The following is a 57,671-nucleotide window of genomic DNA, read 5'->3' as shown; positions in this document are numbered from 1 at the left end:
ACTGTTACAATCTTCAACCAGTGTACTTGCCGTACCATCTGTCATCGAAAAACGGACTTGGTCGCATTTGAGTGTATTCAACACATCAAGGACGTAGCTGACGTTGAACCCAATTTCGAGATCTTCACCGTCATAATTTACATCAACAAACTCTTCCGCTTCTTCCTGTTCAGGGTTATGCGCAGAAATACGTAACTGACCCGCACTGACATTAAGACGTACACCGCGGAATTTCTCATTCGACAAAATGGCTGCGCGCGCGAATGCTTGACGCAATTCATCACAATCCGCTTCCATGATTTTGTTTGATGACTGCGGCATCACACGGCGATAATCTGGGAAACGGCCATCAACCAATTTTGACGTAAAGATAAACTGGTTAACCTGGGCGCGAATGTTGGCACTGCCGATTTGAATGGTAACCGGCGCATCAGGCTGATCCAAAAGACGCATCAATTCAGTCACGCCTTTACGCGGAACGATAACTTGCTGGTTAGCCAGTTCACTATCAAGCTCTGTAATACCGACAGCCATACGGTGTCCGTCTGTTGCAACCGAGCGCAGTGTCGTTCCGTCAGTTTCAAGCAACATACCGTTCAAGAAATATCTCACGTCCTGGTTTGCCATTGAAAAAGCAGTGCTTTCAATTAAATGGCGCAACTTTCCTTGCGGTAACGTGAATTCAACGGTGCTCTGCCAGTCTTCGATATTCGGGAAATCTGCCGCTGGCAACGTAGATAACGTAAAACGGCTTCGACCTGAGCGAATAACAGCACGGTCACCTTCCAGCGAAAACTGGATTGGCGAACTGTCATTTAGGCCACGGCAAATATCTAAAAATTTGCGTGAGGGTACGGTTACTGCGCCGTCTTGAGAGTCGCCATCAAGTGGCAAAGCAGCAATCAATTCCACTTCTAAGTCTGTACATGTCATGGACAACTGGCCGGACTGAACTTGGAGAAGGATATTTCCAAGGATAGGCAGCGTTGGTCGTCCCCCTAGTGCACCAGAAACCTGCTGCAGGGGTTTTAAAAATTGGTCACGAGTTAGAGTAAATTTCATATTAAGACGACAGAGTCCGGATCAGGTTTGAATAATCTTCTTTTATATCGTGGCTTTCTTCGCGCAGCTGTTCAATTTTTCTGCATGCGTGAAGTACCGTAGTATGATCGCGACCACCAAATGCATCACCAATTTCCGGCAAGCTATGGTTGGTCAGCTCTTTTGACAATGCCATCGCCACCTGACGAGGACGTGCCACTGAGCGACTACGACGTTTAGACAGCAAGTCCGCCATCTTGATTTTGTAGTATTCCGCCACGGTTTTCTGAATGTTGTCGATGGTCACCAACTTTTCCTGCAATGCTAGCAGGTCGCGCAGTGCCTCTCGAACAAAATCAATGGTAATGGCTCGACCAGTGAAGTTAGCGTTCGCTATCACGCGGTTAAGCGCACCTTCGAGTTCACGAACATTTGAACGCAGGCGTTTAGCAATGAAAAATGCCACTTCATCGGGCAAGCGAATATTATGGTCTTCCGCCTTTTTCATCAAAATTGCAACGCGCGTTTCGAGTTCTGGTGGCTCGATCGCAACGGTTAAGCCCCAACCAAAACGCGACTTGAGGCGATCTTCTACCCCATTAATCTCTTTTGGATAGCGATCTGACGTCAGGATGATTTGCTGGTTACCTTCAAGCAACGCGTTAAAGGTATGGAAAAACTCTTCTTGCGATCGTTCTTTATTCGCAAAAAATTGGATGTCATCGATCAGCAATGCATCAACACTACGGTAGTAGCGTTTGAATTCTTCAATTTGGTTATTCTGCAGGGCTTTAACCATGTCCTGAACAAAGCGCTCAGAATGCATGTAGACGACGCGGGCATCCACCTTGCGATCGCTGATGGCATTGCCAACCGCATGCAAAAGGTGAGTTTTACCTAAACCCGTACCACCATAAAGGAATAAAGGGTTATACGCCGCACCAGGGTTATCAGCAACTTGGCGCGCCGCGGCGAGTGCAAGTTGGTTTGACTTACCTTCAACAAAGTTCGTGAACTTGTGTTTCGGGTTCACATTCGAGCGGTGATTAACGTCAGACTGAACTGGCGAAGGTGCGGGTTCCCATGTACGTCCAGCAGTTGGCTTTGCGGCAGGCGCAACCGGGGCTGGTGACACAGGTGGAGCAGGTGGCGCTATCGGTGCAACAGGTTTACTGCCCACTTCAAAGCGCAACATTGGCACGTCAGTACCACAAAACTCATTCAGTAAGTTATTGATACTGTTAATGTACTTATCGCGCACCCAGTCCAACACAAAACGGTTAGGCGCGAATAAAGTCAGGGTATTGTCATTTAACTCCGCCTGAAGCGGTCGAACCCACATGCTAAATTCTGTCGCAGGTAGATCCTCTTGAAGGCGCTGAAGGCACTGCAACCAAAGCGAAGATGACACGTCTGACTCCACACTCGAATAATGAAAAGGGAAGTAATTTTATACTTCTACGGCAAGGATCGCTAGCGACAAGATCCCTTTTGCAGTGAATAAGATCGTAGTTATACACACAGATCGCACAAAAAACCCCGTGATCAGCACAAGTAACACCCCACTTACTCACAGAATTATTCGAACTCAGACAATATTTGTGCAAAGAACGTCACAAATAGTTGCGTTTCGTTCCACTGCTTTTCATGACCGATCTTTTCATGAAATTTTTGCGACAAATAGGATAAGCAACACTTATCCAACCTCAATCCACCTACAATACACACATAAATCACAGGCTAAAGTGTATAAGATCGCAAAAGGATCCTTGCGCTTGTCAATTGACCACGTATAATTGCGCGCCCAAGAGAGCGGAATATCGTTTTAACATTGACTAGAACTCAGTCAGTGATTACAATCCGCCCTCTTTGTTGAGAGGCGTCGGACTTTGTCCCACGTCGGGTTAACAAACCTAAAAACTGATCAGTAATAAGGTAGAAACCATGAAACGCACTTTTCAACCTTCCGTTCTAAAGCGTAAGCGCACTCACGGTTTCCGTGCGCGCATGGCAACTAAGAACGGCCGTAAGGTTATTGCCGCTCGCCGTGCGAAAGGCCGTAGCAAGCTTTCAAAATAATCCCTAGTGATTATTAGTGAATAAGCTAGCTTTTTCTCGGGAGTTACGTCTGTTAACTCCCGAACATTTCAACTCTGTCTTCCAGCAACCTCATCGCGCTGGCTCACCACACTTAACTATTCTTGCCCGCAATAACACTCTTGACCGACCACGATTAGGTCAGGCTGTGCCAAAAAAACAAATCAAACTTGCCGTCGACCGAAACCGTTTTAAACGTCTCGTTCGTGAAAGTTTTCGTCTGCGTCAGCACTCGCTGCCAGCGAAAGATTTTGTTGTGATTGCGAAGAAAAGTGCGAATGAGCTCAGTAACGAAGAATTGAGCGCGCTGCTTGATAAGTTATGGCAACGTTTGTCACGACCGCCGCGAAAAAAATAGTCACTGGACTGTTTCGCGGTTACCAACTCTTCATCAGCCCTCTTCTCGGGCCTCGCTGTCGTTTTACGCCGACATGCTCCCAATACGCCATAGAAGCGGTCAATTGTCACGGTGTGGTAAAAGGATGTTGGTTAGCAGGCAAACGTTTATTAAAATGCCATCCTCTAAATCATGGTGGGTACGATCCTGTACCCCCGCATCATCCTAATAATCGAGACAATTAACAATGGATTCTCAACGTAATATTCTGTTGATTGCCCTTATGTTTGTATCGTTCATGTTGTACCTCAACTGGAACGAAACAACCAACCCTCAACCACAGGGTCAGGGCGTTACACAGCAAGCACAACACAGTGGTGATGTCCCTGTTGGTTCAGAAGCGACTCAGCCTCTGACGCAGGATTCTGTCTCTAACAAGCTGATCACCCTGAAAAGTGATGTGCTGACTTTGACCGTTGATACACAAGGCGGTGACATTGTTCGCGCTGAGCTGAACAAATACGATGCTGAATTCGGTTCTGAAGACAAATTTGTTCTTTTGAAAAACCAGCCAAACCATACCTTCGTTGCACAAAGTGGCCTAATTGGTCCTAACGGCATCGATACCTTGGATGGCCGAGCGCAATTTAGTGCCAATGGCACTGACTTCACGCTGGCTGATGGACAAAAAGAGTTGCGTGTTCCTTTGAGCGTAACGAAAGACGGCATCACCTATACCAAAACCTTTATCTTGAAGCGTGATAGCTACGCTGTGGATGTTGATTACACTATCGACAACCAAAGCGATAAGTCTGCATCAGTTCAGATGTACGCTCAGCTAAAACAAAATCTGTTGGATGATGGCGGCAGCCTGACCATGCCTACTTATCGTGGTGGTGTGTATTCAGCTGACGATGCAAAATACGAAAAATACAGCTTCGACGATATGAAGGACAGAAACCTGAACCTGACTATCTCGAAAGACGGCTGGGCTGCAATGATGCAGCACTACTTTGTGGCAGCATGGGTACCGCGTGATCAAACTGACGTGAACCTGTTTACTCGCACCGCAAACGGCCAAGGCTTTATCGGTGTTCGCTACCCAACAACCACGATTGCAGCAGGTTCTACTGTAAACCTAGATGCAACATTGTGGGTAGGTCCAAAGCTGCAAGATCAAATGGAAAAAACCGCGCCGAACCTAAACCTGACTGTTGATTACGGTTGGTTGTGGTTTATCGCAAGCCCGCTGCACTGGTTGCTATCAACCATTCACGGCTTTGTCGGTAACTGGGGTGTGGCAATCATTATTCTGACCTTCGTGGTTCGTGGTGCAATGTACCCACTGACCAAAGCGCAGTACACCTCCATGGCGAAAATGCGCCTTCTGCAACCAAAACTGCAGGAAATGCGCGAGCGTATCGGCGACGACCGCCAGCGCATGAGCCAGGAAATGATGGAGCTGTATAAGAAAGAGAAAGTGAACCCACTGGGTGGCTGTCTTCCTCTTATCCTGCAAATGCCTATCTTCATTGCGCTTTACTGGGCACTGATGGAATCGGTAGAACTCCGCCATGCACCGTTTATCCTATGGATTCACGATTTGTCAGCACCGGATCCATACTACGTGCTGCCATTGCTGATGGGTGCGTCTATGTTCCTGATCCAGAAGATGAGCCCAAGCACAGTGACTGACCCAATGCAGCAGAAGATCATGAACTTCATGCCTGTCATGTTCACCGTGTTCTTCCTGTGGTTCCCTGCAGGTCTGGTTCTGTACTGGTTGGTATCGAACATTGTGACCCTTATCCAGCAAACGCTGATTTATCGCGCGCTGGAGAAAAAAGGCCTTCACACCCGCAAATAATTGCAAATGATATAAATAAGGCGGCCTACTGGCCGCCTTTCTTCTTTCTGAACGTGACACTGCCAAACCACAAATTTGGTATACACTAGCTTCAATATTTACGAGCAGGTATTCCCACATGACTCACACTGACACTATTGTTGCGCAGGCGACGCCGCCCGGTCGCGGTGGCGTTGGCATCATTCGCGTATCTGGCCCTAAAGCCATCGAGGTAGCCAAAGCCGTTACGGGACGAGAGTTACCTGTCCGTCGCGCAGAGTACCTGCCCTTTAAAGATAGCGAAGGCAATGCTTTGGACCAAGGCATTGCGCTGTACTTCCAAGCACCAAACTCCTTCACTGGCGAAGACGTTTTAGAGCTTCAAGGCCACGGTGGCCCGGTTATCATGGATATGCTGATCAAGCGTATTCTGGACATTGACGGTGTCCGCACCGCGCGTCCCGGTGAATTTTCTGAACGTGCTTTCCTCAACGATAAACTCGATTTGGCACAAGCAGAAGCGATCGCAGATTTGATTGATGCGAGCTCAGAGCAAGCTGCAAAAAGTGCGCTTCAAAGCTTGCAGGGTGCGTTTTCCACGAAAGTAAATTCGCTGGTGGAGTCACTCATTTACTTGCGAATGTATGTAGAAGCCGCAATAGATTTTCCTGATGAAGAAATTGATTTTCTCTCTGACGGCAAAGTATCTACGGATCTTGATGCCATTATCGCTTCGTTGTCAGAAGTTCGAAAAACGGCAAACCAAGGTGCAATCATGCGTGAAGGCATGAAAGTCGTTATTGCAGGTCGTCCAAATGCAGGTAAATCAAGCCTGCTAAATGCCCTGTCTGGCAAGGACAGTGCCATCGTAACTGATATCGCTGGTACCACTCGCGACGTCCTGCGCGAACATATCCATATCGATGGCATGCCGCTACATATTATCGATACCGCAGGCCTTCGTGATGCGTCTGATGAAGTTGAACGTATCGGCATTGAACGCGCTTGGGACGAAATAACACAAGCAGATCGCGTCTTATTTATGGTTGATGGCACCACCACAGAAGCCACATCCCCTGAAGAAATTTGGCCAGAGTTTATTGATCGCCTTCCTGCCAATATCGGCATGACCGTTATCCGTAATAAAGCAGACGTTACCGGTGAAACACTTGGAATTTGCCACGCCAGCCAACCTACCTTGATTCGTCTAAGTGCCAAAACAGGTAAAGGCGTCGATGCCCTGCGTGACCATCTAAAAGACTGTATGGGCTTTTCAGGCGCAACAGAAGGCGGTTTTATGGCAAGACGTCGTCATTTAGAAGCGCTTGATTCCGCTGCAAACCATCTTAATACCGGTAAAGATCAACTTGAAGGCTATATGGCCGGAGAGATCTTGGCTGAAGAGCTTCGCATCGCTCAGCAATACTTGAGTGAGATCACCGGAGAGTTCAGCTCTGATGATCTTCTTGGCAGGATCTTCAGTTCCTTTTGTATCGGTAAATAACATTGAAAAAGCTGCCTTATGGCAGCTTTTTCTTTTCTCTCGCTTTATCTTACCTTTGCTACACTTTGTAGCATTCCCTCTCAAACAATTGAAGAGATGATAAACAGCCTCAACCCGCTTCTAAACTTAGGCATAGAGCGCTACGACAAGCTACAAATCCATCATCTACGTATGGTTAATCTGCTGGCCGCGCTGTGTGCGGGTGGTACATTGTTGTTTTCTGCGCTGTTTTGGTTTGCTTTTGGCAGCCCATCTGTTGCGCTACTTAATGGCTTGTTTGCCCTTCTCTATGTCATCTCTTTTGTACTCACGCGGGAAGGCTTACTGAAAATCGCAAAGTATTGGGTGTTTATCATCTTCTTTTTCCAGCAATTTTCGTTGCCACTTTTTGTGCTATCGGACAATTTTGAAACCGAAATGCTATTGCTGGTCGTTCCGACGGCAGTCGTACTGGTGTTTGATCCCAAAGAACGATTACCGCGCTATGGCTTGTCATTGATCGCGATTATTCTGTTATTTTTAGCCAAAACGATCCCTTCTGCAGATCCTATCCTCGCTCTGACCGATGCGAACGCACGAGCCGCTTACTTATGCGTCATTCTCATCCTCGTCTTAGCATCCGTCGCGCTTACCGATTTCTATCTCATCGACCTTCACTCTATTGATGAATCATCACGACGTCTTGTTCATGATGATTTACTGACAGAAACAGCCAATGCCCAAAGTATTTACAATCAAGCAGACGAGCTGTTCTTTCAAACACAACGTAAGCAACAGCCGTTATCTGTCATTGCAATCAACCTTGATGACTTTCGTCAAATCAATGAAATGCATGGCAGAAATACGGGTGATCAGGTGCTTATTCATTACGCCAATTTATTGCAAGAACACATTTCGACAGGCACTCCTATCAGCCGTCTATATGCAGATACCTTCGTAATTTTGCTCCGAAACGTAAACGCCAGTGATGCCATTCGTTTAGCTGAACAACTAAAAATTGCGATCAATAGAAGTGTGGTATTACTAGAACATACAGCGGTCAAACGCACCGCAAGTCTTGGCGTAAGCACGTCAAATCAAGGATGTATAGCAGGCTTCCAATTGATCGATACGGCGTTAGTAGCCGTAAAAAATGCGAAACGTCGAGGGAAAAACAAAATTCAATCTGTCTCACCTAAAAACATTAACCCAATGAATAATAGGGATTACTGTAACCCTAGCTAACTTGACTTGATCCTACCCCACCCACAATACTAGCGGCCTAAATCCCAGATATAGAGACAACCCTATGCCTACAATAACCCTGATAACAGGCAGTACCCTAGGTGGGGCTGAGTACGTTGGCGATCATTTAGCAGAGCTTTTAGAGCAACATGGTCAAACCGTAAATGTCGTTAACGATGCCGTGCTTTCTGACATCACTGATTGCGATCGATTATTGCTTATTACCTCAACGCATGGCGCAGGTGATTACCCCGAAAACCTCGCCCCAACCATGGAAGAACTGGCCGATAAAGCCCCCAATCTTTCCCACTTATCTTTTGCGGTAATCGGCATTGGTGACTCTAGCTACGATACCTTTTGTGAAGCAGGAAAAAACGCCGATTCGCTGTTAAAAAAGCTCGGTGCAACGCCCCTTATCGAGAGATTAGACATCGATATTTCTGAAAATCCGCTCCCAGAAGAACCCGCTGAAGTATGGTTATCCAAGAATTTAGCAAACCTATGTGAATAAGTTTTTTCGAATTTCGACCAATTTTTATTCTTAAACCTCACATTTTCTTTGTGGATAACTATAGATCTAAACGGTGATCAACCTATAGTTATCCCAATAATAACTTTTACCCTCCTCCCCCCCTGTTGATAAAGTGCCATTTTGATCCCAGCATTTCCCAGAGTAGATCCAAGGGAACACACAAGTAATGATCCTTAATAAATGCATGATCATGTTGATCATTTAACACTTATCCACAGAGATCGTCTTCCTTAATAAAAGATCACAATAAAAGATCTATATAAAGATCTTTATATATATTTAAGAGCTTTCCCCTTCGATCAAAGATCACACTTTTGGTTCTCTCACATAATGAAAAGCGGTAGAATGATCCTCTTTTGCTCAACAAACCGATCCACTCATTCTTTTTTGAGGTCACACCATGTTTTACCAGGATAACTTTGACGTCATCGTTGTTGGTGGTGGTCATGCAGGTACAGAAGCCGCACTGGCCGCAGCACGAATGGGTCAACAGACTTTATTGTTGACTCACAACATCGATACGTTAGGGCAAATGTCATGTAACCCAGCCATTGGCGGGATCGGAAAAGGACATCTGGTGAAAGAAGTCGATGCACTTGGCGGCCTAATGGCACGTGCAATCGACAAAGGTGGTATCCAATTTCGCACCTTGAACGCGTCTAAAGGCCCAGCTGTGCGAGCGACACGTGCACAAGCGGATCGCGCGCTCTATAAGGCGTTTGTGCGTGAAGCATTGGAAAACCAACCTAACCTTATGCTGTTCCAACAAGCCGTTACAGATCTGATTGTTGAACAGGATCAAGTGACGGGTGTTGTGACCGAAATGGGTCTTAAATTCCGCGCGAAATCTGTCGTTTTGACGGTAGGTACCTTCCTTGGCGGGAAAATTCATATTGGTTTGGAAAACTACTCTGGTGGCCGTGCGGGTGATCCACCGTCGATCGCGTTGGCGGATCGCCTCCGTGAATTGCCGTTTCGTGTTGATCGCTTAAAAACCGGTACACCACCGCGTATTGACGCACGCACTGTCGATTTTAGCGTGATGCAAGAACAGCACGGGGATACCCCATGCCCGGTATTTTCCTTTATGGGCAAAGCTTCAGACCATCCACGTCAGGTGCCTTGTTACATCACGTACACCAATGAAAAAACCCATGATGTGATTCGTGCAAACCTTGATCGCAGCCCGATGTATGCGGGTGTGATTGAAGGTATTGGCCCACGTTATTGCCCGTCGATTGAAGACAAGGTGATGCGTTTTGCGGACAAAGACAAACACCAAATTTTCGTTGAGCCAGAAGGCCTGACGACACATGAACTTTATCCAAACGGCATTTCCACCAGCCTGCCGTTCGATGTGCAGATGGGTATCATCCACTCGATCAAAGGTTTTGAGAATGCACGTGTGATCCGTCCAGGCTATGCGATCGAGTACGATTTCTTCGATCCTCGCGATCTGAAACAAACCTTTGAAACTAAATTTATCAAAGGCTTGTTCTTTGCGGGCCAAATCAATGGTACGACTGGGTACGAAGAAGCGGCCGCGCAAGGTCTGCTAGCGGGTGCTAACGCAGCATTGTTCGCTCAGGAGAAGGAAGGCTGGTGTCCACGCCGTGATCAAGCGTACATGGGTGTTCTGATCGACGATTTGTCGACCATGGGTACGAAAGAACCTTACCGTATGTTCACCTCGCGTGCGGAATACCGCCTGCTGTTGCGTGAAGATAACGCGGATCTGCGTCTGACCGAAACAGGTCGTGCGTTGGGCCTCGTTGACGATGCGCGTTGGGCACGTTTCAACGAGAAGTTGGAAAACATCGAGTTGGAAGCACAGCGTCTTCGCAGCACGTGGATTCATCCAACCTCTGAGCATGCAGAATCTATCAATGCCTTTTTGAAAGCGCCGCTGTCTCGCGAAGCGAGCGGTGAAGACCTACTTCGTCGCCCTGAAGTGACCTACGACCAATTGGTGGCCAACCCTGTGTTTGCGCCAGCGATGGAAGACACACAAGCGAGTGAGCAGGTCGAGATTCAGGTGAAATACGCCGGTTACATTAATCGCCAGAAAGACGAGATTGAGAAATCTACGCGTCATGAAAACACCCAATTGCCTCTCGAGTTGGATTACAAACAAATCAAAGGTTTGTCTAACGAGGTCGTGGCAAAACTGCAAGATGCACGCCCTGAAACCATTGGGAAAGCGTCTCGTATTTCCGGTATTACGCCTGCAGCGATCTCAATTCTGCTGGTACATCTTAAGAAACAAGGCATGCTCAAAAAGGGAGCGTAATTCTCTGTGAAACAACGTCTTGCACAACTAATTTCAGACGCAGGAATGGATATTCCTGCGGATCAACAAGCCCAGCTTCTGGGCTATGTTGAAATGCTTCACAAATGGAACAAAGCGTATAACTTGACCTCGGTTCGCGATCCACAAGAAATGATCGTTAAACACATCATGGACAGTATCGTGGTTAGCCAACACCTGACAGGATCGACGTTCATCGATGTTGGTACAGGTCCAGGGCTGCCTGGGATCCCACTCGCGATCATTAATCCAGAGAAGTCGTTTACTTTGCTAGATAGCCTAGGGAAGCGAATTCGCTTTATTCGCCAAGTGATCCATGAACTAAAAATCTCCAACGTAACGGCTGTGCAAAGTCGCGTAGAAGATTTCCAGCCGGATGTGGGTTTTGATGGCGTATTAAGCCGTGCATTTGCTTCAATGAATGACATGGTGAGCTGGTGTCATCACCTGCCAAATGACAAAGGTGTGTTCCTCGCACTGAAAGGACAAGTGGATCAAGTCGAAATTGATGACCTGCCTTCTGATTGTTCTGTGACCGATATCAAACCTTTGACTGTTCCGGGATTGGAAGGTCAACGTCATCTAGTAATCTTGGCTAGATAGGTTTTTTGGGCGAGGTTTACTTGTGGGAAAAGTCATAGCAATTGCCAACCAGAAAGGGGGCGTCGGTAAAACGACAACCTGTATAAATCTTGCTGCATCGCTTGCAGCAACTCAGCGTAAGGTGCTTGTTATAGACCTCGACCCGCAAGGGAACGCCACCATGGCTAGTGGTGTGGACAAATACAATGTCGACGCCACAGCCTATGAACTGCTCGTAGAAGAAACACCGTTTAACGATGTGGTCGTGACCGATACGACGGGTGGCTACCATTTGATTGCTGCGAATGGTGATGTCACGGCGGCAGAAATAAAATTGATGGAAGTGTTTGCCCGAGAAGTTAGGCTGCGCAATGCATTAGATGGCATTCGTGAAAACTATGATTTCATCTTTATCGACTGTCCGCCTTCTCTGAACCTCCTTACAATCAACGCCATGACGGCGGCGAACTCGGTTCTGGTCCCAATGCAATGTGAGTATTTTGCATTGGAAGGGCTAACAGCGTTGATGGACACCATCAGCAAGCTGGCGAGTGTGGTGAATGCAGATCTTCATGTTGAAGGGCTGCTGCGAACCATGTATGACCCGCGTAATCGATTGGCGACAGAAGTATCCGATCAGATCAAAAAGCACTTTGGCGACAAAGTATATCGCACAGTGATCCCGCGTAACGTACGTTTAGCGGAAGCACCGAGTCATGGTAAACCAGCCATGTACTACGACAAGCACTCCAGCGGCGCAAAATCTTACCTAGCATTGGCTGGCGAGATTCTCAGACGTGAAGAGCAAGCGCGACAAACACAAAACATAGCCAACGTGTCTTAAAGGAATGCCAATGAACGCAACAAAACGTGGATTGGGCAAAGGGCTCGATGCACTTCTTGCGACCAGCGCACAGGCGCAGTCACGTGTCGATTTAAACAATGAATCACACAAAACTGCTGCAAACAGTGAATTACAGCACTTGCCATTAAACCAACTTTATCCTGGCACTTATCAGCCTCGACAAGAAATGGCAGCAGATGCACTGGAAGAATTGGCGGAATCAATTCGTGCGCAAGGTGTCATTCAGCCACTTGTGGTAAGAATGACATCGGCACAGCAATACGAAATTATTGCCGGCGAGCGACGTTTTCGCGCATCTAAGATGGCAGGACTGACACATGTCCCGTGTTTGGTGCGAGATTTAACAGATAAAGCCGCCAGTGCCATCGCGTTGATCGAGAACATTCAACGTGAAGACCTCAATGCCATGGAAGAGGCTGAAGCTTTAGAAAAGCTTGTCCAAGACTTCTCCCTCACACATCAGCAGCTCGCTGAAGCATTAGGTAAATCGAGAACGACCATCAGCAATTTACTTCGCCTAAACGGCTTAGATGCTGGTGTGAAAAAGCTATTGCTGAATCGACAACTTGAAATGGGTCATGCTCGTGCATTGCTAGCACTTGAAGGCGAAGCCCAAATTGAGGCTGCGTTGGTTTCCGTAAACAAAAAAATGACCGTCAGACAAACAGAAGCATTGGTGAAGAAAATGCTTACACCTGTTACTGATAAAGTGGTAAATAGTTTATCTCCTGAATTTGAAGCAATTCAGGAAAAGCTCGGTCATCGTTTGGGCACCAATGTCACCATTACTCAAGCGAAAGGCGGCAAGGGCAAAATAACAATAAACTTTGATCACCAAGAAAAATTACTGCAAATTCTTGCAACCATCAGCGACTAAGTGTGATGTCACGCGTTAGCTTTCTGTTACATATTTTTTCTTACTGTGATCAGGTTACTCTGTTGTAAAATTTAGTCTCCATTTTTGGTGCAATCAGATTGCAATCAAAAAGGTGACCCGTATAATTTTTGCAGTTTTCCCAGCACGACATAGTGCAAAGAGGAAAGGAATCGAGGAACGAATACATGGTATCGACGCTCGCGCGACCAGGTCGCAAGCTTGCGAAAAGGTTGCTGCTGTTACAAGCGTGCGTCGTGTTAGCAACGGCAATCTTGATGGTGACTACCGTCAATGTCGACTGGGGAATTTCCGCGTTAATTGGCGGGGGCATCTTTGTAGTTGCCAATGCAGCGTTCGCGCTGTGTGCATTCCTATTTAGTGGGGCGAGAGCAGCAAAACTTATCGTTGCATCGTTTTTTAGCGGTGAAGTGCTCAAAATCCTTCTGACAGTCGTTTTATTCTCCGTTGTTTACCTGTATGCCGAGGTGGAACTTGTTCCCCTCAAACTGACCTATTTGCTGGTTCTCGGAATTAACATCCTTGCACCAGTTTTATTCATTAACAACAACAAATAGGATGAGTTATGGCTGCGCCAGGTGAAGCGCTTACACCTTCCAGTTACATCTCGCACCACCTAACCAACCTGTCTACGGACAAGCTTGGATTGGCGAGTGAGGGCAGCTTCTGGTCGGTGCACATTGATAGCCTGTTTTTCTCAGTCCTGATCGGTTTCGGCTTTCTATGGCTGTTCCGCTCTGTGGCGAAGAAAGCAACCACCGGAGTACCAGGAAAGCTTCAGTGTTTTGTGGAAATGTTGGTCGAATTCGTTGATGAGAACGTTCGAGAGACTTTTCATGGTAAAAATCCACTGATTGCGCCTCTGGCTCTGACCATTTTCGTCTGGATATTTCTGATGAATACGATGGACCTTGTGCCTATCGACTTTATTCCTTATCCAGCGGAATTGCTTGGTATTCCTTACATGAAGGTAGTACCAACGGCAGACGTAAATATCACCCTGGCAATGGCGCTTGGCGTTTTCTTCTTGATGATTTACTACAGCATCAAGGTGAAAGGTCTTGGCGGTTTTGCTAAAGAGCTGGCACTTCACCCGTTCAACCACCCAATCATGATCCCGTTCAACCTGCTGTTGGAAGTGGTATCGCTACTGGCGAAACCTATTTCTCTTGGCATGCGTCTGTTCGGTAACATGTTTGCTGGTGAGGTGGTATTTATCCTGATTGCGGCACTTCTGCCGTGGTGGGCGCAATGGTTGGGTTCGTTACCGTGGGCAATCTTCCACATTCTGGTTATTACCATCCAAGCGTTCGTCTTTATGATGCTGACCATCGTGTACCTGTCTCAGGCACATGAAGATTCACATTAATACGTAATTTAGTAAGCAACTTTTGTTAGACCTTCCGGCGTAAATAGTAGGCCGACAACAAGAAACTGGAGATAGTGATGGAAACTTTATTGAGCTTTTCTGCAATTGCCGTTGGCATCATTGTAGGTCTTGCTTCCCTGGGTACTGCGATCGGTTTCGCACTGCTTGGCGGTAAATTCCTTGAGGGTGCAGCTCGTCAACCAGAGATGGCTCCTATGCTGCAAGTTAAGATGTTCATCATTGCTGGTCTGCTGGATGCGGTTCCAATGATCGGTATCGTAATCGCACTGCTGTTCACCTTTGCAAACCCATTCGTCGGTCAGCTGGGTTAAGTCGCCTGTATCGTACCTGTAGCTAACTAACTGGGAGGCGCTGTTGTGAATATCAACGCAACTCTATTTGGCCAGGCGATCGCATTCTTTATGTTTGTGGTGTTCTGCATGAAATATGTATGGCCACCCATCATGCAGGCGATTGAAGAACGTCAGAAGAAAATTGCTGACGGACTTGCGGCAGCCGAGCGCGCCGCAAAAGACCTGAACTTGGCCCAGGCGAATGCTTCTGATCAAATGAAAGAAGCAAAACGCGCTGCAACTGAGATCATCGAACAGGCTAATAAGCGTAAAGCACAAATTTTGGATCAAGCCCGCGAAGAAGCAAATGTGGAACGCGAAAACATCCTTAACCAAGGACAGGCTGAACTGGAAGCTGAACGCAACCGTGCCCGCGATGAACTGCGAAAACAAGTTGCTACTCTAGCCGTTATCGGTGCTGAGAAAATCCTAGAGCGTTCGATTGATGCGAATGCTCATAAAGATATTCTCGATAAAATCACTGCAGAACTTTAACAAGGAGGGGCAGCTATGTCTGAACTGACTACTATCGCACGCCCCTACGCTAAAGCAGCCTTCGACTTGGCAGTGGAAAAAAGCGAATTAGACCAATGGTCTGAAATGCTGACTTTCGCTGCTGAAGTCGCCCGCAATGAAACCATTGAAGATTATCTTGGTGGTATGCATTCAGCTGATAAGTTGACTGAGATTTTTCTCTCAGTGTGCGGTGAGCAGCTCAATGAATTTGGTCAAAACCTGGTGAAGGTAATGGCTGAAAATGGACGCTTAAAAGCACTGCCGGACGTATGTGCCCAGTTTATGGTTCTTCGCCATGACTACGAGAAACAAATTGATGTTGAAGTTGTTTCTGCAGTCGCGCTAGATGAAGCGCAATTGGACGCTATTGCCAGTAAGCTAGAAGCCCGCCTTGAGCGAAAAGTGAAGCTGAACTGTAGTGTAGACGAGACCCTGGTTGCCGGGGTTGTGATTCGAGCTGGAGACTTGGTCATCGATAACTCAGTAAGCGGCCGTGTGCGCCGTCTGAGCGATGCATTGCAGTCTTGATTTGGGGAATTGGAGCATGCAACTTAATTCCACGGAAATTAGCGATCTGATCAAACAACGAATTGAAAAATTCAACGTTGTAAGTGAAGCGCGAAACGAAGGTACCATCGTGTCAGTCAGCGACGGTATCATTCGCATCCATGGCCTTGCTGACGCTATGCAAGGTGAAATGATTGAACTACCAGGCAACCGTTATGCACTTGCGCTCAACCTTGAGCGTGATTCTGTAGGTGCGGTTGTTATGGGTCCATATGCTGACCTTCAGGAAGGCATGAAAGTAACCGGTACAGGTCGCATTCTAGAAGTACCAGTAGGTCCAGAACTGCTGGGTCGTGTGGTTAACACTTTGGGTGAGCCTATCGATGGTAAAGGTCCTATCAATGCTGCACTGACTTCTCCAGTAGAAGTGATTGCACCTGGCGTAATCGCGCGTCAGTCAGTAGACCAACCTGTACAGACTGGTTACAAGGCGGTTGACGCCATGATCCCAATCGGCCGTGGCCAGCGTGAGCTAGTTATCGGTGACCGTCAGACCGGTAAAACGGCTCTGGCAATCGATGCGATCATCAACCAGAAGAACTCTGGTATTTACTCTATCTACGTGGCTATCGGCCAGAAAGCGTCAACCATCGCTAACGTGGTTCGCAAACTGGAAGAGCACGACGCACTGAAAAACACCATTGTTGTTGTAGCATCTGCTTCTGAAGCAGCGGCTCTGCAATATCTGGCACCGTATTCAGGTTGTGCGATGGGTGAGTACTTCCGTGACCGCGGTGAAGACGCGCTGATTGTTTACGATGATCTGTCAAAGCAAGCTGTTGCTTATCGTCAGATTTCGCTACTACTGCGTCGTCCACCAGGCCGTGAAGCATTCCCAGGTGATGTTTTCTATCTTCACTCCCGTCTGCTAGAACGTGCTGCACGTGTAAATGCTGATTACGTCGAAAAATTCACCAATGGTGAAGTGAAAGGCAAAACCGGTTCTTTGACCGCGCTGCCAATCATCGAAACCCAAGCGGGTGACGTATCTGCGTTCGTACCTACCAACGTTATCTCGATCACTGATGGTCAGATCTTCCTGCAATCCGAACTGTTCAACTCTGGTATTCGTCCAGCGGTTGACCCAGGTATTTCGGTATCGCGTGTAGGTGGTTCTGCTCAGACTAAGATCATCAAGAAACTGTCTGGTGGTATCCGTACCGCACTGGCTCAGTACCGTGAACTTGCGGCGTTCGCACAGTTCTCTTCTGACCTTGATGAAGCGACTAAAAAGCAGCTGAACCATGGTCAAAAAGTGACTGAGCTGATGAAGCAGAAGCAATATGCACCAATGTCTGTTTTTGAACAGGGATTGATGATTTTTGCAGCTGAAAAAGGTCATCTGTCAGACATCGAACTGACTAAGCTGGCGGACTTCGAAGCTGCTCTATTGGCGTATGCTAAAGGTCAGTTTGCCGAGCTGGTTGCTCTCATCGATGAGACTGGCGACTACAACAGCGATATTGAAGCGCAACTGGCGAAGCTGGTTGAAGACTTCAAGGCAACGCAAACCTGGTAATGCGTGGAAGGCCGCGAAAGCGGCCTTCTGACAACGGAGAGTAACGATGGCCGGCGCAAAAGAAATTCGTAACAAGATCGGAAGTGTAAAAAGTACACAGAAGATCACTAAAGCGATGGAAATGGTAGCAGCTTCAAAAATGCGTCGTTCGCAAGACGCAATGGAGTCTTCTCGTCCATACGCGACCACTATGCGCAAAGTGATCGGTCATGTCGCCCTTGGCAAACTAGAGTATCGCCATCCTTATTTGGAAGAGCGTGAAGCCAAGCGCGTCGGTTACATCATCGTATCATCTGACCGCGGCCTGTGTGGCGGCTTGAACATCAACTTGTTCAAGCGCGCGATTAATGAAATGCAAACGTGGACCCAACAAGGCGCAGAAGTTGAAACTGCCCTGATTGGTGCGAAAGCAACGGCATTTTTTAACAGCTACGGCGGAAATGTTTCAGCACAAGTTTCTGGTTTGGGTGATAACCCTTCACTGGAAGATCTGATCGGTACGGTCGGTGTGATGCTGAATAAATATGATGAAGGCCAACTGGATCGTTTGTATCTGGTTTACAACAAGTTTGTAAATACCATGACGCAGGAACCAGTGATCGATCAATTGCTGCCTTTGCCTAAGTCAGAAGACGAGAGCATGAAACGCAGCCACGCTTGGGACTATATCTACGAGCCTGAGCCAAAACCACTTCTGGATACCCTGCTCGTTCGCTATGTCGAATCTCAGGTATACCAAGGTGTGGTTGAAAACCTCGCGTGCGAACAAGCTGCGCGAATGGTTGCGATGAAGGCTGCAACAGATAATGCAGGTGATCTGATTGATGAACTGCAACTGGTGTATAACAAAGCCCGTCAGACTGCAATTACACAAGAGCTCTCGGAGATTGTCTCCGGTGCAGCTGCGGTGTAAGGCAAGGGCCAACGAACTATTTTAGAGGAATAACGATGGCTACAGGTAAGATCGTTCAGATCATCGGTGCGGTAGTCGACGTGGAGTTTCCGCAGGAATCAGTACCTCAGGTATATGATGCCCTGAACGTGAAACGTGAAGGCGAGCGTCTGGTGCTGGAAGTTCAGCAACAGCTGGGTGGTGGTATCGTCCGTACCATCGCGATGGGTTCGTCTGATGGTCTGCGTCGTGGACTGGAAGTAGAGAACACAGGTAAGCCGATTGAAGTACCAGTAGGTATAGAAACTCTTGGACGTATCATGAACGTTCTGGGTGATTCAATCGACGAGCGTGGTGATATCGGTGAGAAAGAGCGTTACTCAATCCACCGTAGTGCTCCAAGCTACGAAGAGCAGTCCAATGCGACTGAGCTGCTAGAAACCGGTGTAAAAGTAATCGACTTGGTTTGCCCATTTGCGAAGGGTGGTAAAATCGGTCTGTTCGGTGGTGCAGGTGTAGGTAAGACCGTTAACATGATGGAGCTTATCAACAACATCGCACTGCAGCACTCAGGTCTATCAGTGTTCGCGGGTGTTGGTGAACGTACTCGTGAAGGTAATGACTTCTACTTCGAAATGCAGGAAGCCGGTGTTGTAAACATCGAGAACCCAGCAGAATCAAAAGTAGCCATGGTTTATGGTCAGATGAACGAGCCACCAGGTAACCGTCTGCGCGTTGCGCTTACTGGCCTGACTATGGCTGAGAAGTTCCGTGACGAAGGCCGTGACGTACTGTTGTTCATCGATAACATCTATCGTTACACCTTGGCGGGTACAGAAGTATCTGCACTGTTGGGTCGTATGCCTTCTGCGGTAGGTTACCAGCCTACGCTGGCAGAAGAGATGGGTGTACTCCAAGAGCGTATCACTTCAACCAAGAGTGGTTCTATCACATCTGTTCAGGCCGTTTACGTTCCTGCGGATGACTTGACGGATCCATCACCAGCAACCACGTTTGCTCACTTGGATGCAACCGTTGTACTTTCACGTAACATCGCTTCTTTGGGTCTGTACCCAGCGATCGACCCACTGGATTCGACGTCTCGTCAGCTTGATCCTCTGGTCATTGGTCAAGAGCACTATGATGTTGCGCGTGGCGTTCAGTCTGTACTGCAACGTTACAAAGAGCTGAAAGACATCATTGCTATCCTGGGTATGGATGAGCTGTCAGAAGACGATAAACTTGCGGTATCTCGTGCACGTAAGATTGAACGTTTCTTGACGCAGCCTTACCACGTAGCAGAAGTCTTCACCGGCCAACCAGGTGTCTACGTTTCGCTGAAAGAAACCATCGCAGGCTTTAAAGGCTTGATGAGTGGTGAGTACGACGATATCCCAGAGCAGGCATTCCTGTACTGTGGTGGTATCGAAGAAGTCCTCGAAAAAGCGAAGAACCTGTAACGGTTGTTAGGAGGCGATATGGCAGCGATGACCTTCCACCTGGATGTAGTAAGTGCGGAGAAACAATTGTTTTCAGGCCGTGCTGAATCTATTCAGGTTACTGGTAGCGAAGGTGAACTGGGTATTCATCCTAGTCACACTCCGCTGCTGACCGCCATTACGCCAGGTATGATCCGCATTATCAAACAGCATGGCCATGAAGAGGTAATTTACCTTTCTGGCGGTATGTTAGAAGTGCAACCTAGTACGGTTACCGTGCTGGCAGATACTGCAATTCGCGGTGTCGACTTGGATCAAGCTAAGGCAGAAGAAGCGAAGCGCCGTGCTGAGGACCGTATCCTCAATAAGCACGGAGATATGGACTTTGCTCAGGCGGCCAGTGATCTGGCTAAAGCGATTGCCCAGCTTCGAGTAATCGAGCTGACGAAAAAGGCACGCTAAATCCGGTAACGCACCAAAAGCTGAAAGGCGACCTAATAAGGTCGCCTTTTTTATATTTGCAGATTACTCAAGAAAAAGTGTCTATTAACTCCGATAGTGTGTCGGTAAATTTCAATTTTCTTTAATGAGTTATCCCGTTTAGGTAGGGAAAAGGCTACAATAATAGCCAATAATTTGACGTGTAATCTAGATACAAAGGATGTCGACTTCATGAGTTTCAGTGCTGTGATTCTGGCTGCGGGTAAAGGGACCCGTATGTATTCCAATCTGCCAAAAGTTCTTCATACCCTGGCGGGTAAGCCAATGGTCAAGCATGTGATTGATACATGCACCTCGTTGGGGGCTCAAAACCTTCATCTGGTTTATGGCCATGGCGGTGAAGCAATGAAAGCAGCACTGGCAGAAGAGCCTGTTCAGTGGGTGCTTCAGGCAGAGCAGTTGGGAACGGGTCACGCTGTAGCACAAGCAGCACCTGAGTTTCACGACGAAGAGCAAGTATTGATTCTTTATGGGGATGTTCCACTTATTTCTGAACAAACCATTGAGAACTTGCTGGATGCTCAACCGGTTGACGGTATTGCGTTGTTGACCGTGGTATTAGACAACCCTGCAGGTTACGGCCGTATTGTTCGCCGCAATGGCCCTGTTGTGGCAATCGTTGAAGACAAAGATGCGTCACAAGAGCAAAAGCTGATTAAAGAAATCAACACCGGTGTGATGGTGGCAACAGGCCGTGATCTGCGTCGCTGGCTGTCTGCGCTTAAAAATGAAAACGCACAAGGTGAATACTACCTAACAGATGTGATTGCGATTGCGCACGCAGAAGGCCGTGCAGTAGAAGCGGTTCACCCTGAAAGTGCCATTGAAGTAGAAGGCGTCAACAATCGCATTCAATTGGCGCGCTTGGAGCGTGCTTATCAAGCGGCGCAAGCTGAAAAGCTTCTGGAAAGCGGCGTGATGCTGCGTGACCCTGCGCGTTTTGACCTTCGTGGTCAGTTGCAGTGCGGCACAGACGTTGAAATAGACGTTAACGTGGTTATCGAAGGCTCAGTGACGCTGGGCGACAATGTCGTCATCGGTGCGGGTTGTGTGCTGAAAGACTGTGAGATTGACGACAACACGATTGTGCGTCCTTATAGTGTTATTGAAGGTGCATCTGTTGGAGAAGACTGCACGGTTGGACCGTTTACTCGTCTACGTCCAGGTGCGGAGCTGGTGGGTGATTCTCACGTGGGTAACTTCGTGGAAGTTAAAAACGCACGTTTAGGGCAAGGCTCTAAGGCAAATCACCTGACCTACTTGGGTGATGCTGAGATTGGCGATCGCGTAAATATTGGTGCGGGTACTATTACTTGTAACTATGATGGCGCGAATAAACACAAGACCATCATCGAAGATGACGTATTTATTGGCTCTGACAGCCAGCTTGTGGCACCTGTGACCATTAAAAAAGGGGCGACGGTAGGTGCTGGCACGACGGTTACGACCAACGTGGGTGAAGACCAACTCATCATCACACGTGCCAAAGCGCGTACCCTTGATGGCTGGCAACGTCCAACCAAGAACAAATAATCGCCAATTTTGAAGAAAAAACACCGCAAAAGCGGTGTTTTTTCATTTTTAGCTCAAAACATCAGCAAACAGAAAAATGGGGGTTGACGGCCTACCTAATCCGCAATATTATACGCGCCTCTGTTGGGGTATCGCCAAGCGGTAAGGCAGCGGCTTTTGATGCCGCCATTCCCTGGTTCGAATCCAGGTACCCCAGCCAGAACGCGACCGTAGCTCAGCTGGATAGAGTACCTGGCTACGAACCAGGCGGTCGGAGGTTCGAATCCTCCCGGTCGCGCCATCTCCTCCTTTTTAAGGTTGAGATAACAATTAGATGCGGAAGTGGCGAAATTGGTAGACGCACCAGATTTAGGTTCTGGCGCCGCAAGGTGTGAGAGTTCAAGTCTCTCCTTCCGCACCATTATTTGAAGATCATGCTTTCGAGCGTGGTTGCTGTTGGGGTATCGCCAAGCGGTAAGGCAGCGGCTTTTGATGCCGCCATTCCCTGGTTCGAATCCAGGTACCCCAGCCATATTTTAGGTTGGCTACGTAGCTCAGTTGGTTAGAGCACATCACTCATAATGATGGGGTCACAGGTTCGAATCCCGTCGTAGCCACCACTTATTCGAAAGTCTCATGACTTTCTGCTAGATAAGACACCTTACCAGTGTCTCCGAGCTAAGCTCAATATCAGGCAAAAAATGCGATGGTGGCGGAATTGGTAGACGCGCTAGCTTCAGGTGTTAGTGTCCTAACGGACGTGAGAGTTCAAGTCTCTCCCTTCGCACCAAACATCACTTAAGCCTCTTTTGAGGGTTAGGTAAAACAATTTGCGGAAGTGGCGAAATTGGTAGACGCACCAGATTTAGGTTCTGGCGCCGCAAGGTGTGAGAGTTCAAGTCTCTCCTTCCGCACCATGATTGAAAGCAGGCTCTTGTAGCCTGCTTTTTTTCTATCTGTACTTTTTAAATCAACACGCTTCCTGCTTCCCTTCTCGGTATTCTCTGTATAATTCCTTTTTGTGCACCGGATCAACTCTTCGTGATTTCGATCGCATTTTAATATTGATCTCTCGCTAACTTATATAATATCTTTCGAAACGAAAGTTTGGTGGTTACATGTCGAAACGTAATACTCAACAAAGGCGTCATGCTATCGTTGCTATGCTGACGGAAAAGGGCAAAGTCAGTGTTGATGAACTCTCATCCTTATTTGAGACATCAGAAGTAACAATACGTAAAGACCTTGCTGAGCTTGAGAAAAATGGCATTTTGCTTCGACGATATGGCGGTGCTGTTCCGGTTCCTCACGAGATGGTTTCGGAAAGTGCGGTAAAAGTTTCGGAACAAAAGTTAGCGATCGCAAAAATGGCGGTGAGTCGGATCCGCGACCATAATCGAATAGTGGTGGACAGTGGCTCTACAACGGCTGCGTTAATTCCACTGCTAAACCATAAACGTGGTTTGGTCGTGATGACGAATTCACTCAATGTTGCTCAGGCAATTAAAGAGTTGGAAAACGAACCGACGTTGTTAATGACGGGTGGTACTTGGGATCCGCATTCTGAGGCTTTTCAGGGACAAGTGGCAGAGCAGGCGTTGCGAGCATACGACTTTGATCAGCTTTTTATCGGGGCGGACGGTATTGATGTTGCGCGCGGCACAACGACATTCAATGAAATTGTCGGTTTGAGCCGCGTCATGTCAGAAGTGTGCCGTGAAGTGATCGTGCTGATTGAATCGGACAAGATTGGGCGCAAAATCCCCAACCTTGAATTGCCATGGCATGCCATTACAACCGTTATTACGGACAGCTGTATCGATGACACCACCAAACAGGCCATTGAAAAAATGGGCACAGAGGTGATCTGCGCCCCTTAATACTGACTGGGGTTAACTATGTGTGGAATTGTGGGTGCTGTTGCACAACGGGACATTGCGGAGATATTGCTTGAAGGGCTGCGTCGTCTTGAGTATCGCGGATACGACTCATCGGGATTGGCAATTGTTGATTCCGAGAAGACGCTGACAAGAGAGCGTCGTGTCGGTAAGGTAAAAATGCTCTCAGATGCTCTCGCAGAGCAGCCTATTGCTGGTGGAACAGGCATTGCGCATACTCGTTGGGCGACACACGGTGAACCAAGTGAAGCCAACGCCCATCCACACACTTCGGGTGAAAATATTGCTGTGGTTCATAACGGCATCATTGAGAACCACGAAGCACTACGTGCGCAACTTCAAGCACGTGGCTACGTTTTTTCTTCGCAGACAGATACCGAAGTTATTGCTCACTTGGTTGACTGGGAACTTGCACAAGGTGGTTCGCTACTGCAGGCGTTTCAACGCACAGTCAGCCAACTAGACGGTGCTTACGGCACCGTTGTGATGGACCGCCGTGACCCCGAGAGATTGATTGCAGCACGTTCTGGCAGTCCACTCGTTATTGGGTTGGGTATCGGTGAGAACTTCCTTGCCTCCGATCAGCTTGCTCTGCTTTCCGTAACACGCCGTTTTATTTTCCTCGAAGAAGGCGATGTGGCTGAAATCACTCGTCGAGACGTAAAAATTTGCAATTTGCAAGGCGAGTCCGTTACGCGAGAAATCCATGAGTCCTCACTTGAGCACGATGCAGCCGACAAAGGGCAGTTCCGTCACTACATGCAAAAAGAAGTGTTTGAGCAACCTTCGGCCATTATCAATACGTTGGAAGGACGTGTGGATTTGAATTCTGTGCGTGTAGACAGCATTGGTCACGGGGCTGCTGATATTCTTCAGCGAGCAGAGCACATTCAGATCGTCGCTTGTGGCACGTCTTACAATGCCGGTTTTGTTGCTAAGTACTGGTTTGAGTCTATTGCTGGGATAAGCTGTGACGTAGAAATTGCATCGGAGTTTCGTTACCGCAAATTCGTCACCCGCCCGAATAGCTTACTCATAACGCTCTCACAGTCGGGAGAGACTGCCGATACTCTCGCTGCTTTGCGTTTGGCGAAAGAGCGCGGCTTTATGTCAGCGATGACGGTGTGTAATGTCGCGGGCTCGTCGCTCGTGAGGGAATCGGATTTGGCCTTTATGACACGGGCTGGGGCTGAAATCGGTGTTGCATCCACCAAAGCCTTTACCACGCAATTAGCGGCGTTGCTGATGCTAGTAACGGCTGTAGGAAAGATCAAAGGTCACGTCGATCATAAGAAAGAAGCCGATATTGTTCAGGCTCTGCATCGACTACCCAGTGACATTGAGCAGGCTCTCGCACTGGATAATCACATTGAGCAGCTTGCCGAGGATTTTGCTGACAAACACCATGCATTATTTCTGGGGCGTGGTGAGTTTTATCCTATTGCCATGGAATCGGCACTCAAGCTCAAAGAGATTTCCTACATTCATGCCGAAGCGTATGCAGCGGGTGAGCTAAAGCATGGTCCGCTTGCATTGATTGACGCAGACATGCCAGTGATCGTGATTGCCCCTAATAACGAATTGCTAGAGAAATTGAAATCCAATATTGAAGAAGTTCGTGCTCGTGGTGGGCAGCTTTATGTGTTTGCTGATAAAGAAGCCGGCTTTGAAAACAGTGCGGGGATGTCTATTGTCGCCATGCCACACGTGGATGCCATCACTGCGCCGATTTTCTATACAATCCCAATGCAATTATTGTCATATCACGTTGCATTGATCAAAGGTACGGATGTCGATCAGCCTCGAAACCTCGCGAAAGCCGTGACGGTGGAGTGATATAGCGCAATGTAATCAAACCAAGAAAGGGGCTTAAGTCCCTTTTTTGTCGTTCAAGTCATACAAGTTGACGGTAAATTGCTATTTGCAACTTGGCAAACCTTGCGATCATTTGCATTTTGCAAATCATTTCGCACTCTTAACAAGACATCACGCCTAGAAAGATAAACACACTGTAGATGTTGTTTATTAAGTTTATGATTTTAAATAGAAATATCTTTGTCTAAATAGTTGGCGCGTATTGTGCATATTATCGATAAAACAGCACAAGAATAATCAAAGCTGTATGTCGTAGGGATTGAAGTATGATTGATTCAAAATCACAAGTAGCAAAACGCATCAAAGAAGCACGTGAGTGGAAGGGTATCACTCAGGTGAAAATGGCGAAACTTCTCGAAGTTGCACGCCAAACATATTTAGACATCGAAACAGGTAAAACTGAGCCTCGCGTTCGTATGCTATCTGAAATTGCCGAAATAACCGACCGTCCTTTGGTGTGGTTTGTTTATGGTGATGCAGACGTTGAACTTCATGATGTGCAGTACAAACAGGACGTAAATCGCCTGCTTGAGCACTTCTCAAAACTGCCGCATGAAGCACGAACGGCAATTCTCAATCAAAGTGTAAATATGGCTTCATTTCTGGTGAATTACTCAAAACCAGCGCAACGGGGTTGAGCACTCACTTACTTGGAGAGCCAAGTATAGCCTTGCCTGCGAAAATGGGTATTGCACATTAACGTTGTCATATGGCTTAGGCAACACCAGCCTTATTTCACAATTCAATGACGCTTTGCATGTGAAGGCAACCACGCTGTGCATAATGCAGGATCTAGCAGTTAAGCGCGTTACGAGACCCGACAAAGGAAAGTTGGTGATGTAACGTCGAGTTGTGGGGCAATAAGCGATGTTGATTGTCAAAGCTCATGTTGCTCAGCGTATCCGTGAAGCGAGAGAATATCGCGATATAACTCAAGTAGAGATGGCCAAATACCTTAGTGTTGCGCGCCAGACTTACCTCGATATTGAATCGGGTAAGACAGAGCCAAAAGTGTCATCTCTGGTCATGATCGCTGAAGTAACTGGTCGTCCGTTAAATTGGTTGTTATACGGCGAAAGCTCACGAAGTGACATCGCGTTTACACACCGAGAAGAGTTGAACCGACTGTTAACACTGTTTAGCAGTCTTCCTCAATCGGCGCGTGATCTCGTGATGGAGCAGGCGTTGCTGTTTGCCGAATACATGGTGAATATGCCCGCCAAGCAAGAGCCAGATAAAAAAGAAGAAAATCTCTAGAAAAAAAGCCCAGCTACTGCTGGGCTTTTTCTTTATCAGGGTTTAGCAAGGAAGAAGCGATAGGACGGGTTATCGGTCTCGTCTTTCCATGAATAGCCAAGCTCTCTTAAATGCGCAGTGAAGGACAGCAAATCTTTATCATCTAATTCAAAGCCACATAGCACGCGACCATAGTCCGCCCCGTGGTTACGATAGTTAAAGATGCTGATATTCCAATGGGTACCTAACGTATTGAGAAAACGCAGCAAGGCTCCCGGATACTCAGGAAACTCAAAGCTGTATAGGCGCTCTTTCATTGGCTTGGTTGGGCGTCCGCCAATCATATAGCGAATGTGCACTTTTGCCATTTCATCATCAGACAGATCGACAACCGGATAGCCGCCTTTACGTAAATCGGTGATGATGCCATCAAGCTCTTCTTGTCCATTAAGCAAACGCACGCCAACAAAGATATTGGCTAACGCATCATCGCTGTGACGGTAGTTAAACTCTGTGACCGCACGGCCGCCAAGAATTTTGCAAAATTCCAAGAATGCGCCCGTTTGCTCTGGAATCGTCACCGCCAGTAGCCCTTCTCGTTTTTCACCGAGCTCTGCCCGTTCAGAGACATACCTCAAGCTGTGGAAGTTGGTGTTAGCACCGGAAAGGATAGCGGCAAGGTTTTTTCCTTGGACTTGGTGTTCATCCACGTATTTTTTCAGTCCAGCTAGCGAAAGCGCACCAGCTGGCTCTGAAATGGCGCGCGTATCTTCAAAGATATCTTTGACGGCTGCGCAGATAGCATCGCTTGATACGGTAATAACATCGTCGAGATGCGCCTGACACAGACGGAAGGACTCGTCACCAATGCGTTTAACCGCGACGCCATCTGCGAAGGTGCCTACATTGTCGAGCGTGACTGGCTCACCAGCATCTAACGCCGCTTTCAAGCAGGCAGAGTCTTCTGCTTCAACGCCAATCAGTTTGACGTGTGGCATGAGCTGCTTGACGATAACCGCAACACCTGCAGCGATACCGCCTCCGCCGACAGGCAGGAAGATATAGTCGAGATGACCATTTTGCTGCAGCATCTCCATACCAATGGTTCCTTGACCTGCGATCACCGAAGGGTGGTCAAACGGCGGAACAAAGGTATAGCCATGTTCCTCAGCCAATTCGACAGCTTGGGCTTTGGCTTCATCAAAGTTATTGCCGTGCAACACCACATTGCCGCCAAAACTGCGCACGGCAGCGACTTTAATGTCGGGTGTTGTACGCGGCATAACAATGGTCGCTCTAACCCCAAGCTTGCTACCAGACATCGCCACACCTTGGGCGTGGTTTCCTGCAGAGGCGGCAATTACACCGGCTTTTTTCTGGGTCTCGGTCAACTGAGCCATCATGTTATAGGCACCGCGCAATTTGAACGAATGCACCGGCTGGCGATCTTCACGCTTCAGTTGAATGGTATTGCCCAATCGCTGGGAAATTCGCGGCATGTCCTGCAGCGGGCTGACAATAGCCACTTCATAAACAGGTGCACGAAGAATATCGCACAGGTAATCAGCATTACTGAGCGGTGCTGGTTCTTGTTGTTGGCGGGCCTGAGTCATGATTACCCCTCCAGTTTGCTCTTGTCACGGACAGCGCCTTTGTCGGCACTGGTCGCCATGCTGGCGTACGCTTTTAGCGCAAAGGACACTTCACGTTGGCGAGATACTGGCTTCCAGCCTTTCGTGTCTTGCTCAGCGCGACGCGCATTGAGTTCATCATCGCTGACGTCCAGCACGATGCTGCGGTTCGGGATGTCGATATCAATGATGTCGCCTTGCTTGACCAAGCCAATGGTACCGCCGCTCGCCGCTTCTGGTGAAACGTGACCGATGGATAATCCACTGGTACCGCCAGAGAAACGGCCATCTGTGATAAGCGCACACGCTTTACCCAATCCCATTGATTTCAGGTAGGTGGTTGGATACAGCATTTCCTGCATACCTGGGCCACCTTTCGGACCTTCGTAGCGAATAACCACAACTTCGCCAGCTTTTACTGCGCCACCGAGGATGCCATTTACCGCATCTTCTTGGCTTTCAAAGACATGTGCTGGGCCACGGAACGTGAGGTTTTCTTTCTCAACACCTGCTGTTTTTACAATACAGCCATCGATAGCGATGTTGCCCGTCAATACGGCAAGGCCACCATCTTGGCTATAGGCGTTTTCTTTGGTGCGGATACAGCCTTCTGTGCGGTCGTCATCCAGCGTTTCCCATCGGCAGTCTTGAGAAAATGCCTTGGTGGTGCGGATACCTGCAGGACCTGCACGGTAGAAGGTTTTTACGTCTTCATCGTCCGTCACGGCGATATCGTATTTGGCCAAGGTGTCTGCCATGGTTTCACCCAGCACGTTGGGGACATCCGTTTTCAACAGACCGGCGCGATCTAGCTCGCCCAAAATGCCCATCACGCCACCTGCGCGGTGCACATCTTCCATGTGGTATTTCTGGGTAGAAGGTGCGACTTTGCAAAGGTGCGGTACTTGACGGGACAAGCGGTCGATGTCTGTCATATCGAAATCGATTTCGCCTTCCTGAGCAGCAGCCAGCAAATGAAGAATGGTATTGGTAGAGCCACCCATGGCGATATCCAACGCCATGGCATTTTCCAGTGCTGCTTTGCTAGCGATGTTGCGTGGCAACACCGATGCATCATCTTGCTCGTAGTAACGCTTAGTTAGGCTAACAATACGTTGGCCTGCGGTGACGAAAAGTTGCTCACGATCCGCGTGTGTAGCGAGCATCGAGCCATTACCCGGCTGGCTAAGGCCCATTGCTTCCGTCAGACAGTTCATTGAGTTAGCAGTAAACATGCCAGAGCAAGAGCCACAGGTTGGGCAGGCTGAACGCTCGATCTGCTCGCTTTGCTCGTCAGACACGTTTGGATCGGCACCTTGGATCATGGCATCAACCAGATCCAGCTTTAAGATCTGATCCGACAGTTTGGTTTTACCCGCCTCCATTGGGCCGCCGGAAACGAAAATCGCAGGGATATTCAGACGCATCGCTGCCATCAGCATCCCTGGGGTGATTTTGTCACAGTTGGAGATACACACCATGGCATCAGCGCAGTGTGCGTTGACCATGTATTCGACCGAATCTGCAATCAGTTCACGTGAAGGCAGGCTGTATAACATGCCGCCGTGGCCCATCGCGATACCATCATCAACCGCAATGGTGTTGAATTCTTTGGCGATACCGCCTGCGGCTTCAATTTCTTTGGCAACCAACTGGCCCAGGTCTTTCAGGTGAACGTGGCCTGGAACAAACTGGGTAAATGAGTTCACCACGGCAATAATGGGTTTGCCGAAATCTTCATCTTTAACGCCAGTGGCGCGCCACAATGCGCGCGCACCAGCCATATTGCGGCCGTGGGTGGTGGTGGCTGAACGGTACTTAGGCATTTCCTTATTCCTTCTTTTTACTGCTTACTTGGCTTCCGGAGAGACCGGATCTAGCCATCCCCACTTATCTTCTGTTTGACCATTGAACAGGCCAAAGAATGCGGATTGTACTTTTTCGGTGATTGGGCCACGTGTGCCTTCGCCGACCGTGATTTGGTCAACGCTGCGCACCGGCACGATTTCTGCGGCAGTCCCCGTCATAAAGACTTCATCTGCGAGGTAAAGTGCTTCACGGGCAATGTTTTCCTCACGCACTTCATAACCCATGTCTTTCGCGATGGTCATGATGGAGTCACGTGTGATACCTGGCAGAATGGCACTGGTCGCTGGTGGCGTCGAAATCACGCCGTTTTTCACCACAAACAGGTTCTCACCGGCACCTTCTGACAGGTAGCCGTCAACACTCAATGCGATACCTTCTGCGTAGCCATGACGACGTGCTTCGCCGCCCACCAGCAAGCTCGACAGGTAGTTACCACCGGCTTTTGCCGCGGTTGGAATGGTGTTGGGGGCAGCGCGGTTCCAGCTTGAAATCATGGCGTCTACGCCGTTTGCCAGAGCCTCTTCACCAAGGTAAGAACCCCAGCTAAATGCCGCAATGATCAGATCCATTTTAGTATCTGGTGGTGGGCATACACCGAGGCCCACGTTTCCAATAAATCCCAGCGGGCGGATGTAGGCAGAGCGCAAGTTATTTGCGCGTAATGTTTCGCGGCACGCTTCCATCAGTTCTTCAACACTGTAAGGAATCGGGAAGCGGTAAATCTTTGCGCTGTCTTTCAGGCGTTGCATGTGCTCTTGGTGACGGAATACAACGGGGCCATTTGGCGTGTCATAACAACGAATGCCTTCGAAGACTGACGTACCGTAGTGCATGGCGTGGGTCAAAACGTGAACGGTGGCATCTTGCCAAGGAATGAGCTCTCCGTTAGACCAAATAAAATCCGCGGTGTTTGCCATTATTTTAATCCTTATAAGTAACGCATTACTGTTGTTCTTGAGGGAGCAAACGTACGCGTGAGACATCCCATAATTTGTCTAATTGATTCTGAAGATTGGAGACTGGACGGTCGCTGTTTACTTCTAAGGTAATTTCGACGGCGTCGCTGTTGTCTTTATGATGCATATCCAGACGGGTGAGGCGAAAGCCGCGGTGACGAACAATGCGAAGCAGACGCTCAAGCAATTCCGGCTTGTCGTCAGCATTGATAAGAAGCGTGTGAGATTGGCTCATGTTCTCTCCAACATATCCTGGTTGGCGGCACCGGGTGGAACCAGTGGCCATACGTTCTCTTCCTCTGAGATAGCAACATGCAGCATGTAGGCTGTGTCACTGGCCAGCATTGCCTCAAGGGCAGGCTGAACCTCGTCTTTGCGGGTAATGGTCTTACCCGGTATATCAAATGCCTTTGCGAGTGCAACAAAGTCAGGGTTATCCGACAGGTTGGTTTCACTGTAGCGTTTATTGAAAAACAGTTCCTGCCACTGACGAACCATGCCAAGACGCTGATTATCGAGCAGGACTATCTTCACGGGTATATTACGTCGTTTTAACGTACCAAGCTCTTGAACGTTCATCATAAACGACCCGTCTCCCGAAACTAATACGACCTCGTCCTCTGGGCGTGCCATTTTTGCCCCCATGGCAGCGGGTAAACCAAAGCCCATGGTGCCCAAGCCCGCAGATGTCAGCAAATTTTCAGGACGGCGAGGTTCTACGTGCTGTGCTACCCACATTTGGTGTTGGCCTACATCGGTCGCTACCACCGTGGAATCTGGCATGGTGTCTGAAAGTTGCTTTAGCAGCAGTGGTGCAAAAATCGGGTCGCCGGGGTGGTCATAACGCCAGCCGAAATCCGCTTTCATTGCGACGATGTTTTCTTGCCATGCCGCAATATCAGAAGGCTCGCCGAGCTGAGGTAACACGGTATTTAGCTCGCCACGTAATGCGACGTTAGCGCGACGTAGCTTGTTGAATTCGGCCGCATCAATGTCGATGTGGATGACGTTAGCATGAGGCGCAAAGGTATCTAATTTGCCGGTCACGCGATCGTCAAAACGTGCGCCAATAGCGATCAGCAGATCGGATTGTTGCACGGCAAGGTTCGCCGCTTTGGTGCCGTGCATACCCAGCATGCCAAGGTAGTAAGGATAATCCTTGTCAACCGAGCCCAATCCTTTCAGTGTGCTGGTGGCGGGGATTTGGTGGTGCGCGAGAAATTGACGCAACGTATCCGTCGCGTGTCCAAGCTGGATGCCGCCGCCGACGTAAACGATCGGCTTTTTCGCCTGAGCGATCAAGGTATTCGCTTCTTGCAAAACAGACGGTGAAATTTCAGGCATCGCGGGGAGTGGCAGGACGGGAACCTCAACGCTATCAAGCTGCGCTAATTGTACGTCTTTGGCTATATCGACAAGAACAGGACCCGGTCGGCCTTCTTTGGCGACGACAAACGCTTCAGCTAAGGTGGAGGCTAACTCGCGGGTGTCGGTAACCAAGAAACTGTGTTTGGTACACGCAAGGGAAAGCCCTAAAACATCCACTTCTTGAAAAGCATCGGTACCGATAAGCGGGCTGGCAACTTGACCCGTGATAGCAACGATGGGTACGGAGTCCATCATCGCGTCTGCAAGACCCGTGATAAGGTTGGTTGCGCCTGGTCCTGAGGTGGCGAGGCAAACCCCAACACCGCTTGTTGAACGGGCATACCCGATAGCGGCCATGGCGGCACCTTGTTCATGACGACAAAGCACGTGATCAACACCACCGTCATACAGCGCGTCGTACACCGGCATGATAGCACCGCCGGGATAGCCGAAAATGGTCGTCACGCCTTGTTGGCGTAACGCGCTAACTACCAGTTGTGCGCCTGTCATTTTGACCTCCCGATGTAACATTGTGGAGAGGTATGTGTCTGCTCTGCTTCCTTAGAAGGTTCCATGCCGCGTTATCCTTTTTGCGTTTACAACCGTACGTCCATATGTGAAAAAAGCCCCCGGACCTTTCGATGCGGGGGCTGGTTGCGATGTTTGTTTGCTATTTTCGAACCGTCGCTGCCCCTCGCGGTAGTAGCACCACGATAATTGAAATAATAATGACTAGAGCGCGATTCGATTTATTCATTTTTGATTCATTCTTCGCCGTATGTGTCGGCTGTGTATGATTATGTCAACGTTTGTTTGCATACATGTTGTCCGCTCATAGTGGTATCACAGACCTTCGTCGCATGACAAGAAAAAAATGAGCAGTTTTTCCAAAATCTGCTTAATGATGCAGTAATACTTAATATTAATACGTTTAAGTTATTGATAATTATATAGTTAGTTGCATTCATGAATTTAGCCATTATTCACAGTCGCGCTTGCGTTGGTGTAAGTGCTCCTTCCGTTACTGTTGAGGTTCATATCAGTAATGGTTTACCGGGTTTTAACTTAGTTGGCCTTGCGGAAACGACGGTCAAAGAAGCCAGAGATCGTGTTCGCAGTGCCATTGTGAATTCGGGATACGAATTTCCAGCGCGTCGGATAACCGTCAACCTCGCGCCTGCCGATCTCCCCAAAGAAGGCGGTCGTTTTGACTTACCCATTGCCCTTGGCATTCTCGCGGCGTCGGGGCAGATCCCCATGACCCGTTTGGATGGGCTTGAGTTTGTCGGTGAACTGGCTCTTTCAGGTCAGCTTCGCGGGGTTAAAGGTGCGCTGCCTGCTGGCGTTGCGACGAGAGAGGTAGACAGGCAGCTTATTGTTCCTGACGACAATGGGGGGCAAGTGGCACTGGTTGGGCGAGATCGTCACCTTTCTGCGCCTGATCTCATCAGTGTTTGTCGCCATCTCAGTGGTCAAGGCAGTTTAGGTCTAAAAGAGCCTGATGATGAGGATATCAGCGGCAGTTTGCCCACGCGGTGTATGCAAGACATTATCGGACAGCAACAAGGGAAGCGAGCGTTAGAAATTGCAGCAGCAGGCAGTCACAACCTTTTGTTTTTAGGGCCTCCTGGAACAGGAAAAACCATGCTCGCGTCCAGAATGGCGGATTTATTGCCACCGATGAGTGACGAAGAGGCACTGGAGACAGCGGCGGTAACCTCGTTGACCGAAAAGCCGCTGCATGAAGGAAATTGGCGGCAGCGGCCGTATCGAACACCTCACCACTCAAGCTCAATGGCTGCGTTGGTGGGCGGTGGCACCGTGCCAAAGCCCGGTGAGATTTCATTGGCGCATAACGGCCTGCTGTTTTTGGATGAAATGCCTGAGTTTGAGAGAAAAGTGCTGGATTCACTGCGCGAGCCACTAGAATCCGGCGAAATCGTCATTTCTAGGGCGAACGGGAAAACGCGCTTTCCTGCGCGTTTTCAATTGATAGGTGCGTTAAACCCTAGCCCTACTGGCCATTATGAAGGTCAACTTTCTCGAACGAATCCACAAGCGACGCTTCGCTACCTGAATCGACTATCGGGTCCCTTTCTTGATCGTTTCGATTTATCGATAGAAATCCCTGCTCTGCCTCGAGGTACGCTTACGGAGGGCGGTGATCGCGGAGAGCCAACCGCCGTTGTTAAAGCGCGAGTGAGTCAAGCCAGAGCGGTCATGTTGGCGCGCGCTGGGAAAGTAAACGCACAGCTATCCAGCCGCGAAATAGACAAGTACTGCCCATTGGCACGTGAAGATGCGGATTTTCTAGAAACCGCGTTGCATCGCCTGGGGCTTTCCATTCGTGCCTACCACCGGATCATAAAAGTGGCACGTACCATTGCTGATTTGGCGGGGGAGAAAGATATTTGTCGGGGCCATCTCGCGGAAGCGTTGGGCTATCGCTCCATGGACCGATTGTTGAAACAGTTGACGGCATTGGCCAGCTAGTCCCGGTTGCTTTTTAGGCACTGATTTGACCACTGGTAACTGAATGGTGTTTTTTATTTGTCCAGAGTATTATTACGGCCTCTTAACAATATCTAATTCAACGCGCTGGGAAACTGTTTTTTGCTGCTACTCGTTCTAAATTCTGCGCTGGTTTGTGTTAACACTGCGTTTTGGTCGGTGTTAATTTGCTGCCTTGCGCTTTTAAAACTGCTCTTGCCGATCCCTGCGTGGCAGCGTGTTGTGTCTAAGGCTTGCAACGGTTTTATGTGGGCATGGGCGACACTCAATTACAAACTTCTGATGCTGACATCGGATGTGGAGTGGGATGTAGAAGGGGGAGAAGGGCTCAACAAAGAAGGTTGGTATCTTTTGATTTCCAATCACTTGAGCTGGACCGATATCGTGGTGATTTTCTCGGTGTTTCGAAACCGCATACCCATGGCGAAGTTTTTCCTTAAACAACAGCTATTGTACGTCCCATTCTTGGGGTTGGCCTGCTGGGCAGTAGATATGCCGTTTATGAAGCGTTATTCGCGCCAGTACCTTATCAAGCACCCTGAAAAGCGTGGATGCGATTTGGAAACCACCCGAAAATCCTGTACCCGTTTTCGTCATACGCCAACCACTGTGGTGAACTTTGTCGAAGGAACCCGTTTTACTGATGAAAAGCAGAAACAAACGCGTTCTCCATTTAATCACCTTTTGGCCCCGAAAACCGGCGGTATTGCTTACACACTGGGTGCGATGGGCGAGCAGTTTGATGCCATCATCAATGTGACTGTCGCTTACCCAGAAAATCGCACCTTGCCGTTTAAGGACTTGCTGTCAGGCCGCATGAAAAAGGTGGTAGTACGTGTCCACACATTACCTGTGGATGAGAAAGTGACGGGAGACTACTTTAATGACAAGGTATTTAAGCGTCACTTCCATCAGTGGTTAACATCCGTATGGGAAGAGAAAGACCGTGAGCTGGAAGCGATTTACGCGAAAAGCCCAGCGATGCTGTCAGGAAAGGTACCTGAGCAAAGCTCGGTAAGAACGCAATAAAAAAGGGCCATGCGGCCCTTTTTTGTTTCTGGTATTTATTGCGTTAGTAGGTAGTTAACCAGCGCGAAGTAGTCTTCTGTACTGTTGATGGTCGTTGGCGTCACGTGATAGCGGCCATTAACAATCAGTGCTGGTACTCCGCGAAGACCTGATTCTTGGAACGCTTTATCAAAGCGGTTTGCCATCGCATTTACGGCAAAGCTGTTATAGGTTCCGTCAAACTTCTTCGCGTCCACACCTTCATCAATAAAGATCTGGCGGATTTCTTCTTCGTTGCGCGGTGGTTTGTTCAACACATGAATGCGGTTGAAAATCACTGGCGCAATTTTGTCTTCCACGCCGAGCATTTCTGCGGTGGCATACGCCTTGCTCAGTGCTTTACCCATGCCGCCACCCATAAACGAAACGTGATTTTTGTTAAACGAAACGTTTTCTGGGATCTGCTTTTTCAGCTCAGTCATTAAGCCTTGGCTGCGGAAGCAATGTGGGCAATAAAATGAAAAGAACTCGGTAATAGTGGGTGATTCTGATTTTGGTAAATCCAGAATTTGGTAATCTTCGCCCGCATTGAAACGTGCTGCTTGCGCAGAAAACGCCAACATTGCTGCTGCGGCGACTGCGAACAGTTTTTTCAACATAGCTTTCTTTCTCCCTGATTGTAATAGTTTTTCAGCTTACCATTGAGGTGTCAGCGTCAGTGCTGGCTCTTCAAGTGCTGCTAATTGTTCTTTAAAAGCGAGTACCTGACTTTCCCAATATTTTGCCTCAGCAAACCATGGGAATGCACGAGGAAATGCGGGATCTTGCCAACGTTTTGCCAACCACGCCATGTAGTGCACCATTCTGAGACCGCGAAGTGGCTCGATAAGTTGCAACTGTTGGTGAGGAAAGTCGTAAAACTCTGAATACGCTTCTGCAACCGTATCCAATTGTGCAAGTTGGTCGTTGCGATCACCGTTGAGCAGCATCCAGATATCTTGAATGGCTGGGCCATTTCTTGCGTCATCCAAGTCAACAAACATTGGGCCATCACGCCACAAGATGTTGCTTGGGTGGCAATCACCGTGTAAGCGAATAGAGGGCCAATTTTCCTGCCAACGACGCGACAAGACATCAATTAGGCGGTCTAAGTCGGAAAAAAATGCATTTTCTAAGTGATGAGGAATGAAGCTGCTGTTTTCGAGTGTTTTTCGTGGCTGAAAGAGGTATTCATCCAGACCAATGGTCGGGCGTTCGGTGAACGGTTTGCTGGCACCGAGTTTATGAATACGGCCAAGAAAACGGCCAACCATTTCCAGTTGGTCCCAGTTGTCGACTTCAAAACTTCTACCACCAACGCTTGGGAATACGGCGAAGCGATAGCCTTCATGTTCAAATAAACTATTGCCATCAAGCATGATCGGCGCGGCAACAGGAATGTCAGCTTGCTCCAAATCGAAGGCAAATTGATGCTCTTCGAGGATTTGCGCATTGCTCCAGCGCTGTGGACGATAGAACTTGGTCACGAAGCGACGGCGTTCTTCATCCTGAAATTGATAAACACGGTTTTCATAGCTGTTTAATGGCAGCAAACCGGATTCTGGCCGAATACCTACAGACTCTAATGCGTTGATTAGCATGTCCGGTGTTAGGTGTTCAAAGGAAAACTGGGCGTCACTCATTCTGCAAATTCATAGCGGTATCTTGCTTAGGATGGTAACAGAGAATTGCGAGATCGGTGCGCAGACAAAAAGAAAAAGGTGCCTAGGGCACCTTTTTACGTTTTGTGGCGATGGCTTAAAGTTTGCTGATAAATCGGCTTTCAGTCTCCACCTTTTTCTTGTCATCGCCAGAGTGGCGTTCAAGCACAAAGGTGATATCTGCAATCGGTTTATCGAGTTCAAACGGGTCGACGCCCAAGCTGATAGGCAGGGTAAATATTTCACCAGCTCGGAGTGTGACCTCTTTTTTGCCATACCACTGTATGTCATCAAGTCCTGACACTGATAGCGAATAGGTTTCCGGGTGTTGGGTTTTATTCAATATCTTCAATGTGTAAGTGTTTTCGACCAAGCCATCACTGTTGGTTTTAAACAGTTGAGTGCGGTCTCGCATGACATCAAGGCGCATGGGCTGCACTTGAGAAAACAACACGAAAAACAAACCAAACATAGCGACCATGACGACGCCATAACCAATCAGTTTTGGCCTTACGACATCGACTTTGTGTCCGTCGAGTTTGTGCTCGGTGGTGTAGCTGATCAGCCCTTTTGCATAATTCATTTTTGTCATGGTTTCATCGCAGGCATCAATACACGCGCCACAGTTAATGCACTCATACTGCAATCCATCACGAATATCGATACCTGTCGGGCAGACCTGGACACAGAGGTTACAGTCAATACAGTCCCCTAATCCCAATGCTTTGGGGTCCTTTTTACGTGAGCGCGGACCTCTCGCTTCCCCTCGGGCAGTGTCATAACCCACGATAAAGGTATCTTTATCAAACATGGCGGACTGAAAACGCGCGTAAGGGCACATATGAATACACATTATTGAGCGCATCCAACCCGCGTTACCGTAGGTACAGACACTAAAAAATAGCACCCAAAAGGCGACCCAAAAGCTGGTATTAAACGTGAAGAAGTCGACAAACAACTCTTTAACAGGGATGAAGTAACCAACGAAGGTCAGGCCTGTCAGCAATGCGACGGCAAACCAACAAATATGCTTGGCGGTTTTGCGAAGTAGCAATGTTTTAGTGAGTGGCAAAGAGTCCTGTTTTTTTCGCTTGTTTGCGGAGCCTTCAAGTTTCTCTTCGAACCAGATATAGATAAATGTCCACACGGTTTGCGGGCAAAGATAACCACACCAGACTCGACCTAAAAACGTGGTGAGGAAGAATAGACCAAAGGCGGCAATCATAAACAGGGTGGCGAGCAAGGTAAGATCTTGTGGCCAAAGGGTGGTACCGAAAAAGTTAAACTGTTGTTTGCCAATATCGATCAGTATCGCCTGTCTGTCTCCATAAGGGATCCATGGTGTAAGGACAAACAAGAGCATGAAAAACCAGCCCATTTTTCGTCGTAGTTGTTGGTACACACCACTCATTGCGCGTACATAAATACGATTGCTGGGATTAAATCTATCCCCGCTACCCTTGTGGGTTTTCGGGTTATATGTTTTTGGTGTGACGTCTTTTACGTCGATTTTTTCCTTGCTCATGACACCTGCATTCCTTGGGGCAAAAGGGTGTATCTACCCTTAATTCACAGAGACGTAGTCTGTGATGTTTTTATGTTTGATTTGTTAATAATAGTCGCCAGATTATAACGCAGGCGCAGTACGGAATTCTGTGCGTGTGGTGGGAAAATAGCCGGGATACGGTGGGGATAACGTGTAACAGATGATTGTTTTGAAATAAAAAAGCGAAACCCAAAGGCTTCGCTTTACTATTCTGCTTAATCAACGTGTCTTAGCTGATAATGCCGCGTGCACGAAGGATGGCGGTTTTGAAGTCATCCTCACAGTCTTTTGCCAGACCTGGGATCATTTCGTCTTTTTGGCTGTTTCGCATTTTTAGGTGATAGATGAGTACGTCATCGGTGAGATCGTTAAGCGTGCCCTCATAGCCCGCTTCGTCTGCCAATTTTTTAATCATTTCCATCAGATTGAGCTCAGGTTCTTTTTGCCACTCAGGGTGCAAAAGCTCAATCAGTTCATTAACGCGATGACATTTCATTGAAGACTCCAAATTTGGCCAATAGCCTTAGTTTTTATATGATTTATCTGCGTACAGTATCAGATTCTGTCACATGTGACCAAGCTTACGCAGCTTCGCCCTCAGGGGGCTGAGTGTTGATTGGTGATGGACGTACCAAGGTCAAATCTGGGGTGGAGTCTTGCGTCCCTTTTGCTTTAAAACGCGGTGCAAAAGAGGTGGAACGCATACGTGCTGGAGTACGGGTAACGCGAATAGGACGAACAGTTACTGGGCGCATTTTGGGTTCTCATTTATTGCGCATCCATGACGGTTATCTAAAGCAGAGTGGCGTCAGGGGTTCCAATGGCGTCTAGCCTAGCTGCGTTATCACTCTGGGAATGTAAAATTCGCGCGGAGTATAAACAAATTCAACTGATGAAAAAAGCACCAATTGAAAATAAATTAAGGCGGCATATCGCCGCCCGTTTGTTTGAGTAGGCCTTACCGTTACGCAATAGGCATCACACGATTTCTGCCGAGCTTTTTAGCTTCATAGAGTTGTTTGTCAGCGCGTTCTATAAGTGCTTTTCCATGCTCACCCTTTTCAAATTGAGCGACGCCAATTGAAACGGTAATGTTATCCAGCTTTGTACCTGACTTTTTATCTTTTATCACAAGCTTATCAATGCTTGAGCGGACGGTTTCTGCGACACGTCGGGCACCATTTAATGCCCGATTAGGCACCAGCATCGCAAACTCCTCCCCTCCATAACGATATGCCTGTATGCCTTCGCGGCAGTACTCAGACAGACGCTTTGCTGTGATTTTTAGCACCTGATCACCCATAAGATGACCATATGTGTCGTTAAAGTTTTTAAAATGGTCAAGATCGCAAAGTAACAGGCAAAACCCCTTAGGCGGGGGATTGGCGATCATGGTTGAAAGTTGATCGTCGAAGGCGCGTCGATTGAAGATCCCCGTCAGCGCATCATTGATGGCTTGTTCATTTGCTTCGGCCAGGGTTTCTTTCAATCTCGCGATTTCTTTTTGTGCGTCAGCCAGTTGATGTTTAAAAAAGCTGGTGGACTGCTTTATTTCTTTGGATCCTTTTACTGCACTTCTCACTAGAGCGATGGTTTCTTCCATGGTGAGGGTTTCTTCACCGACGCGAGCCAGTTGCTTGAATGATTTATCCAAGGCGTTTTGAAATACGTCAGTGTCTTTCATGGTATCGACCATGGTGTTGCCCATTTCTTGAGCCATGGCTTGTAAGTTGCTCTGCAACTCATGAAACCCTTTATCATGCTTGTCAGCAATATGAGCTTGATAAAGCTGTTCGCACTGCGAAGCACTGACTGAGCCAGACTCTTGAATAGCGTCATCCATGACCTTTGCGAGTTCAGCGTCAGTGTGGGCAATATAGGTGTACCAAAGGGCGTAGTTCGTGGGGGTCGCTGGCACTTGGTACTTCATCAGTAATGGAACAATTTTTTTTAAGTATCCAGAAGATAATGTAAAGGTGTCCTTTGACATGGCTGGCTTATTCTCCATTTTTAGGGCAGATATCCGGTATCCACGTTTCACCAGTGTAATAAGCTTAGTAGAAATCTATATTTTGTTGAGACATGTGAATCAAACTTGGTTTTTGGTCAATATACGTTGTGAAAGGATGCTAACAACAAGGGGGATGTAGCGGTGGGATGGTTTAAAAAGGCGTTAGCGCGTGTCGGTGTTGGCAATGCTAGCGTGAGTGTTAGTTTGGATGATGAGCATGTCATGCAGGGGGCGGAACGCCGAGTCTCAATCAAGGTTGAAGGCGGTGGCGTCCCACAATCAGTGACGGCAATCGAGTGTTCCTTGCGGTGTCATTATATGGGGTGGGAGGAGATCCGAACCGGGGGAGAACAAGGAAAAAAGCGACAGTGGAAAAAGCTGTCTCATACCCTATGTACTTGGTCTCTACCTGATGCATTTACCCTATTGGAAAATGAAACACGTGAACTCACGACAGAGTTTATTGTGCCTGATGAAACGCCCGTGACATTTGGTACGGAGAACGTTTGGCTAGCGGTGAGACTCGATATTCCGATGGCAAAAGATGCTGTGACAGAGTTGCCTGTTGCGATTTTGCCGTCTCGCCCTGTTGATGCAATGCTGAAAACGTTTGAACGTTTGGGTTTTCGCATCGAAAAGGAAACTACAGAGCAACCCAAACGAGGACGTCGTCCCTTTGAGCAAGCCTTTATGCTCGTGCCGATTCAAGGGCCATATAGTGATAATTGGTCGCGAGTGAGTCTGACCGTCACCCCTGAACAAGATATGTTGGAGTTGGCAATGCAATTTTCAGCGAAAGGAGAGGGGCTGAGCCATTTGGCTGGTCACCTGACTGGAGCGAATAAGCTTGATAGAACCTTACAATTTGATAAGTCGACTTCGTCAGAGAATATTGCTCTCGCCATTGAAGAGTTGCTTGGCAAAATTATGTAACCATTTTTTAGCTTACACGTGTACGCTTAAATGTGTCATACTCGATCGGGTTAAACTCTCAAGCAAAAAGCAAAGGATGGTAGCCCGATGTCGAGTCATGTATCAGCGAGCACCACGTATTCCGTAAAAGAAGAGATAGCGAGCAGTATCAGTCACGGTTTAGGCGTGATTTTTGGTATTGTCGCCTTGGTTATGTTGTTAGTGAAAGCCGTGCATGATGGTGCGGATGCATTAAGCATTGCCAGTTACAGCGTGTATGGAGCCAGCATTATCCTGCTCTATCTAGCATCTACGCTCTACCATGCCATTCCCTTCGAAAAAGCCAAGCGTGCGCTGAAGACCTTCGATCATTGCGCGATTTATCTGTTGATTGCTGGCACCTACACCCCGTTTATGTTGATAAGCCTTCGAACGCCATTAGCGTTTGGCGTGATGGCATTGATATGGGTGATCGCTTTGGTTGGGGTGATATTGAAAATTGCCTTTGTTTACCGTTTCAAATCGCTGTCGTTGGCAATGTATCTAGCTATGGGTTGGCTGTCGTTGGTGGTGGTGTATCAATTGGCGCAGGTCATGTCGGCTTCAGGGCTTATTCTGCTGACGCTGGGGGGATTGGTATACTCTCTCGGTGTGATCTTCTACGTGAAACGCACCATCCCGTTCAACCATGCGATTTGGCATGTGTTTGTGCTGGGCGGAACGGTGCTCCATTTCTTAGCAATTTACTGGTACGTCAAACCAGTTTAAGTATGAAGATGGCGCGACCTAGTCGCGCCAAAATGCAGGAAAGACCAAAACCAACACGGTCAGGATTTCCAAGCGTCCCATCAACATTCCAATGCTGAGTGCCCACTTGGCGGTATCCGGTAGGCTCGAGAAGTTGCCTGTTGGACCAATCACATGACCCATCCCCGGTCCCACGTTCGCCACTGCGGTCATCGAGCCCGTCAGGCTGGTGATACCATCCAATCCGGTTGCTGCCAAAATCATGGCAACGACCAAAATAGTCAGGATGTAGGTGATGGCAAAGGCGACCACTGAGCGAACGATGTCTTCGTTAACCGTGCGGCCGTTATAACGCTGAATGAACACACCTGAAGGGTGCACAAGTTGGTGGATTTGTTTTTTCAGTAATGCCAGCGCAATTTGGAAGCGGAAGATTTTCGCGCCGCCTGCTGTTGAGCCTGAACACCCGCCAACAATCAACATAAAGGCAAAGATGACCGATGCAAACGGCCCCCAAGCGGTGAAGTCGTCCAAGCCAAAGCCCGTGGTGGTGACCACCGAGACAATGTTGAAGGTCGCCACGCGGACGGCATCCGCCACACTGTAATCACGGGTAAGCACCAACCAGACTGACACCATGAAGGACGTTGCCAGTACCAAATAGGTAAAGCCTCGTACCTGTGCGTCGGCCATAATCATGGTAGGTTCACGCCGACGAAGGGCCTGCATCAGCAGCAAGAACGGCAAGCCGCCTGCGAACATAAACACTGTGCCCACCCACTGCGCCGAGTGGCTGAAGTGATTCATCGAGCTGTCTGAAGTCGAGTAACCGCCGGTAGAGAGTGTAGTCATGGCATGGTTAACCGCATCAAACGGCGACATCCCCGCCAGCAAGTACGAAATAAAGCAGGCTGCAGACAAGATGAGATAGATCTTCATGATGCTCACAGCGACGCTTTTGGTGCGCGGGCTGGATTTGGCTGACCAGTCGGATGACTCCGTTTGGAATAGGCGCATACCACCAACGTTCAAGAACGGCAGGATAGCTACACCCATTACGATAAAGCCAATACCTCCTAACCATTGCAAGATAGAGCGCCATAGCAATATGGCGGGAGCCATTTTATCAAGGCCGCTCAGTACGGTTGAACCTGTCGTGGTGATCCCCGACATGGTTTCGAAGTAGGCATCGGTAAAGCTGATGTGGTTGATAAACACAAACGGTAGCGCGGCGAACGCACTGGCGATGGCCCATACCAATGTAGTGATAACGAACATATCGCGAGCGTTGAGACGAAAGTTATCCGTTTTGCCCACACTTAAACAGGCAAATGCTGCGATATGCGTGATGATGACGGACATGCCGAAATCAAGAAACCCCGAGGTACCGGTAAAAAATGCTGTCAGGGTCGGGATATACATAAAAAGGGCGATCTTGGATAAGACCAGCCCTATTACGAAAAGCACCGGTTTTAAATTAACCATACTTCAAGCCATTAGAGGAAGAACGGGCTTGGCTGGAACAGCCTTTCCACATCTGGAACATACTTTTTATCAACCAGGAACATCACCACGTGATCGTCCTGCTGGATCACCGTTTTATCGTGGGCAATCAGAACTTCTTCTTCGCGCACAATCGCACCAATGGTGGTGCCCGGTGGCAGTTTGATATCGCCAATTGCGCGACCAACCACTTTAGATGTGTTGGCATCACCATGGGCGATGGCTTCAATCGCTTCTGCTGCGCCACGGCGCAATGAGGAAACGTTGACGATGTCAGCTTTACGTACGTGAGTTAAAAGGGCAGAAATAGTGGCTTGCTGTGGTGAAATAGCCACATCAATCGCACCGCCTTGCACCAAGTCAACGTAGGCCCCACGCTGGATAAGTACCATAACTTTCTTGGCACCCAAGCGTTTTGCGAGCATGGCCGACATAATATTGGCTTCGTCTTCGTTGGTTACTGCGATAAACACATCAATCTGATCGATATGCTCCTCGCTAAGAAGCTCTTGGTCTGCCGCGTCGCCACAGAAGACGATGGTGTTTTCCAAAATTTCAGAAAGCTGCTCAGCACGCTGCGGGTTTCGCTCAATCAGCTTTACGCTGTATGAGCGTTCAAGGCTTCTTGCAAGGCCCGCACCGATGTTACCGCCACCGACAATCATGATGCGCTTATAAGGCTTCTCAAGACGCTGCAGCTCACTCATGACAGAGCGAATGTGATTGCTCGCGGCCACGAAGAAGACTTCGTCATCGGCTTCGATGATAGTGGTGCCTTGAGGACGAATTGGACGGTCGCGACGGAAAATGGCGGCTACGCGGGTATCGACATGGGGCATGTGTTCACGCAATGCCGACAACGCATTGCCGACCAATGGACCGCCGTAATACGCCTTAACTGCCACCAAGCCAACTTTGTTGTCAGCAAAGTTGACGACTTGCAGTGCGCCTGGGTATTCAATGAGGCGATGGATATAACGCGTTACTAACTCTTCCGGTGCGATCAGGTGATCAACAGGACAAGCATCGGTTTGGAAAAGCTGTTCTTTTGCTGCGAGATATTCAGGGCTTCGGATCCGCGCAACGCGGTTGGGGGTGTTATAAAGCGTGAAGGCAACCTGACAGGCAATCATGTTGGTTTCGTCAGAGTTGGTGACGGCGACCAGCATGTCGGCATCTTGTGCGCCGGCTTCTAACAGGGTTGATGGGTGGCTTGCGTAGCCTTGAACGACCCGTAAGTCGTATTTGTCTTGCAGCTCTCTGAGGCGCTCGGGGTTTTTATCGACAATGGTAATGTCATTGTTTTCGCCAACCAGATTTTCGGCCAATGTACCGCCGACCTGTCCAGCCCCCAAGATGATAATTTTCATAACGTCTGCGTGAACCTCGGTTCGTTTCTTATTTTTATAGCAGGTGGGTTAACCCACCTGCATTGTCTCTATCACGCTTTTTTCAGTACCGCGTAATAGAACCCATCCATGTTGTCTTGCCCTGGCAGAATTTGACGACCAGGAGCGTCCAACGTGCCCGTTTCGAGCGATGCGTCATTGGTACGCGCCAAGAAGGCTTTCACTTGTTCACCGTTTTCTTGCGGTGTGATTGAACAGGTTGCATAAACCAGCGTACCACCTGACTTAAGCTGCGCCCACATGGCATCCATGATTTCTGACTGCAATGAAGCGAGTTGCGCTATGTCGTCCGCACGACGTAGCCATTTAATGTCAGGGTGACGTCGAATAACACCCGTTGCGGAACATGGCGCGTCGAGCAGAATACGATCAAATTGCTCGCCCTTCCACCAATCTTGCGGATGGCGCGCATCACCACAGATCACCTGTGCGTTTAGGTTCAAACGCGAGAGGTTTTCTTCTACACGTTTCAGACGGGTAGCATCCACATCCATTGCGACGACTTTCGCAGTAGGTTGATGTTCAAGGATATGGCATGTTTTGCCACCAGGGGCTGCACAACAATCGAGAATCAGCTCATTCGCTTGTGGCTGGAGGTAATCGACAGAAAGCTGCGCAGCAGCGTCTTGTACTGAGACCCAACCGTCAGAAAAGCCTGGCAGTGCGGTGACATCGCAAGGTGCAGCGAGTTTCAGTGCATCGGCAGCTTCAGGGTGTAGTTCGGTTGCAATGCCTGCATCATCCAGTAACGCTCGATAGCTGTCACGGGTGTGATGTGAGCGGTTTACACGAAGCCACATTGGGGCCTTTTCATGGTTGGCGTCTACCACACTTTCCCATTGGTCAGGGTAGGCATTTTGGAGCAATTTTAGCAGCCAACCTGGATGGCCGTATTTCCCCGCATCATGAGAGACGGCGGCAATATCTAACGCTTCTTGATTGCGTTGATAATTACGCAGTACCGCATTAATCAAACCACGTAGCTGAGGCTTTTTAAGGACCTTTGTTGCATCAACGGTTTCGGCAACGGCGGCGTGGGCTGGAATTCGCATGAATCCAAGCTGATACAATCCCACCAAAATTAAATGGTGGAACACGCGCTGTTTTCCTTTTAGCGGTTTGTCCATCAGCGATTGGGTGATCGCCTCCAGTCTTGGTAGCCAGCGCAACACGCCGTAGCAGATCTCTTGCAGCAATGCGCCGTCTCGAGGCGCGACTTTTTGCTGAGCGGGTGGCAGTGCCGAAGACAAGGATTGTCCTTGGTCGACCACTTGATAAATGACCTGTGCAGCGACAGCTCTTACGTTCATGAAGTTACCTCAGTGTTAGCTCGCGTGGCGAGCCACTAAAAAAGGCCAGCAAGCTGGCCTTCTCATTACAGGGTGTTGCCAGGTTCAAACCATTCGCGGCGCGAGTTCAGAATATCTGCAGCGCTCATCGCTTTTTTCCCCGGTGGCTGAATGGATACCAGGCGCAATACACCATCCCCCGTTGCCACACGAATTCCTGTTTTGTCCGCAGATAAGATAGTGCCCGGTGCTTTATCGCTGGTTTCCGTGTCTACTTCGGCATCCCACACTTTGATGTTGTGTTCAGCGTCATTGGCGGTCACGGTAAAATAGCTCATTGGCCATGGGTTAAAGGCACGAATGCAACGCTCAATGGCCACTGCACTCAGATTCCAATCTACCAAGGCTTCTTCTTTGCTTAGCTTTTTCGCGTAGTTCGCTTGCTCGTCATCCTGTTTGACAGGTACGGCATTGCCAGATGCGATATCGCCCAAGCACTCTACCAAAGCATCTGGACCCAGCTCAGCAAGACGCTCGTACAGCGTTGCGCTGGTTTCTTTGGCATCGATATCCAGAGTGGCGATTTTCAGCATGTCACCCGTATCCAAGCCGATGTCCATCTGCATGATGGTGACGCCTGTTTGCGCATCACCTGCCCAAATCGAACGTTGGATAGGCGCAGCACCACGCCAGCGCGGCAAGATAGAACCGTGCACATTGATACAACCCAGACGCGGTGTATCCAGCACTGGCTGTGGTAGCAACAGGCCGTAAGCCACTACGACCATGAGGTCAGCACCGATAGCCGCCAGTTCTTCTTGGGCCTCCACTGCGCGCAAGGTTTCTGGCTGATAAACCGGAATGTTGTGCTCTTGTGCCAGCAGTTTCACTGGGCTTGCTGTCAGTTTCTTGCCTCGACCCGCAGGACGATCAGGCTGTGTATAAACAGCCACAACCTCATGGTTCGAAGACAACAACGCCGCCAAATGAAGGGCGGCGAAATCCGGTGTTCCGGCAAATACGATTTTAAGTGAGTCGCTCAAGGACACCTCAGCTAGCTTTTTCGTTGGCGCGTTTGATTTTTTCTAGTTTCTGCTTGATGCGTTGTTGCTTCAGTGGCGACAGGTAATCAACAAACAGTTTGCCTTCCAAGTGGTCTAGCTCATGTTGGACACAGATTGCCAGAAGGTCATCCGCTTCGAATTGGTACTCATTACCATCACGGTCTAACGCACGAACAGATACCTCTGATGCGCGAGGAACCAATGCACGGGCACCAGGTACTGATAGGCAGCCTTCTTCGATGCCATCTTCACCGCGTTTTTCCAGAATCTCTGGGTTGATCAGCACCATTGGTTCATCACGGGTTTCAGACAGATCGATAACCACGATACGCTGGTGGATATCAACCTGCGTCGCTGCAAGGCCAATACCTTCTTCGTCGTACATGGTTTCCAGCATGTCATCGACAATTTTTTGAATCTCTGGTGTGACGCTTTCTACCGGTTTCGCCACCGTGCGTAGGCGATCGTCCGGGTAGGTCAAAACCTGTAATACACTCATATACGTCTCTTAAATATGTTGAACTGCGCCGTATCTGGCTTCGCTAATTGGGCTAATTCTAGACATTTTGCAATTCAAATGACAGCATCCAGATCGAAAGTATGCTTTTGGAGACAGAGGATGTTTAGAAAGCCAATCATTATCATTTTGTTTGCAACGGTTTTTCCTGCCTTTAGTGCGTTATCTCTGGTGTTATCTGAAGACGCACCGGCGACTTATACTGTCAAAAAAGGCGATACCCTGTGGGACATTGCTGGCATCTACTTGGATGCGCCGTGGCAATGGTCTTCTTTGTGGCGACAAAATCCTGAAATAACCAACCCTCACCTTATTTATCCTGGCGATACGTTGCGACTTAAATGGGTGGATGGTCAGCCTATTTTAACGCACGCTACGCAAGCAGACGGATCGACAGCTCCCATTGGGAGTACGCCCGCGTCTGTTCTGAGACGGTATCTGACCTATGACACGTTAATTGGAACTGCGGAACTGGAGCTCGCTCCAAGAGTGCTCGGTGATCAAGAGGGCTGGAGTTATATCTCCAAGCGCGCTCCTTTTTATATCGACGCTGCAGTGGAAAACGACAGCTGGTTTATCTATAGACTGGTGGAAACCTTCGAGCGTCAAATCGGAGAAACTCCCGTTCAAATGGTTAGCCTGAAAAAGGTGGCGGAAGCTCAACTGACTCAGGTGCTTGAAGGTATGTCGGAGATGGTGCTGACTCATCAATCTCAGGAAGTTAGGCCAAACGACATCCTTTTGCCCTCACTGGGCGCGAAAACTGGAGAAATCTTCCATCCATCGGCAGCACCTGAAGGGTTGGAAGGTCACATGGTTGGTCACCTTTATGGCAGCAAGTATGTCGGACTTCGCCAGATAGTGGTGGTGGATAGAGGGAATGAGGACGGCCTCAAGCCTGGTCACGTGTTGTCGGTTCAGCAGCAAAGTGCGTTGATGCGAGGGAAAAAAGGGTCGATGCGCTATGAAAACCCTGTCGACAATGCGCCTGATGCAGTCGTTAAAACCTTACCGTCGCATTCGCTGGGTAAGTTGCTGGTGATCAGAAGCTATCCACACTTTAGTTTGGCCATGGTTGCCGATGCCGAGCAACCACTTTCCTCCAGCCTACCTGTGGTTGCAAACGGCGGCTCATAGTGGCAACAGTGGTTGAAAGTTGGCTGAGATTGGCGGCGGTGCCACGATTGGGTGCGAAATCCCTCAGTAAGATTTTGAGTTCGCACCCACCTCAATCGCTTTTGACCTTAAGCGATAACGAGATGTTGGCACTGGGGCTAACGCAGGCGCAATTGCATGCTTTTCGATACCCTGATGAGACTATGATAGAAAAATGTCTGGCGTGGGAAGATGCGCCACACAAGCATATTCTTACACTTGCCGATCAAAGATACCCTTACCTGCTTAAACACATTACTTCTGCACCGCCGTTATTGTTTGTAGAAGGAGACCCCAATGTCTTATCGACACCTCAAATTGCCATCGTCGGAAGCCGTCATGCTAGTGCGGATGGGTTGTCGTTAGCGCACGAGTTCGCATACCAACTTGTTCACCATGAACTGACGGTAACTAGTGGTCTAGCACTAGGGATAGATGGCAGAGCACACAGAGGTGCGCTGGATCGAAAAGGGCGAACTATCGCTGTGTTAGGCTCAGGGCTTGATAATGTCTACCCGTCTCGCCATCGAAGACTAGCAGAAGAAATCAAAGACAATGGCGGAGCATTAGTTTCAGAACTTTGGCCGTGGTCACCGCCAAAGCCCGCTTTCTTTCCGAAACGAAATCGTATTATCAGCGGTCTTTCTACAGGAGTGCTTGTTGTTGAGGCTGCCCTGAAAAGTGGTTCGCTTATTACGGCTAGGCTCGCATTAGAACAAGGGCGAGATGTCTTTGCGCTGCCAGGTACGGTGAATAACCCACATGCCAAAGGCAGCAATGGTCTGATTAAACAAGGTGCATTTCTGGTTGAATCCGTTGAGGACATTTTAGAGCAAGTGGGAACGCTTGCTGGCTGTGCAATTAATCACCAGTTAGACGTGATGCAGGCTCAAGTTTTGCAAGAAGAATTGCCATTTCCTGAACTGTTGGCTAACGTAGGAAATGAAGCAAGGTGTGTCGATGTGCTTGCAGAACTCTGCGATCAACCCGTTCACGAAATCATGATGCAGTTGTTAGAACTAGAGCTACAGGGGGTTGTTACAGCAGCACCTGGAGGCTATATCAGAACGAGGAGGGGCTAGCCATGATGGACATCCTAATGTATCTGTTCGAAACCTATATACACAGCGATGTTGAGCTGATGGTCGATCAGGACGAGTTGGCTGATGAACTCTCCCGCGCCGGATTTCATCAAGACGATATATACAAGGCACTGAACTGGCTTGAAAAACTGGCTTTGTTGCAAGATGCTGACAAAACGCCTTATCTAACCGCGAACGCGCTGACTTCTGTTCGTATCTTTACACCAAAAGAAATGGATCGTTTAGATACCGAGAGTCGCGGCTTTTTGATTTTCCTTGAGCAAATCAACGTCCTCAGCCCGGAAACCCGTGAAATGGTGATTGACCGTGTCATGGAACTGGAGACGCTGGAGTTTGCTTTGGACGATCTGAAGTGGGTGATCTTGATGGTGCTGTTTAATGTGCCAGGCAATGAAAGTGCGTACGATCAGATGGAAGAGCTTCTCTATGCGACAGCAGAAGATGAGTACCTTCACTAACTCTTTATTACTAAGTCTTTGAGGCTAAGCTGTTTTGGCTGGAAAAATAGACGAATCCTTATTCAGTGCACATGAGCATGCGCTGAACGAACAAGAACGCTGCCCACAATGTGGCAGCGTTCTTGTTATTAAGCACAGTAAACGCGGGCCCTTTAAAGCGTGTTCTGCCTACCCATCTTGTGACTTTGTGGAGTCGTTGCACCATAACGATGGCCATATCGTCAAAGAGCTTGGGCTTCCTTGTCCAGAATGTGGCAATGAATTGGTACTTCGGCAAGGCCGCTTTGGCATGTTTATTGGCTGCTCTTCGTACCCTGAGTGCCAGCACATTGAAAAGCGTGATCAAGAGCCGGAGCAAGAAACCATGGACATCGCGTGTCCAGAGTGCAAAACCGGCCATCTGCACGAGAAAAAATCTCGCTTCGGCAAAGCCTTCTACGCCTGTGATGGTTATCCGAAGTGTAAGCTCGCGGTTAACCTCAAGCCGCTGAAAGGCGTGTGCGAGGTTTGTGGCTATCCGTTATTGCTGGAAAAGAAACTGGCAGCGGGGATCGTCAAAGTCTGCGCAGACAAAAAATGTCAGCACAAGCAAGGCTAAGGCCTTGGGATAAAGAAAAAGCCGCATGATGCGGCTTTTTTTGTGTTTGTTAAGGCTACCGTAAGCTGTCAGCCGCTGGTTTTAACGCAGGAAACTCATCGTCTGCGAGAAGCATCGAAACAGTATCCAGAGCATCACCCAGCGCGCCAGCAGAGTCTGCACACAGGTTGATGTGGCCAATCTTGCGTCCCGGACGGGGTTCTTTGTCATACCAGTGCACATGAGCGTGTGCCATGACAGCGATTGGCACCGTTACTTCGCCCACAATGTTAATCATCGCGGTCGGGCGCACGCGTTTGGCACTGCCAAGTGGCAATCCGCACACGGCGCGAAGGTGGTTCTCAAACTGACAGACCTCTGCACCTTGCTGCGTCCAGTGACCTGAGTTGTGCACGCGAGGCGCAATTTCGTTCACCATCAGCTTGCCACCCACGTCGAAAAACTCAATGGCTAGCACACCAACATAGTTAAGCGCATCGGCCACGGCTTTGAACATGGCTTCTGCTTGGGATTGCACCTGATCGTCATCGCCTGCTGCCACAGACACAGACAAAATGCCATTGGTGTGAATGTTTTCGGTCAGCGGGTAAATCTCCAAGTCTCCTTGGGCGTTTCGTGCGCCAATCAACGACACTTCACGATCAAACGGAACAAACTCTTCTGCGATCACGCACTGGCGACTGCCTTGAGGCGAGGTTTGGAGGAATTGGTTGATGTCTTGCCAAATAGCTTCCAGATCAGAGTCTGGCTTTAAACGCCACTGACCTTTGCCGTCATAGCCGTCGAGGGCACTTTTCAGAATAAGTGGAAGACCGATGGTTGCGACTGCCGCATCATAGTCTGCCTTGCTTTCGATCACCTGATAACGGGCATTGTTGACGCCCGCTTTGTCGAGTAGGGCTTTCTCTTTACGGCGATCACCGCCGGTGAGAATCGCTTCCTCGCCTGGGTAGAACTTACCGCTTGCCTGACATACGGAAAGGACATCCGGCGCGATATGTTCAAATTCGGCGGTTATGACATCTGCATCGGCGATACCGTTTTCCAACCCGCTGCCGAGCACTTCCAGCGTCACTGGGTGGACAAGGTTGCCACTTCGGACATCATACGCACTGACGGTCAAATTTAATGGGGCACCGGCCAGTGCCATCATGCGTGCCAGTTGTCCGGCACCGAGTACCAGCACTTTCATGGTTATTCCACCGAAGGGTCAGGGTGAGCCAGAACCGTTTCCGTCTGCGTTTGACGGAAGGTATCGATTTTCGACAGCAGGGCGTCGTCACTGGTGGCTAGAATTTGTGCCGCCAGCAGACCAGCGTTTGCCGCACCTGCATCACCAATTGCGAGTGTGCCAACGGCCACGCCTTTTGGCATTTGCACAATAGAGAGCAGTGAGTCCATGCCTTTCAAGGCTTTGGATTGAACCGGCACACCCAGTACAGGCAGACTGGTAAATGCCGCAGTCATACCTGGCAAGTGGGCAGCACCACCTGCACCCGCAATCAGGACTTTTAGGCCACGTGATGCTGCGCTGTTGGCGTATTCTGCTAGGAGCTGAGGCGTGCGATGTGCTGAAACCACACGGGTTTCGTAAGCAATACCGAAGTGATCCAGCATATCTGCTGCGTTTTTCATGGTTGGCCAATCTGACTTTGATCCCATGATGATGCCGACTTTCATAGTTGCTCCTGTAACTGCCGTGTACTGCAACCCCTGTATCTTGTTCTCAAGCCAGTTTCCCCTGATTGAGAAAAGAGAGGGTTAGGTGAAATTCGTGTCATTATATCGGCAAAAAACGCTGAGGAAAACGTTTGCGTCGGTGAGTTTGGTGTGAATTATAAATCGCACAAATACAGATATATCGCTAAGTCTGTTTCGATTTGTGACAAAAGTGTTGAGAACGTCAGGCAAAGTTAGTCATAGTAGGCATGAATTAGAGAAAAAGAGTTGGAGAACCCCATTGGCAAGTGTTGAACAGTGCGTTGAAGCCCTGAACCGAGGAGATGTGATCGCCTACCCTACAGAAGGTGTGTTTGGTGTGGGATGTGATCCGGATAGCCCCATTGCCGTGCAGGCATTGCTGGATGTGAAAGAGCGTGATAAAGCAAAAGGACTGATCCTGATTGCAGCAACGCTTTCTCAGCTAGACGGTTATATCGACGTCGACAGTTTGAGCGATGAGGTGAAAGCAGACGTATTGGCGACTTGGCCGGGACCGGTGACCTGGGTGATGCCAGCAGGTAAAAAAATCACCGATTGGGTGACTGGGGACTTTGATACCGTCGCCGTGCGTGTTTCCGACCATCCTGATGTGCAGGCTCTGTGTCTGGCATACGGCAAACCGATCACGTCAACCAGTGCCAACTTAAGTGGCGAAGAGCCGTGCCGCACTGTCGAAGAAGTCGAAGCACAGCTTGGTGAACGTGTTCCGTGCGTATTGCTGGGTAAAACGGGCGGACGTGAAAATCCTACCGAGATCCGCGATGCGCGTTCTGGTAAGGTGCTACGTCAAGGCTAACAAATACAAGGAAATCGCGTGCAAAACCAACAGCTTCCTCAACAGGTAGATAAAGAAGCAGTCAAACGCTTTTTGCTTTCGCTACAAGACGCCATTTGTACTGCACTTGAGCGTGAAGATGGCGCAGCCTCTTTTCAAGAGGATGCTTGGGAGCGAGAAGCTGGCGGCGGCGGAAGAAGCCGGGTGTTGCGTGGCGGTCAGGTGTTTGAGCAAGCGGGGGTAAACTTTTCGCATGTCTATGGCGATAAGATGCCAGGCTCTGCGACAGCGCACAGACCTGAACTGGCCGGACGCAGCTTTGAAGCTATGGGCGTTTCCTTGGTAGTGCATCCCAATAATCCGCATGTGCCGACCTCACACGCCAATGTGCGTTTCTTCATTGCCGAAAAAGAAGGCGAAGCACCGGTATGGTGGTTTGGAGGCGGGTTTGATCTCACGCCCTTCTATCCGGAAGAGGAAGATTGTCAGCACTGGCATGACACCGCCAAAGCGATTTGTGCGCCGTTTGGCGATGAGGTGTATGCCGAGCACAAAGCGTGGTGCGATCGTTATTTCTTCTTGCCGCATCGCAATGAAACCCGTGGTGTGGGTGGATTGTTCTTTGATGATTTAAATGTGTGGGGCTTTGATGCCAGCTTCGATTACATCAAAGCGGTCGGTGAAGGCTATCTGGATGCATACTTGCCTATCGTGCAAAAGCGCAAAGACGCCGAATTTAGTGACCACGAACGTCAATTCCAACTTTACCGCCGTGGCCGCTACGTGGAATTCAATCTCGTCTACGATCGCGGAACGCTATTTGGCCTGCAAAGTGGCGGACGTACTGAGTCGATTCTGATGTCGATGCCACCGCTGGTTCGCTGGGAGTATGGCTTTGTACCAGAAGATGGCTCACCGGAAGCCAAACTTTATAATGACTTTCTTAAACCAAGGGACTGGTAAGTAAGCAATGGATAAGTACGTTGTTGTCGGCAATCCGATATCGCACAGCAAATCTCCTTTTATACATACGCTCTTTGCGCGTCAGACAGCGCAGGACATGACATACCAAACCCTAGAAGCTCCTTTGGGCGGATTTGATGACGCTGTGACTGCTTTTTTCAACGATGGCGGTAAAGGGTGTAATGTTACTGTGCCTTTTAAAGAGAATGCCTACTCCATGGCGACCATGCTGACCGAAAGGGCCAAGCTTGCGGGTGCGGTGAATACGCTGAAAAAGCTTGATGATGGCGGCATACTTGGCGATAACACCGATGGTGAAGGGCTGGTTCAAGATCTTATTAGCCATCACGTACAAATTGAAGGGGCTAACATCTTGCTTCTTGGTGCTGGTGGTGCTGCGCGAGGCGTGGTGTTGCCATTGCTGAAGCACGAACCGGCTTCTTTAGTTATTGCCAATCGCACTGTCAGCAAAGCGGAAACCTTGGCGGCACTGTTTGCTGAACACGGTAAAGTCGATGCTAAGAGCTGTGATGCGTTGGAGGGGCAGACCTTTGATGTCATCATTAACTCGACCTCGGCGAGTTTGTCGGGTGAGCGTCCACAAATCCCAGCCAGCGTGATGCATGTAAACACAGTGGTCTATGACATGGTGTATGGCTCGGGTGTGACCAGCAGTAACCAATGGGCACTAGATAATGGGGCCGCCCGCGTGATCGATGGATTGGGCATGTTAGTGGGGCAAGCCGCAGAGAGTTTTACCATTTGGCGTGGTATCCGACCGGGGACAGGTCAGGTACTCAGAGAGTTACGCCGAAATTTGGCTGAGTAGCATGAACCAAAATATTCTATTTCCGGATCTTCAGAGTGTGGATGACACACGTCAGGCCGTGAGTTTTCAAGCGCAGCAAGCAGGGGCGTTGATATCATGCTTTGTACTGGTGAGTGATTTGGAAAAACGGGCGGGCAGTGGGCTGGACTCGAAAGAGGCGATACTCAATGCCTTTAATGAGTATCGCTTTGACTATGAAGAGCTTGCCGAAGAAGCCATTGAAGATGAAGACTTCAATGAGGCTGGCGAAATCTGGGTTAGCTAGCTTCTGCTATATAGTCGTTCTTTGTTACGACGTAGTTGTCAGATGACTTTTGCAAAAAGGCGCGTTCTTCTTCTTTTAAAGGGCGCGCTTGTTTGACTGGGCTTCCGACATATAGATAACCCGATTCTAAACGCTTTCCTGGTGGCACCAAGCTGCCAGCACCTACCATGACTTCATCCTCAATGATGACACCATCTAGAATGATTGCCCCCATACCTACCAGTACTTTGTTACCTATTGTGCAGCCGTGCAGCATGACCTTGTGGCCTACAGTTACATCTTCACCAATAATTAGCGGGTAGCCTTCAGGGTTCTCTTTATTCTTATGCGTTACATGCAGGACTGAGCCATCCTGAACATTGGATCGGTCGCCAATGCGGATATGGTTAACGTCACCTCGTGCTGCGACCAATGGCCAGATACTCACATCATTACCCAGCGTGATATCACCTACTAATACAGAAGTAGGGTCGATATAAACGCGCTCACCTACCTCAGGGTAGATGCCTTTATAACTACGAAGTACAGAAGACATAGCTAAATCCATTAGGAGAACATGAAAAACAGACTATATGGATGAGTCGGAGAGTGCAATTATTCAACGATGTTATGCTTTTTATACCCACTTTGTTTGAAAAGTAATCGAACACACCGTTTTTATAAGAAAACTGCAAAAAAGCCCTTGCCAACTTTTCTTAGCTCCCTATAATGCCGCTTCACCGACACGGAGAGCGGCTTCCAACAAGGAAACGCCCACTGAATCGGTACAGCGAAAAGGCTTCAAAATTGAATGAAAATAAACGCTTGACGCGTTTGAATGAATCAGTAAAATGGCCGCCCGCTTCAACGGAAAG

The 57,671-nt window shown here is 48.8% G+C and carries 58 protein-coding genes and 7 tRNA genes (1 of these 65 running past the window's edge); 44 read left to right on the top strand and 21 right to left on the bottom strand.

The window, feature by feature from the left end; translation table 11 throughout:
- Both dnaN and dnaA read right to left on the bottom strand, forming a co-directional pair.
- Window positions 1-1,062, bottom strand: the 5' portion of a protein-coding gene (gene dnaN / locus LRP49_RS22985) for a DNA polymerase III subunit beta (protein WP_274145701.1). It extends 39 nt beyond the left edge of the window; the window shows 1,062 of its 1,101 coding nt (coding positions 1-1,062); it begins with the start codon at window positions 1,060-1,062; its stop codon lies beyond the left edge, outside the window.
- Between the two features lies 1 nt (window position 1,063).
- Window positions 1,064-2,452 (bottom strand): chromosomal replication initiator protein DnaA, encoded by a 1,389-nt coding sequence (gene dnaA, locus LRP49_RS22980; RefSeq protein ID WP_274145700.1) that lies wholly within the window; start codon window positions 2,450-2,452, stop codon window positions 1,064-1,066.
- 533 nt (window positions 2,453-2,985) lie between these two features.
- Between dnaA and rpmH the strand changes: the two genes are divergently transcribed.
- From rpmH to LRP49_RS22820, 32 genes are all read left to right on the top strand, one after another.
- The gene (rpmH, locus tag LRP49_RS22975) at window positions 2,986-3,120 is read left to right on the top strand and encodes a 50S ribosomal protein L34 (RefSeq protein WP_002540783.1); all 135 of its coding nucleotides are present in this window, start codon (window positions 2,986-2,988) and stop codon (window positions 3,118-3,120) included.
- 16 nt (window positions 3,121-3,136) lie between these two features.
- Complete coding sequence (gene rnpA / locus LRP49_RS22970; RefSeq protein ID WP_274145697.1) at window positions 3,137-3,496, top strand: ribonuclease P protein component; 360 nt, start codon at window positions 3,137-3,139, stop codon at window positions 3,494-3,496.
- Window positions 3,460-3,720, top strand: a complete 261-nt coding sequence (gene yidD / locus LRP49_RS22965; RefSeq protein ID WP_274145696.1) for a membrane protein insertion efficiency factor YidD — start codon at window positions 3,460-3,462, stop codon at window positions 3,718-3,720. The genes rnpA and yidD overlap by 37 nt, the downstream gene beginning before the upstream one ends.
- A gap of 2 nt (window positions 3,721-3,722) precedes the next feature.
- Window positions 3,723-5,342, top strand: a complete 1,620-nt coding sequence (yidC, locus tag LRP49_RS22960; RefSeq protein ID WP_274145694.1) for a membrane protein insertase YidC — start codon at window positions 3,723-3,725, stop codon at window positions 5,340-5,342.
- Window positions 5,343-5,460: 118 nt separating this feature from the next.
- Window positions 5,461-6,825 carry a tRNA uridine-5-carboxymethylaminomethyl(34) synthesis GTPase MnmE gene (gene mnmE / locus LRP49_RS22955; RefSeq protein ID WP_274145692.1) on the top strand — a complete coding sequence of 455 codons (1,365 nt, stop codon included), beginning with the start codon at window positions 5,461-5,463 and terminating at the stop codon, window positions 6,823-6,825.
- Between the two features lie 18 nt (window positions 6,826-6,843).
- Entirely contained in the window at window positions 6,844-8,049 is a 1,206-nt protein-coding gene (locus LRP49_RS22950; protein WP_274145690.1) for a GGDEF domain-containing protein, read from the top strand.
- Window positions 8,050-8,113: 64 nt separating this feature from the next.
- On the top strand, window positions 8,114-8,560 hold the full coding sequence (mioC, locus tag LRP49_RS22945; RefSeq protein WP_274145689.1) for an FMN-binding protein MioC: 447 nt from the start codon (window positions 8,114-8,116) through the stop codon (window positions 8,558-8,560).
- 421 nt (window positions 8,561-8,981) lie between these two features.
- Window positions 8,982-10,871: a tRNA uridine-5-carboxymethylaminomethyl(34) synthesis enzyme MnmG gene (mnmG, locus tag LRP49_RS22940; protein ID WP_274145687.1), complete on the top strand. Its 1,890-nt coding sequence runs from the start codon at window positions 8,982-8,984 to the stop codon at window positions 10,869-10,871.
- Window positions 10,872-10,877: 6 nt separating this feature from the next.
- Window positions 10,878-11,492 (top strand): 16S rRNA (guanine(527)-N(7))-methyltransferase RsmG, encoded by a 615-nt coding sequence (gene rsmG / locus LRP49_RS22935; RefSeq protein WP_274145685.1) that lies wholly within the window; start codon window positions 10,878-10,880, stop codon window positions 11,490-11,492.
- Between the two features lie 22 nt (window positions 11,493-11,514).
- Window positions 11,515-12,315, top strand: a complete 801-nt coding sequence (locus tag LRP49_RS22930) for a ParA family protein (RefSeq protein WP_274145683.1) — start codon at window positions 11,515-11,517, stop codon at window positions 12,313-12,315.
- Window positions 12,316-12,325: 10 nt separating this feature from the next.
- Complete coding sequence (locus LRP49_RS22925) at window positions 12,326-13,213, top strand: ParB/RepB/Spo0J family partition protein (RefSeq protein WP_274145681.1); 888 nt, start codon at window positions 12,326-12,328, stop codon at window positions 13,211-13,213.
- A gap of 185 nt (window positions 13,214-13,398) precedes the next feature.
- Complete coding sequence (locus LRP49_RS22920; protein ID WP_274145679.1) at window positions 13,399-13,788, top strand: F0F1 ATP synthase subunit I; 390 nt, start codon at window positions 13,399-13,401, stop codon at window positions 13,786-13,788.
- Between the two features lie 8 nt (window positions 13,789-13,796).
- The gene (gene atpB / locus LRP49_RS22915; protein WP_274145677.1) at window positions 13,797-14,600 is read left to right on the top strand and encodes a F0F1 ATP synthase subunit A; all 804 of its coding nucleotides are present in this window, start codon (window positions 13,797-13,799) and stop codon (window positions 14,598-14,600) included.
- 77 nt (window positions 14,601-14,677) lie between these two features.
- The gene (gene atpE, locus LRP49_RS22910; RefSeq protein ID WP_002540812.1) at window positions 14,678-14,932 is read left to right on the top strand and encodes a F0F1 ATP synthase subunit C; all 255 of its coding nucleotides are present in this window, start codon (window positions 14,678-14,680) and stop codon (window positions 14,930-14,932) included.
- Window positions 14,933-14,977: 45 nt separating this feature from the next.
- Window positions 14,978-15,448, top strand: coding sequence for a F0F1 ATP synthase subunit B (atpF, locus tag LRP49_RS22905; protein ID WP_274145339.1), 471 nt, complete (start codon window positions 14,978-14,980; stop codon window positions 15,446-15,448).
- Window positions 15,449-15,463: 15 nt separating this feature from the next.
- Window positions 15,464-15,997, top strand: a complete 534-nt coding sequence (gene atpH / locus LRP49_RS22900; RefSeq protein WP_274145337.1) for a F0F1 ATP synthase subunit delta — start codon at window positions 15,464-15,466, stop codon at window positions 15,995-15,997.
- A 16-nt stretch (window positions 15,998-16,013) separates the two neighbouring features.
- Window positions 16,014-17,555, top strand: a complete 1,542-nt coding sequence (gene atpA / locus LRP49_RS22895) for a F0F1 ATP synthase subunit alpha (protein WP_274145335.1) — start codon at window positions 16,014-16,016, stop codon at window positions 17,553-17,555.
- Window positions 17,556-17,601: 46 nt separating this feature from the next.
- Window positions 17,602-18,468, top strand: coding sequence for a F0F1 ATP synthase subunit gamma (gene atpG, locus LRP49_RS22890; RefSeq protein WP_274145333.1), 867 nt, complete (start codon window positions 17,602-17,604; stop codon window positions 18,466-18,468).
- A gap of 35 nt (window positions 18,469-18,503) precedes the next feature.
- Window positions 18,504-19,907: a F0F1 ATP synthase subunit beta gene (gene atpD / locus LRP49_RS22885; RefSeq protein WP_274145331.1), complete on the top strand. Its 1,404-nt coding sequence runs from the start codon at window positions 18,504-18,506 to the stop codon at window positions 19,905-19,907.
- An 18-nt stretch (window positions 19,908-19,925) separates the two neighbouring features.
- The gene (locus LRP49_RS22880; RefSeq protein ID WP_078752970.1) at window positions 19,926-20,348 is read left to right on the top strand and encodes a F0F1 ATP synthase subunit epsilon; all 423 of its coding nucleotides are present in this window, start codon (window positions 19,926-19,928) and stop codon (window positions 20,346-20,348) included.
- Window positions 20,349-20,558: 210 nt separating this feature from the next.
- Window positions 20,559-21,920, top strand: a complete 1,362-nt coding sequence (glmU, locus tag LRP49_RS22875) for a bifunctional UDP-N-acetylglucosamine diphosphorylase/glucosamine-1-phosphate N-acetyltransferase GlmU (protein WP_274145330.1) — start codon at window positions 20,559-20,561, stop codon at window positions 21,918-21,920.
- A 124-nt stretch (window positions 21,921-22,044) separates the two neighbouring features.
- Window positions 22,045-22,119, top strand: a tRNA-Gln gene (locus LRP49_RS22870).
- Window positions 22,120-22,123: 4 nt separating this feature from the next.
- Window positions 22,124-22,200: transfer RNA gene (locus tag LRP49_RS22865), tRNA-Arg, on the top strand.
- A 35-nt stretch (window positions 22,201-22,235) separates the two neighbouring features.
- Window positions 22,236-22,320: transfer RNA gene (locus LRP49_RS22860), tRNA-Leu, on the top strand.
- Between the two features lie 36 nt (window positions 22,321-22,356).
- Window positions 22,357-22,431: transfer RNA gene (locus LRP49_RS22855), tRNA-Gln, on the top strand.
- Between the two features lie 11 nt (window positions 22,432-22,442).
- A tRNA-Met gene (locus LRP49_RS22850) sits at window positions 22,443-22,519 on the top strand.
- 83 nt (window positions 22,520-22,602) lie between these two features.
- Window positions 22,603-22,689, top strand: a tRNA-Leu gene (locus tag LRP49_RS22845).
- A 42-nt stretch (window positions 22,690-22,731) separates the two neighbouring features.
- Window positions 22,732-22,816, top strand: a tRNA-Leu gene (locus tag LRP49_RS22840).
- A gap of 201 nt (window positions 22,817-23,017) precedes the next feature.
- On the top strand, window positions 23,018-23,779 hold the full coding sequence (locus LRP49_RS22835; RefSeq protein WP_274145328.1) for a DeoR/GlpR family DNA-binding transcription regulator: 762 nt from the start codon (window positions 23,018-23,020) through the stop codon (window positions 23,777-23,779).
- An 18-nt stretch (window positions 23,780-23,797) separates the two neighbouring features.
- Window positions 23,798-25,633, top strand: a complete 1,836-nt coding sequence (gene glmS / locus LRP49_RS22830) for a glutamine--fructose-6-phosphate transaminase (isomerizing) (RefSeq protein ID WP_274145326.1) — start codon at window positions 23,798-23,800, stop codon at window positions 25,631-25,633.
- Between the two features lie 305 nt (window positions 25,634-25,938).
- Window positions 25,939-26,310, top strand: a complete 372-nt coding sequence (locus LRP49_RS22825) for a helix-turn-helix transcriptional regulator (RefSeq protein WP_274145325.1) — start codon at window positions 25,939-25,941, stop codon at window positions 26,308-26,310.
- Window positions 26,311-26,539: 229 nt separating this feature from the next.
- Window positions 26,540-26,929: a helix-turn-helix domain-containing protein gene (locus LRP49_RS22820; RefSeq protein WP_274145323.1), complete on the top strand. Its 390-nt coding sequence runs from the start codon at window positions 26,540-26,542 to the stop codon at window positions 26,927-26,929.
- 35 nt (window positions 26,930-26,964) lie between these two features.
- Here the strand turns inward: LRP49_RS22820 and ilvA are convergent, their stop codons facing one another.
- The 5 genes from ilvA to ilvG are packed head-to-tail and all read right to left on the bottom strand — an operon-like array spanning window position 26,965 to window position 33,242.
- Window positions 26,965-28,521, bottom strand: coding sequence for a threonine ammonia-lyase, biosynthetic (gene ilvA, locus LRP49_RS22815; protein ID WP_274145321.1), 1,557 nt, complete (start codon window positions 28,519-28,521; stop codon window positions 26,965-26,967).
- A gap of 2 nt (window positions 28,522-28,523) precedes the next feature.
- Entirely contained in the window at window positions 28,524-30,365 is a 1,842-nt protein-coding gene (gene ilvD / locus LRP49_RS22810) for a dihydroxy-acid dehydratase (RefSeq protein WP_274145319.1), read from the bottom strand.
- A gap of 24 nt (window positions 30,366-30,389) precedes the next feature.
- Window positions 30,390-31,325 carry a branched-chain amino acid transaminase gene (locus LRP49_RS22805; protein WP_274145318.1) on the bottom strand — a complete coding sequence of 312 codons (936 nt, stop codon included), beginning with the start codon at window positions 31,323-31,325 and terminating at the stop codon, window positions 30,390-30,392.
- 25 nt (window positions 31,326-31,350) lie between these two features.
- The gene (gene ilvM, locus LRP49_RS22800; protein WP_274145316.1) at window positions 31,351-31,599 is read right to left on the bottom strand and encodes an acetolactate synthase 2 small subunit; all 249 of its coding nucleotides are present in this window, start codon (window positions 31,597-31,599) and stop codon (window positions 31,351-31,353) included.
- Window positions 31,596-33,242 carry an acetolactate synthase 2 catalytic subunit gene (gene ilvG / locus LRP49_RS22795; RefSeq protein WP_274145314.1) on the bottom strand — a complete coding sequence of 549 codons (1,647 nt, stop codon included), beginning with the start codon at window positions 33,240-33,242 and terminating at the stop codon, window positions 31,596-31,598. Before ilvG ends, ilvM begins: the two co-directional genes overlap by 4 nt.
- A 456-nt stretch (window positions 33,243-33,698) precedes the next feature.
- On the opposite strand from ilvG, the gene LRP49_RS22790 reads away from it, so the two are divergent.
- Both LRP49_RS22790 and LRP49_RS22785 read left to right on the top strand, forming a co-directional pair.
- Window positions 33,699-35,225, top strand: coding sequence for a YifB family Mg chelatase-like AAA ATPase (locus LRP49_RS22790; RefSeq protein WP_274145312.1), 1,527 nt, complete (start codon window positions 33,699-33,701; stop codon window positions 35,223-35,225).
- A gap of 123 nt (window positions 35,226-35,348) precedes the next feature.
- A complete protein-coding gene (locus LRP49_RS22785; RefSeq protein WP_274145710.1) occupies window positions 35,349-36,272 on the top strand; it encodes an acyltransferase in 924 nt (307 codons plus the stop codon).
- 35 nt (window positions 36,273-36,307) lie between these two features.
- Here LRP49_RS22785 and LRP49_RS22780 read toward each other — a convergent pair whose 3' ends face one another.
- From LRP49_RS22780 to LRP49_RS22755, 6 genes are all read right to left on the bottom strand, one after another.
- Complete coding sequence (locus LRP49_RS22780) at window positions 36,308-36,910, bottom strand: thiol:disulfide interchange protein DsbA/DsbL (protein ID WP_274145310.1); 603 nt, start codon at window positions 36,908-36,910, stop codon at window positions 36,308-36,310.
- Window positions 36,911-36,946: 36 nt separating this feature from the next.
- A complete protein-coding gene (locus LRP49_RS22775) occupies window positions 36,947-37,933 on the bottom strand; it encodes a serine/threonine protein kinase (protein ID WP_274145308.1) in 987 nt (328 codons plus the stop codon).
- 115 nt (window positions 37,934-38,048) lie between these two features.
- Window positions 38,049-39,476 (bottom strand): cytochrome c oxidase accessory protein CcoG, encoded by a 1,428-nt coding sequence (gene ccoG / locus LRP49_RS22770; RefSeq protein WP_274145307.1) that lies wholly within the window; start codon window positions 39,474-39,476, stop codon window positions 38,049-38,051.
- A gap of 250 nt (window positions 39,477-39,726) precedes the next feature.
- Window positions 39,727-39,993, bottom strand: a complete 267-nt coding sequence (locus LRP49_RS22765; protein ID WP_274145305.1) for a YihD family protein — start codon at window positions 39,991-39,993, stop codon at window positions 39,727-39,729.
- Between the two features lie 85 nt (window positions 39,994-40,078).
- Window positions 40,079-40,252 (bottom strand): hypothetical protein, encoded by a 174-nt coding sequence (locus tag LRP49_RS22760; protein ID WP_274145303.1) that lies wholly within the window; start codon window positions 40,250-40,252, stop codon window positions 40,079-40,081.
- A 209-nt stretch (window positions 40,253-40,461) separates the two neighbouring features.
- Window positions 40,462-41,487 (bottom strand): GGDEF domain-containing protein, encoded by a 1,026-nt coding sequence (locus LRP49_RS22755; RefSeq protein WP_274145302.1) that lies wholly within the window; start codon window positions 41,485-41,487, stop codon window positions 40,462-40,464.
- A 162-nt stretch (window positions 41,488-41,649) separates the two neighbouring features.
- Between LRP49_RS22755 and LRP49_RS22750 the strand changes: the two genes are divergently transcribed.
- On the top strand, window positions 41,650-42,441 hold the full coding sequence (locus LRP49_RS22750; RefSeq protein ID WP_274145300.1) for a sporulation protein: 792 nt from the start codon (window positions 41,650-41,652) through the stop codon (window positions 42,439-42,441).
- Window positions 42,442-42,528: 87 nt separating this feature from the next.
- Entirely contained in the window at window positions 42,529-43,188 is a 660-nt protein-coding gene (gene trhA, locus LRP49_RS22745) for a PAQR family membrane homeostasis protein TrhA (RefSeq protein ID WP_274145299.1), read from the top strand.
- A gap of 18 nt (window positions 43,189-43,206) precedes the next feature.
- On the opposite strand, the gene LRP49_RS22740 is transcribed toward trhA, so the two are convergent.
- The 5 genes from LRP49_RS22740 to def all read right to left on the bottom strand — a co-directional run bounded on the left by LRP49_RS22740 (window position 43,207) and on the right by def (window position 48,931).
- Entirely contained in the window at window positions 43,207-44,652 is a 1,446-nt protein-coding gene (locus tag LRP49_RS22740; RefSeq protein WP_274145298.1) for a TrkH family potassium uptake protein, read from the bottom strand.
- Window positions 44,653-44,663: 11 nt separating this feature from the next.
- Window positions 44,664-46,040 (bottom strand): Trk system potassium transporter TrkA, encoded by a 1,377-nt coding sequence (trkA, locus tag LRP49_RS22735; RefSeq protein ID WP_274145296.1) that lies wholly within the window; start codon window positions 46,038-46,040, stop codon window positions 44,664-44,666.
- A gap of 71 nt (window positions 46,041-46,111) precedes the next feature.
- Entirely contained in the window at window positions 46,112-47,389 is a 1,278-nt protein-coding gene (rsmB, locus tag LRP49_RS22730) for a 16S rRNA (cytosine(967)-C(5))-methyltransferase RsmB (protein ID WP_274145295.1), read from the bottom strand.
- A gap of 65 nt (window positions 47,390-47,454) precedes the next feature.
- On the bottom strand, window positions 47,455-48,411 hold the full coding sequence (fmt, locus tag LRP49_RS22725) for a methionyl-tRNA formyltransferase (protein ID WP_274145293.1): 957 nt from the start codon (window positions 48,409-48,411) through the stop codon (window positions 47,455-47,457).
- 7 nt (window positions 48,412-48,418) lie between these two features.
- Window positions 48,419-48,931, bottom strand: coding sequence for a peptide deformylase (def, locus tag LRP49_RS22720; RefSeq protein ID WP_274145290.1), 513 nt, complete (start codon window positions 48,929-48,931; stop codon window positions 48,419-48,421).
- Between the two features lie 120 nt (window positions 48,932-49,051).
- On the opposite strand from def, the gene LRP49_RS22715 reads away from it, so the two are divergent.
- Genes LRP49_RS22715 through LRP49_RS22700 form a run of 4 tightly spaced genes read left to right on the top strand, consistent with a single transcriptional unit; the run spans window position 49,052 to window position 52,263 of the window.
- Window positions 49,052-50,086, top strand: a complete 1,035-nt coding sequence (locus tag LRP49_RS22715; protein WP_274145288.1) for a LysM peptidoglycan-binding domain-containing protein — start codon at window positions 49,052-49,054, stop codon at window positions 50,084-50,086.
- On the top strand, window positions 50,086-51,186 hold the full coding sequence (dprA, locus tag LRP49_RS22710; protein WP_274145286.1) for a DNA-processing protein DprA: 1,101 nt from the start codon (window positions 50,086-50,088) through the stop codon (window positions 51,184-51,186). The genes LRP49_RS22715 and dprA overlap by 1 nt, the downstream gene beginning before the upstream one ends.
- 2 nt (window positions 51,187-51,188) lie before the next feature.
- On the top strand, window positions 51,189-51,665 hold the full coding sequence (locus LRP49_RS22705; protein ID WP_274145284.1) for a DUF494 family protein: 477 nt from the start codon (window positions 51,189-51,191) through the stop codon (window positions 51,663-51,665).
- A 34-nt stretch (window positions 51,666-51,699) separates the two neighbouring features.
- Entirely contained in the window at window positions 51,700-52,263 is a 564-nt protein-coding gene (locus tag LRP49_RS22700) for a DNA topoisomerase family protein (RefSeq protein ID WP_274145282.1), read from the top strand.
- 55 nt (window positions 52,264-52,318) lie between these two features.
- Here the strand turns inward: LRP49_RS22700 and LRP49_RS22695 are convergent, their stop codons facing one another.
- Window positions 52,319-53,455 carry a 5-(carboxyamino)imidazole ribonucleotide synthase gene (locus tag LRP49_RS22695; protein ID WP_274145280.1) on the bottom strand — a complete coding sequence of 379 codons (1,137 nt, stop codon included), beginning with the start codon at window positions 53,453-53,455 and terminating at the stop codon, window positions 52,319-52,321.
- 2 nt (window positions 53,456-53,457) lie between these two features.
- The gene (gene purE / locus LRP49_RS22690; RefSeq protein WP_274145279.1) at window positions 53,458-53,943 is read right to left on the bottom strand and encodes a 5-(carboxyamino)imidazole ribonucleotide mutase; all 486 of its coding nucleotides are present in this window, start codon (window positions 53,941-53,943) and stop codon (window positions 53,458-53,460) included.
- A gap of 280 nt (window positions 53,944-54,223) precedes the next feature.
- Between purE and tsaC the strand changes: the two genes are divergently transcribed.
- The 4 genes from tsaC to LRP49_RS22670 are packed head-to-tail and all read left to right on the top strand — an operon-like array spanning window position 54,224 to window position 56,817.
- Window positions 54,224-54,781: an L-threonylcarbamoyladenylate synthase type 1 TsaC gene (tsaC, locus tag LRP49_RS22685; RefSeq protein WP_274145278.1), complete on the top strand. Its 558-nt coding sequence runs from the start codon at window positions 54,224-54,226 to the stop codon at window positions 54,779-54,781.
- 18 nt (window positions 54,782-54,799) lie between these two features.
- Window positions 54,800-55,723: an oxygen-dependent coproporphyrinogen oxidase gene (gene hemF, locus LRP49_RS22680; protein WP_274145276.1), complete on the top strand. Its 924-nt coding sequence runs from the start codon at window positions 54,800-54,802 to the stop codon at window positions 55,721-55,723.
- Between the two features lie 7 nt (window positions 55,724-55,730).
- Complete coding sequence (aroE, locus tag LRP49_RS22675; RefSeq protein ID WP_274145274.1) at window positions 55,731-56,552, top strand: shikimate dehydrogenase; 822 nt, start codon at window positions 55,731-55,733, stop codon at window positions 56,550-56,552.
- A gap of 1 nt (window position 56,553) precedes the next feature.
- Entirely contained in the window at window positions 56,554-56,817 is a 264-nt protein-coding gene (locus LRP49_RS22670; protein WP_274145273.1) for a DUF1488 family protein, read from the top strand.
- On the opposite strand, the gene LRP49_RS22665 is transcribed toward LRP49_RS22670, so the two are convergent.
- Window positions 56,810-57,352, bottom strand: a complete 543-nt coding sequence (locus tag LRP49_RS22665) for a gamma carbonic anhydrase family protein (RefSeq protein ID WP_274145271.1) — start codon at window positions 57,350-57,352, stop codon at window positions 56,810-56,812. The genes LRP49_RS22670 and LRP49_RS22665 overlap by 8 nt on opposite strands.
- Window positions 57,353-57,671: the final 319 nt, after the last annotated feature.

It is taken from the genome of Enterovibrio qingdaonensis, from assembly GCF_028683135.1.
Classification (GTDB): Bacteria; Pseudomonadota; Gammaproteobacteria; order Enterobacterales; family Vibrionaceae; genus Enterovibrio; species Enterovibrio qingdaonensis.
Note: the sequence above shows the minus strand (reverse complement) of the source record. Positions and strands in the feature narration are given on the sequence as shown.

Coding starts and splice junctions, on each gene's coding strand:
- rpmH (WP_002540783.1), top strand. CDS start 2,986: ATGAAACGCACTTTTCAACCTTCCGTTCTAAAGCGTAAGCGCACTCAC.
- yidD (WP_274145696.1), top strand. CDS start 3,460: ATGGCAACGTTTGTCACGACCGCCGCGAAAAAAATAGTCACTGGACTG.
- yidC (WP_274145694.1), top strand. CDS start 3,723: ATGGATTCTCAACGTAATATTCTGTTGATTGCCCTTATGTTTGTATCG.
- mnmE (WP_274145692.1), top strand. CDS start 5,461: ATGACTCACACTGACACTATTGTTGCGCAGGCGACGCCGCCCGGTCGC.
- LRP49_RS22950 (WP_274145690.1), top strand. CDS start 6,844: ATGGCAGCTTTTTCTTTTCTCTCGCTTTATCTTACCTTTGCTACACTT.
- mioC (WP_274145689.1), top strand. CDS start 8,114: ATGCCTACAATAACCCTGATAACAGGCAGTACCCTAGGTGGGGCTGAG.
- mnmG (WP_274145687.1), top strand. CDS start 8,982: ATGTTTTACCAGGATAACTTTGACGTCATCGTTGTTGGTGGTGGTCAT.
- LRP49_RS22925 (WP_274145681.1), top strand. CDS start 12,326: ATGAACGCAACAAAACGTGGATTGGGCAAAGGGCTCGATGCACTTCTT.
- LRP49_RS22920 (WP_274145679.1), top strand. CDS start 13,399: ATGGTATCGACGCTCGCGCGACCAGGTCGCAAGCTTGCGAAAAGGTTG.
- atpB (WP_274145677.1), top strand. CDS start 13,797: ATGGCTGCGCCAGGTGAAGCGCTTACACCTTCCAGTTACATCTCGCAC.
- atpE (WP_002540812.1), top strand. CDS start 14,678: ATGGAAACTTTATTGAGCTTTTCTGCAATTGCCGTTGGCATCATTGTA.
- atpH (WP_274145337.1), top strand. CDS start 15,464: ATGTCTGAACTGACTACTATCGCACGCCCCTACGCTAAAGCAGCCTTC.
- atpA (WP_274145335.1), top strand. CDS start 16,014: ATGCAACTTAATTCCACGGAAATTAGCGATCTGATCAAACAACGAATT.
- atpG (WP_274145333.1), top strand. CDS start 17,602: ATGGCCGGCGCAAAAGAAATTCGTAACAAGATCGGAAGTGTAAAAAGT.
- atpD (WP_274145331.1), top strand. CDS start 18,504: ATGGCTACAGGTAAGATCGTTCAGATCATCGGTGCGGTAGTCGACGTG.
- LRP49_RS22880 (WP_078752970.1), top strand. CDS start 19,926: ATGGCAGCGATGACCTTCCACCTGGATGTAGTAAGTGCGGAGAAACAA.
- glmU (WP_274145330.1), top strand. CDS start 20,559: ATGAGTTTCAGTGCTGTGATTCTGGCTGCGGGTAAAGGGACCCGTATG.
- LRP49_RS22835 (WP_274145328.1), top strand. CDS start 23,018: ATGTCGAAACGTAATACTCAACAAAGGCGTCATGCTATCGTTGCTATG.
- glmS (WP_274145326.1), top strand. CDS start 23,798: ATGTGTGGAATTGTGGGTGCTGTTGCACAACGGGACATTGCGGAGATA.
- LRP49_RS22825 (WP_274145325.1), top strand. CDS start 25,939: ATGATTGATTCAAAATCACAAGTAGCAAAACGCATCAAAGAAGCACGT.
- LRP49_RS22820 (WP_274145323.1), top strand. CDS start 26,540: ATGTTGATTGTCAAAGCTCATGTTGCTCAGCGTATCCGTGAAGCGAGA.
- ilvA (WP_274145321.1), bottom strand. CDS start 28,521: ATGACTCAGGCCCGCCAACAACAAGAACCAGCACCGCTCAGTAATGCT.
- ilvD (WP_274145319.1), bottom strand. CDS start 30,365: ATGCCTAAGTACCGTTCAGCCACCACCACCCACGGCCGCAATATGGCT.
- LRP49_RS22805 (WP_274145318.1), bottom strand. CDS start 31,325: ATGGCAAACACCGCGGATTTTATTTGGTCTAACGGAGAGCTCATTCCT.
- ilvM (WP_274145316.1), bottom strand. CDS start 31,599: ATGAGCCAATCTCACACGCTTCTTATCAATGCTGACGACAAGCCGGAA.
- ilvG (WP_274145314.1), bottom strand. CDS start 33,242: ATGACAGGCGCACAACTGGTAGTTAGCGCGTTACGCCAACAAGGCGTG.
- LRP49_RS22790 (WP_274145312.1), top strand. CDS start 33,699: ATGAATTTAGCCATTATTCACAGTCGCGCTTGCGTTGGTGTAAGTGCT.
- LRP49_RS22780 (WP_274145310.1), bottom strand. CDS start 36,910: ATGTTGAAAAAACTGTTCGCAGTCGCCGCAGCAGCAATGTTGGCGTTT.
- LRP49_RS22775 (WP_274145308.1), bottom strand. CDS start 37,933: ATGAGTGACGCCCAGTTTTCCTTTGAACACCTAACACCGGACATGCTA.
- ccoG (WP_274145307.1), bottom strand. CDS start 39,476: ATGAGCAAGGAAAAAATCGACGTAAAAGACGTCACACCAAAAACATAT.
- LRP49_RS22765 (WP_274145305.1), bottom strand. CDS start 39,993: ATGAAATGTCATCGCGTTAATGAACTGATTGAGCTTTTGCACCCTGAG.
- LRP49_RS22760 (WP_274145303.1), bottom strand. CDS start 40,252: ATGCGCCCAGTAACTGTTCGTCCTATTCGCGTTACCCGTACTCCAGCA.
- LRP49_RS22755 (WP_274145302.1), bottom strand. CDS start 41,487: ATGTCAAAGGACACCTTTACATTATCTTCTGGATACTTAAAAAAAATT.
- trhA (WP_274145299.1), top strand. CDS start 42,529: ATGTCGAGTCATGTATCAGCGAGCACCACGTATTCCGTAAAAGAAGAG.
- LRP49_RS22740 (WP_274145298.1), bottom strand. CDS start 44,652: ATGGTTAATTTAAAACCGGTGCTTTTCGTAATAGGGCTGGTCTTATCC.
- trkA (WP_274145296.1), bottom strand. CDS start 46,040: ATGAAAATTATCATCTTGGGGGCTGGACAGGTCGGCGGTACATTGGCC.
- rsmB (WP_274145295.1), bottom strand. CDS start 47,389: ATGAACGTAAGAGCTGTCGCTGCACAGGTCATTTATCAAGTGGTCGAC.
- def (WP_274145290.1), bottom strand. CDS start 48,931: ATGAGTGTATTACAGGTTTTGACCTACCCGGACGATCGCCTACGCACG.
- LRP49_RS22715 (WP_274145288.1), top strand. CDS start 49,052: ATGTTTAGAAAGCCAATCATTATCATTTTGTTTGCAACGGTTTTTCCT.
- LRP49_RS22705 (WP_274145284.1), top strand. CDS start 51,189: ATGATGGACATCCTAATGTATCTGTTCGAAACCTATATACACAGCGAT.
- LRP49_RS22695 (WP_274145280.1), bottom strand. CDS start 53,455: ATGAAAGTGCTGGTACTCGGTGCCGGACAACTGGCACGCATGATGGCA.
- purE (WP_274145279.1), bottom strand. CDS start 53,943: ATGAAAGTCGGCATCATCATGGGATCAAAGTCAGATTGGCCAACCATG.
- aroE (WP_274145274.1), top strand. CDS start 55,731: ATGGATAAGTACGTTGTTGTCGGCAATCCGATATCGCACAGCAAATCT.
- LRP49_RS22670 (WP_274145273.1), top strand. CDS start 56,554: ATGAACCAAAATATTCTATTTCCGGATCTTCAGAGTGTGGATGACACA.
- LRP49_RS22665 (WP_274145271.1), bottom strand. CDS start 57,352: ATGTCTTCTGTACTTCGTAGTTATAAAGGCATCTACCCTGAGGTAGGT.